Raw genomic sequence first — 53,373 nt, forward strand, 5'->3', positions numbered from 1 at the left:
GCTGCAACACTATTGCGAGCACCACAAAACCCGCCAGCCCTGCAATGAAGATGAGGCGCCGCGCTCGCGTTCTGAGGATGATTTCACCTTGGCGCGCCTTCTCCGCCGGATAGGTAAATTGCTCGGAATCGTCGTCCTTGCCATGGCTTTCAAAACGCGGAGCGGCTCTCACGCCGCTACCGCATCCGGATTTACTTCACTTTTGGCCAATTGGGTCAGCAGGACGTCCGTCTGCTTCTCCTCTTCAAGGCTCCTGTGCAGGATCCGCTGATCGTCGCGCAGGTCCAACTGGCCCGCGAGAGCCGCGGCGGTCCCATATGCCGCGATCTCATAATGTTCGAGCCTCTGAGCGGAAGCGATCAGGCCCGCATCGCGGAGGTCGTTTCCCTTCAGCATGCTGAGCATTTTCTCGGTTTCGTGGATGAGCGCCTGCATCGCCTGATCGGTGTGCGCCCTGGGTTCGGCGCCGTGCTTCTGCAGAAGCGAGACGAGACGTTCCTTCTGAACCTCGGTTTGCTCGCGGTGGTGGAGCAGCGCGTCCTTCAAAGTCGGATGCGACGCCACTTCCGCCATCTGCAGCAACGATTCCCCGAGTTGACTTTCAGTGCTCACAAGCTCCTGGAGTTCGGCAAGATACATGTCCTTGAAAGTGGTGATTTCCATGATGGTGATCCTTTCGGCTCGAGCCGCCGAAATCCCCGCAAGATACGGCGGTACTTCGATAGGGGGAGTTCTGATACCCTAACTGGATCGCGGGCCGCTGGTTCCATCGGAATCCGGGCTGTCGGACCTCGTCAACGGCCATGTTCTTCACCACAAGACAGCGAGACGGCCGTCGTTCCCAAGCATGACTTGGGTGCCGAAGGGCGAACACTCGCGCTCAAGCATGGCCGCGAGCCAGTCGGCATCTTCGGGCGGGGCGCGGTTGAGCTGGAATTTGCGGAGCCGGAACGGCACCAGATCGAGCGAAAGAAGCGTGCCATCCGGCATCGAAAGCCGCGGCAGATACATTAGTGCCAGATCGCCCCGGAAGTCCTCGTACCCCGTGATTCCTTCATAGTCGGTGAGGAAGTCGCCGCATCCGTAGAGGATCAGCCTGCCGTCATGGATTTCGATCGGCTTCGGGTGATGGGAGGAGTGCCCGTGCACGATATCGAAACCTGCGGTGTCGATCAGAGCATGGGCAAAAGCGCGTTCCTCCGCGGCGACTTCGTAGCCCCAGTTGCTACCCCAATGTATCGAAGCCACCGCGATATCCCCAGGCTGTTTTATACTCTCGACGGATCGGGCGATTTGCTCGAGGGACCGGGCCGAGACATCCACGAGCAGGTTGACCCCCAGCTTGTAGGCTCCGGCTGCCCATGAAAGCGGAATGCCGCTGGTCTCGAGCCCGAAGCCAAAGACAAGCACGCGGCTTCCCGCTCCCGCTTCGATCACGCAAGGCGCCGCCGCCTCATCCGCGTCAAGCCCGGCGCCGGCATAGGCGAGGCCGGCATTGCGCAGCACATCAAGGGTTTCGATAAGGCCGGGCTCATCCCAGTCGAGCACGTGATTGTTGGCGAGCACGCAGCAGCTTACCCGCGCCGCATCAAGGCAGCCGATGTTTGCGGGGTGCATCTTGTAATTGATGCCCTTGGGCACCGGCTGGCGGCTGGTGGTAACGCTGGTCTCCAGATTGATAATCCGCGCGTCGGGAGCTTCACGGTCCAATTCGGCGAGCGCATCGCCCCAGACATAAGTGTCCTCGACCATCCTCGGGATCGGGCCGTTGATGCGTTCGGCAAGCTCCACATAGGTCGTCGCGGATTTGACGTAGCGCTCGTAAAGCTGCGGATCGCCCGGATTGGAGAGGATCTGGTCTATGCCGCGCCCGAGCATGACATCGCCGCACAGAAACAGCTTCATGCTTCCCCTGGAGGGCTGCTCAGGTTCCGGGGCTGACCCGGTACGGATCGCGACCTGCGGCATCGGTCTTGTGCGCCTCGCATCCTCCGAAAAAGCAGGATATTTCCTGTTCTGCGGACAATGCAATCCATCCGCCGGATTGCGGTTAACCGGCAGGACTGAAGGCTATCATGCTGACGATGATGAAGGCCGGTACCAGCACTGCGCTCGACCACAGCATATAGCCGAAGAAGCTGGGCATGCGCACGCCCTGCTGGCGGGCGATGGCGTAGACCATGAAATTCGGCGCGTTGCCGATATAGGTGTTGGCGCCCATGAACACCGCGCCCGCAGAAATCGCCGCAAGCGTGGTGCCGAGCGTTGTCATCAGCACTCCCGGGTCGCCGCCGGCGAGTTCGAAGAAGACCAGATAGGTTGGCGCATTGTCGAGGAATGACGACAATATGCCGGTCATCCAGAAATAGGCGAAGTCGTTAGGCCCGCCGGCCGGCCCGGTCACCAGCCCGACCAGCGGCGCGAGCGCGCCGTCGAGGCCGGCTCGCAGGATCGCGATGACCGGGATGATGCAAATGAAGATGCCGGCAAACAGCTTCGCCACTTCGAGGATCGGCCCCCAGTTGAAGCCGTTGGCGCGGCGGTATTCCTTTTTGGTGATGTAGAGCGAGATCAGCGCCAGCGCCACGATGACGCCGTCGCGCACCAGGTTCTGCAACTGCACCTCGACGCCCTCGATTGTGAAGGCTGTTCCGGGCTTCCACACGGCGGACATCAGGATCGCCGCGATCACGCCGGCAAGCAGCGGGATATTGGCAAGCCCGCGGATGCGCACCTTCTTGTCCGGCGTCGGATCCTTGATCTTCGGCATGCCTTCCTCGCGGATGTGCAGGAAAATATCGATGACGACGAAGGCCACGAGCACGAGCCCGCCGACCATCAGTGTTTCGGCCCAGAGGTTGGCGGTCGTCCAGAAGAAGTCGACGCCGCGAAGGAAGCCGACGAACAGCGGCGGATCGCCGAGCGGGGTGAGCGAACCGCCGATGTTGGAAACCAGGAAGATGAAGAACACGATGACATGGGCGTTGAACGGCCGATTGTCATTGGCACGTATCATCGGCCGGATCATGATCATCGATGCGCCGGTGGTGCCCACTACCGAGGCAAGGCAAGCCCCAATCACCAGCAGCAGGACATTCATGGCGGGCGTCCCATGGATGTTGCCCGCGACGAGGATGCCGCCCGAAATGGTGAACAGGGCGAACAACAGGATGATGAACGACATGTATTCGAGGAGCACCGTATGCAGGACGGCTCCCATCGTCGTCTCCGTCCCGAACGACAGCGCCATCGGCAAAACGGCCAGCGCCGACCAGACGGCGGTCATCTTGCCGTAGTGGTGCTCCCAGAAATGTGGGTAAAGCAGCGGCCCGGTGGCGATCGAGAGCAGGATGCCGGCGAAAGGCAGCGCCCAGAGCAATGACATGGTCGAGCCGGGAAGGCCGTGCACTTCCGCCGCCGAGGCCGGAGCCACCGTCGCTGCCAAAGCAAGGACAAACGCGCCGGCGGCCGCCGCCGCATTGCTCGATACCTTCATTCGATTCTCTCCCCCCGCATCGTATTAGCCGGCGTCTAGCATAGCGGGGTGCCAGCGCCAAATCGCCCTGCGCCCCTTTGACAATGTGCCGCGCCAGGCCGATTAACAGGGGCGGAAATTGCAGCCCAAGGCAGGCCGGGAATGTCGTTCTTTGCGTCACGCTGGCGCGGCGAAGCGCCGCTCGATCGCCTGTTCTGGCGCGACATGGTGCTGGTCGGAACCGTGCTCAATGTGGCGGCTTTGGTGACAGCACTCCTGTTGCTTGGGTTGAAAGTGTCGCCTGTCGTCGCCGTGGCCGTGTATTTTTCGCCGGTACCCTACAATATCTTCCTGTTCGCCGCCGTCTGGCGCACGGCGGAAGCCACCGGGAACGCCAGGGCGGCCTTCTTCAGGAGCGCAGCGCTGATTTGGGTGGTCGCGGCGACCATCCTCTGACCGTCGCCGATCACGCGATGGCCGAGAGATAACGGTCGACCGACACAGCCATCGCCTGCTTGCCGCCGCCGATAACGTTTGTGTTCCACCAGGCGCCGTAGATGTCGTCGAAATCGAATGGCTCGACCGCCGCGGCGATCTTGCGCACGGTCGCCGCGTTCAGCGGGATGTAATTGGGATAGCTGTACATGAAGCTGACATGGCGGCGGGTCGGCACGACCTGCAGAATGTCGCCGGCGAGAATGGCGTTTCCCTTGTCGCGCTTCCAGTGCAGCACCTGGCCGCCGGCGAAATGCCCGCCGCAGCGGATGAGCGTCAGCGACGGGTTGATGGCGAGCGTTTCGCCTTCCCAGCAGACGATCGAGGGATGCGGCCGCATAATCCACTGGCGGTCGTCGGAATGCAGGTAGATCGGCACGCCGCCGAAGGCTTCGCTCCAGTCGACCATCACCGAGTAATAGTGGCTGTGCGAGATGGCGATCGCCTGCAGACCGCCGCGCCGTGTGATCTCGGCCACTGCCTCGTCGCTGACCATCGAGACGCAGTCCCACAGCACATTGCCGTCCGGCGTTTCGGCAAGCAGCGCGCGCTGGCCTATGGCGAAGCGTGGCTCGATGCCGAAGGCGAGCACGCCCGTATCCTCCCGCATCACCAACTGGTGCTTCCTTGCGAGCTCGCGCGCCGACGTCCAGGCTTGCCCTTCCCAGCGCACATATTGCCGCTCGTCCTCGCAGACCGGGCAGCGCTCAGGAGGCGTATCGCGTTTCGCGAACTGAACGCCGCATTGAAGGCAGATGAAGCAGGTCATGCCGCTCTCAGGCAGCCGGCTCGAAGTTGAGCGCCACGCCGTTGATGCAGTAGCGGAGATAGGTCGGCGGCGGGCCATCTTCGAAGACGTGGCCGAGATGGCTTCCGCAGCGGGCGCAGTGGACTTCGGTGCGGGCCATGCCGAGGCTGCGGTCGGTCGTCGTCTCCACGGAGCCCGGGACCGGATCGTTGAAGCTCGGCCAACCGGTGCCGCTTTCGAATTTCAGCTTCGATTCGAACAGCGGCTGGTCGCAGCCGGCGCATTTGAAGGTGCCGGCGCGCTTTTCGTAGAGCAGGGCGCAACTGCCGGGGCGCTCGGTGCCGTGCTGGCGCATGATGTAATATTGCTCGGGCGTCAGCTTCTCGCGCCATTCGGCGTCGGTGCGGGTGACGGGGTAGCGATGCTCGTCCATGATTTTTCCCTGCTGCTATTCGCCTTCGCCCCAATATAGGTTGGGCAAACGCCTGTTTCACCGATCCGGATCGTCCCTCGGTTCATAGTACCAAGGTGTTTTCGGGTTGTCGAAACGGTCGGTGTCAAAAGCAGCTTCAATGTCGGGGGGCAGAGAGTCTCCCAAGCGGCCATAGTAGTTTTCCCAGATGAGATGAAGCGCTCCACTATCCTTGTTTCCGATGAACCTGCTGACATCCTCAAGCGTCTGCCAACGCAGCGGCTGGTGGAAAAAGCGGACGAGTTCGCGGAAGGTCTGGAAGGCGTACATGAGATCCCGGAGCGGCACGGAAACAAGCCGATCCTCCGGAATTGTATCGAGCCCGTATTCGACCTGTTCCTCGACGTTCGTGTAGCGGTCATCCGGCATCTTCAATGCTTCCTCGACAGTTCCCTGGTGGCGCTTTCCAGCCCGGCCAGCGTCAGCGGATACATGCGGTTGGCGAAGATCTCGCGGACCATGGCGATAGAATGCGTGTAGCCCCAGTGCTTCTGGGTAATCGGATTCACCCACACCGCATTCGGCCATTGCTGGAGCACGCGGGCCAGCCAGAGCGCGCCTGGCTCCGGGTTCCAGTGCTCGACCGAGCCGCCGGGATGGGCGATCTCGTAGGGGCTCATCGATGCGTCGCCAACGAAGATCACCTTGTAGTCGTGGCCGTATTTGTGGAGCACGTCGAAGGTCGGGATCACCTCGGAATGGCGGCGGCGATTGTCCTTCCACACGCCCTCGTAGAGGCAGTTGTGGAAGTAGAAATATTCGAGCTGACGGAATTCCGCCCTGACCGCCGAAAACAGCTCCTCGACCACCTTGATGTGGTCGTCCATCGAGCCGCCGACATCGAAGAACATCAGGAGCTTGACCGCGTTGCGCCGCTCCGGCCGCGTCTTGACGTCGAGATAGCCATGCTCGGCCGTAGCGTGGATGGTGCCGGGAAGGTCGAACTCCTCCTCCGCGCCCTCGCGCACCCAGCGGCGAAGGCGCTTCAGCGCGATCTTGATGTTGCGCGTGCCGAGTTCGACGGAATCGTCGAAATTCCTGAACTCGCGCTTGTCCCAAACCTTCACCGCGCGGCGGTGGCGGCTTTCATGCTGGCCGATCCTGACCCCTTCGGGATTGTAGCCATAGGCGCCGAAGGGCGAGGTGCCGCCCGTGCCGATCCATTTCGATCCGCCCTGATGCCGTCCCTTCTGTTCTTCCAGCCGCTTCTTCAGCGTCTCCATCAGCTTCTCGAAGCCGCCCAGCGCCTCGACCAGCTTCTTCTCCTCGTCTGTCAGGTGCTTTTCGGCCAGACGGCGCAGCCATTCTTCCGGGATATTCGCGACGTCGATCCCCGCCTCGCCGGAGACGGCCTCGACGCCCTTGAAGACATGCGAGAAGACCTGGTCGAAGCGGTCGATATGGCGCTCGTCCTTCACCAGCGCTGACCGGGCGAGATAGTAGAAGCCTTCGACATCGTACTGGACCAGCCCCGCATCCATACCCTCGAGCAGCGTCAGATATTCCCGGAGCGAAACGGGAATTTTCGCGACTTTCAGTTCGAGGAAGAACGGGACGAACATTGCCGTGCTCACGCCTCACGTAGACGGGCGTCCGGCAGCGAGCGCGCCGCCCAGATGCCGGCGAACATGGCCGGCAGGAAAACCAGCACGCCCGGCGTGGCTAGCCCGAGCGCGGTCAATGCAGGGCCCGGGCAGAAGCCGCCAAGGCCCCAGCCGATTCCGAAAATGGCGGCTCCGGCGACGAGGCGCCTGTCGATATCCGTCCTGGTCGGCAGGTGGAATGTCCCGGCCAGAACCGGGCGGTCGCGCTTCAGCACGAGGCGATATCCAGTGAACGCGACCAGCACGGCGCCGGCCATAACAAAGGCCAGCGACGGATCCCAGTTGCCGAAAACATCGAGAAAGTTGAGGACTTTGGCGGGGTTCGACATGCTGGACACGACAAGGCCGACGCCGAACAGCAGGCCGAGCAGGAGATTGACCAGGAACAACATCGCTCAGCCTCCGATCGCATGCCGGACAATGAAGACCGTCGCGAAGGCGGCGGCCATGAAGATGGCCGTCGCGGCAAAAGAGCGCTTCGACAGGCGCGAGAGGCCGCACACGGCGTGGCCGCTGGTGCAGCCGCCGCCGAGTGCCGCGCCGAAGCCGACCGCGAAACCGGCCGCCGCCATGAGTGGCAGGTTCGACGACACGGTCTGCGCCACAGGCTGTCCGGTCGCCGCCATGACGGCGAAGGGCGCCAGAACGAGGCCGGCCACGAAGCCGAACGCCGACAGGGCGGAGCGGTCGCCGTAAGGCGGCAGCAACCGTGCGGCAATGCCGCTGATGCCGGCGATGCGACCGTCGAGCGCCATCAGCAGAACGGCCGAAAGGCCTATCAATGTCCCGCCGATGAAAGACGCCAGCGGCGTGAATTCAGTCATTCTCTCTCCTCTGTGTCGATGCGCCACAGCAAATCATATTCGATGAAGCCGGTGCGCCGCGCTACCCGGTCGTAGAGTTTTCGCGCGGTGGCGTTGGTCTCGTGGGTCATCCAGTAGACATTGGCGACGCCCCTGGCCTCGGCATGGGCGCGGACCGCCTCAATCAGCGCCACGCCCGCGCCGGAGCCGCGCGCGTCCGGATCGGTGAACAGGTCCTGCAGATAGCAATTGCCCTCCAGCGACCAGCACGAGCGGTGATAGAGGAAATGCACCAGGCCGACAGGCTTGCCGTCGAGGAACGCCAAAAAGCCCTTCGGCTCGAATTCACCCTCAGCGAACAGGCGCTCCCACGTCGTCTGGTAGACCTCCTCCGGAACAGTCGTCTCGTAGAACTCGAGATAAGCGGTCCACAGCCGCCGCCAATCGGCATGGTCTGATTGTTCGAGCGGCCGGACGGTGATTGCGGTCATAAAATTACCTTTGATACTTCATGAAAGGCGTGGCTCGGGCGACGCGGTCATAGAGGTTGCGTGCGGTCGTGTTGGAATCTTGGGTCAACCAGTAGGTCTGCGAAGCATTTTGCCTATCTGCCTCGCGATAAACCGCTTCGATGAGCGCTCTGCCAACGCCGCGGCCCCGGACGCTCGAATCGGCGAAAAGATCCTGCATATAGCAGCGCGGGTTCCAGTCGGAGGTTGAGAACACGAAGAAGTAGTGGGCGAGGCCGACGACCTTTCCATCAACTTCCGCAACGAAACCAAAAGGTTCACCGGTTCCGGCAACCAGGCGCGACCAGAGCCGTTCAGTGACCCGATCCTCAACGCTTCGCCTGTAGAAAGCGTTGTAGTTTTGCCAGAGTGCATCCCAGCGCGGGTGATCCCCCGAATGAAATGGACGGACGACAATGGCGGACATCGGCTACCCCTGTCTTCGCGCCATGAACGCCAGCCGCTCGAAGAGGTGCACGTCCTGCTCATTTTTAAGCAGCGCGCCGTGCAGTTTGGGCAGCGCGTTCTTCGGGTCGGCGCGCAGATCCTCTGGCGCGATGTCGTCGGCGACGAGCAGCCGTATCCAGTCGAGCGCTTCGGAGGTCGACGGCTTCTTCTTCAGGCCGGGCACGTCGCGGATCTCGTAGAACTGCGTTAGCGCCGCGCGCACTAGCGCCTGCTTGATGCCGGGATAATGCACGTCGACGATTTTTCCGAGCGTCTCGGCGTCGGGAAAGCGGATGTAATGGAAGAAGCAGCGGCGCAGGAAGGCGTCGGGCAGTTCCTTCTCATTGTTGGAGGTGATGATGACGATCGGCCGGTTGGCGGCGCGCATCGTCTCGCCGGTCTCGTAGACGAAGAACTCCATGCGATCGAGTTCCTGCAGGAGATCGTTGGGGAATTCGATGTCTGCCTTGTCGATCTCGTCGATCAGGAGCACCACTTTGCGATCGGCGGCGAAGGCGTCCCAGAGCTTGCCCCGCTTGATGTAGTTGCGGATGTCGTTGAAGCGCTCGTCGCCGAGCTGGCTGTCGCGCAGGCGCGACACGGCGTCATATTCGTAGAGCCCCTGCTGCGCCTTGGTCGTCGACTTGACGTGCCATTCGATCAGGTCGAGGCCGAGTGCGGCGGCCACCTGCCGGGCAAGCTCGGTCTTGCCGGTGCCGGGTTCGCCCTTGACCAGCAGCGGCCGCTCCAGCGCGATCGCCGCATTGACGGCCACCATCAGATCTTTTTCGGCGACATAAGCCGCCGTTCCTTCAAAACGCATTCGCTGCTCCATCTTTTTGCGCCGGACAGTAGGGTCGGGCTGGGAAGAGGGCAAGGTGCGTCCTTCGAGGCTCGCTGCGCTCGCACCTCAGGATAAGGACCGTGTGTGTTCGGCTAAACCTTCAAGATTGACGGTCGGCGCCCAACCTCCCTCATCCTGAGGTGCGAGCGCAGCGAGCCTCGAAGGACGCACCTCTCCCTTGCCACGCTGCCTTTCGGCCCTGGCCATTGACCCTTCGACAAGCTCAGGGTGAGGTAGAAGGGAAGACGGGCGGGCAGGAAAGCGCCGCGCGAATTCGTAAACAAGAACAGGCACTCCCATGCCCGCCCGTCCGGTGTCTGTCGCCCCGTCGGCCGATCACACGCCGTCTCCATGCTGCCCCGCGGATTGCACACGGACGTTTCATGGTCGCACGCACGGATACTCCGCAAACCCGCCGTCCAGGCATTTGCGCCTGCCGCGGGAACGCCGGCCCGTCGGACGCCCTCAGGCCCGTGGGAACCGAATCCACGGGGAGAGGTCACCGCCGCCCTACCGATCCCCGGTCCGGAACCGGTTCCCGCAAGGGCGATGCCGAGGATTATGCGGGAAGGGCAGGATGTGTGAACAAATCCGGTGCGAAGGTTCTTCCCGCCGGCTGTTATGCCATTGATCCGCAACAGTTCTTTTTGCGAATGGGCCGGAATGGAGGTGGATTCTATCCACGTTTGAGGTCGCCGCGCCCCCTTCACCGCCTTTGGCGGTTCCCCTCTCCCGTAAACGGCGAAAAGACGGCCGATAAATATTTCTTCAAGAACGCCCCGGCGCCCGCCGATCCTCTGGCGCGCAGGGGTCGGACGCATTATATTCATCCCCGACGGTCTGCGCCTCGCGGCAGGAGAGACATTTCCCCGGGGCCTTATCGATCTCAAAGGGAGCTGTCCCTGGGAAGACCCGTGGGTTTTCTCACACGGCGCCCACCTACTTTGTAGGTTCCCGGGATCGACTTCTCCACCGGTTGCGTGGATCGTCACTTCCCCCGACATCGCAGCTCTGAATGACCGCTGCGCCGCGCATCGTGCCCGGCTGACCGTTGCGGCAACGGCCGGTTTTGTGCCAAGGACGACGAAACAGGCAGTTGAACCCGTCCGTATGAAGCAATCCAACCACATGAAGAAGGCGCTGCGCATCGAGGCGCTGGCGCGCCGCGACGCGCTCGATCCGGTCTGGCGCATCGAGGCTTCGCTGGGCATGGCCGACCACGCCGCCGGGCGGATCGAGGTGGAGCCGGGCAGCGCCGTTTCCGGCTTCTGGCCGATGCGCTCGGAAGTCGATGTGCGCCCGCTGCTGTTCGCGCTGGCCGAAAAGGGCGCGCGGCTCTGCCTGCCCGCCATCATCGACCGGACCACCATTGTGTTTCGCGAACTGGTGCGCGGCGCCGAACTGGTCGACACGGGCTTCGGCACTTGCGGCCCGGCAGCCGGCGCCGCGATACTCGAGCCGGAACTGATGCTGGTGCCGCTTGCCGCCTTCGACGCGCGCGGCCACCGCATCGGCTATGGCGCGGGCTATTACGACCGCGCCATAGAGCGGCTGCACAATCTCGGCAAAAAGCCCCGGCTGATCGGCATCGCCTTCGACTGCCAGGAGGTCGGGCTGGTTCCCGACGAGCCGCACGATGTCGTCATCTCCGAAATCCTGACCGAGAGCGGATTGCGCCGCTTCGGCGCGCGGGACAATGTGAACTCATGAGACTTCTGTTCCTCGGCGACATGGTCGGCAAATCCGGACGCACGGCGGTATGGGAAAAGCTGCCTGGACTGATCGCCGATTTCCGGCTCGACTTCGTCATAGTCAACGGTGAGAACGCCGCCGGCGGCTTCGGCATCACCGAGGAGATCTTTCAGGAGACGCTTCGCGCCGGCGCGGATGTCGTGACCACCGGCAACCATGTCTGGGACCAGCGCGAGGCGCTGATGTTTGCCGCGCGCGAGGAAAGATTTTTGCGGCCGGCCAACTATCCCAAGGGCACGCCCGGCCGCGGCTCCGGCCTCTATGTCGCGAGGAACGGGGCGCGCGTGCTGGTCTCCAACATTATGGGCCGGGTGTTCATGCATCCCGAGCTCGACGATCCCTTCCAGGCCGGCGAGCGCGAACTGGCCGCCTGCCCGCTCGGCGAACAGGCCGACGCGGTGGTGATCGACTTCCACGCCGAGGCGACCTCGGAAAAGATGTGCTTCGCGCATTTCGTCGACGGCCGGGCGAGCTTCGTTGTCGGCACGCATACGCACCAGCCGACCGCCGACCACCAGATCCTCAACGGTGGCACGGCCTACATCACCGACGCCGGCATGTGCGGCGACTATGATTCCTCGCTCGGCATGGACAAGGAAGAGCCGCTCAACCGGTTCCTGTCGAAAGTGCCGAAGGGGCGTTTTGAGGCGGCGTCCGGCCCCGCCACGATCTGCGGCGTGGGAGTGGACATATCCGACCGCACCGGGCTGGCCGAGAGGATCGCGCCCTTGCGGATCGGGCCGCGGCTGGAGGAGACGGCGCCGGCTTTCTGGGGGTGACATTGACGTTCCCGGCGGCCGACCCTACTTCTGCGGAACATTTTCAGTCAGAGATTACCGGGGACTTTTCCAGATGCCGATCATCGACTTTCTGGCGCCGCACTTTGCCTGGCTCAGCGATCCGACGGCATGGGTGGCGCTGGCCACGCTCGTCATCCTCGAAGTCGTGCTCGGCATCGACAATCTCATCTTCATCGCCATTTTGACCAACAAGCTGCCGGTCGAGCAGCAGTCCAGGGCGCGGCGGCTGGGTATCGGCGCCGCGCTGATCATGCGCCTCGTGCTGCTCGCCACGATCTCCATCATCGTGAGATTGACCGACCCGGTGTTCACCGCTTTCGGGCACGGCTTCTCGTGGCGCGACATCATCCTCATCGCCGGCGGCCTGTTCCTGGTCTGGAAGGCGACGCGCGAAATCCACCACACGGTCGATCCGGTGGACCACAAGGAAGACATGGTCGGCCACGCCGTAACCATGACCATCGGCGCGGCGATCTTCCAGATCCTGCTGCTCGACCTCGTCTTCTCGATCGATTCGATCATCACCGCCGTCGGCATGACCGACGAGATCGCGATCATGTACATCGCGGTCATCTCGGCCGTGACGGTCATGCTGCTGGCCGCCGATCCGCTGTCGAAGTTCATCGCCAAGAACCCGACCATCGTCATGCTGGCGCTGGGCTTCCTCCTGATGATCGGCATGACGCTGATCGCCGACGGCTTCGGCTTCCACGTGCCGAAGGGCTATATCTACGCCGCCATGGGTTTTTCCGCTCTCGTCGAGGGGCTCAATATGCTGGCGCGGCGCAAGAGGGCGAAGCCGGAAGGCAAGGGATCCTGAGGCTATCCGGTGCGTCCTTCGAGGCTCCCCAGTCGAGTTCAGCCCGAGTCCGCAGGTCCCGTGCGGGCTCGCACCTCAGGATGAGGGCCGTTGTGTGCCGGCAGCGGCTCACCACGCGTCGGGCTCGCGCACCAGGTGCACGATGTTGGCCGGGTTTACGATCCAGCCGCCCCTGAAGCCCTCGCCCAGCGCCTCAATGGCGTCACAGCGAACGACCCCTGCATTTGCGAGATGGTCGGCTGCGGCCGGAAAATCGTCGGTGAAGAGTTCGAGCCAGACCTCCGCCTGGCTCATCATCGGCGCTTCGTCGATCCACAGTCGGTTGGGGCCAAGCTCGAAGCCGATCGCCGGCGCCTTGGCGGTGAACGGCTTCAGGCCGATGAAGTCGCGGTAGAAGGCTATCGTCGCCTCGTACTGGTGCGGCGGCACCTTCATGGCGATGTTGATGCCGCCCTTGATCCTCGCGGTCATTGCTTCTCTCCCGCTTACTTGCGTTCGCTCGAAGTCGGCAATTCGCCGCGCATTTCGCTCGGATAAAAGCCTTCCCGAAGGTTGATGCCGTATTCGACATAGGCCTTCATGCAGGAGAGCATCTGCGACCAGCCCTCGCAGTTGCCGTAGGACGCTTTCCGGCCGGCCTCGTCCTCGCGCCAGCCGGACTCGGCTATGGTGACGAAGGTGCCGCCGTCGTCGAGCGGCTCGAAACCCATTTCGATGCGGGTCTGGTAGGGCGGCTTGACTTCGGGGCCGCTGCCATCCCAGCGCAGCACGATGCGCTTTTCGGGAACAACCTCGTCGACCTCGACGGGCACCTGCCCCCACCACGTCACGGTCGTGCCGGCGACCAGCGGAGCGCTGGCGCCGCCGAGCGTGGTGAAATAACCGCTGAGCTTGGCCGGATTGACCACGGCGTCGAACACTTCCGCGACCGGCTTGCCGATGCGCCCCGAAACCCTGAATCCGATAGACATATCCACAACTCCTCGCTTGTTTCGCACCGCATTATGTTATAAAAACATAACATGTCAAGCCAAACGAATGAGGACAGCGTTTTCAAGGCGCTGGCCAACCACAAGCGGCGGGCGATGCTCGACGCGCTGAAGGAGGAGCCGCGCACGACGGGCATGCTGTGCGAGGCGTTTCCGGAGATGGACCGCTGCACGGTGATGCAGCATCTGAAGGTGCTGGAAGAGGCGGACCTGATCGTCGTCAGGCGCGAGGGACGCGAGCGCTGGAACCACCTGAATTCCATGCCGATCAAGGCGATTCACGACCGCTGGATCAGCGAGTATGCGGCGCACGCGATGAGCATACTGGACCGGCTGAAGGCCGATCTGGAAGGCTAGCGCGTGTGATATTCAGGTGATGTCGGCGGCTTGCTCTATTCCGCGGCCTGCGGCGCGCCGATCCTCTCGGCGTGCTGCTTGCCCCATTCGGCAAGCGGCACCAGCGCGTCGTCGAGCGAGACGCCGAGCGGCGTGGCGGAATATTCGACGCGCGGCGGAACTACATGGAACACCTCGCGGTGGACCAGTCCGTGCGCCTCCATCTCCCGCAACTGCTGGATCAGCATCTTTTCGCTGATGTCGGGCACGAGCCGCTTCAATTCGCCGAAGCGGCGCGGCTCGGTGCGGATCAGCCACAGGATCAGCGCCTTCCATTTGCCGCCGATCACCGAGAAAGCGGGGCCGAGGCCGCAGCTTTCTGCAAGTTTTTTCGCCATGGTTTTCCTCGATACTTACGTTCAGGTAGGTACCTTACTTTATAGTCGGTACTTGCTCACAATCAAGTATTGCATAGGTTTCAGCGACGCCGCGCCGGCAGTCCGCGCGCGGTTCGCAATCGAAAGGAAAGAACCATGGAACCTGTGCTCTTCTACGGTGTGCCGCATGGCTGCTCGTTCGGATCGATCGTCGCCCTCGAATGGCTGGGCGAGCCGTACCGGCTGTGCCGCATCGACATGCTGTCCAAGCCGGAAGGCGAGGCGTTTTCCCGCGTCAGCCCGCTCGGCGAAACGCCGGCGCTGCTGCTGGAGGACGGCCGCGCGCTGACCGAAAGCTTCGCCATCATGCACAATATCGGTGCGCGCAAGCTCGAGCGGAAACTCTGCTTCGCGCAGGGAACGCCGGAGTTCGACCGGCTGAACAGCGTGCTCGCCTATCTGCACACCACCTTCCACTCGGCCTTCTCGCCTGCGTGGGCGGCCTACAAGCTGGCCGAGAACGATCCGAACCGGCAGGTGCTGCGGGCGCTCGCCCGCGACAAGGCGGCGCGCAGCTACGAGCATCTGCAGGACATGCGCGACGGCCGCGAGTGGCTGGCCGGCGGCGACGCCAAAAGCCTGGCCGACGCCTATTTCATCGGCATAGCGCGGTGGGGTGAGGATCTCGGCCTGTTCGACCTAAGCAAGGAATATCCGCTCCTGCACCGGCATATGCAGAAGCTGGAGGCCGACCCCGGCGTGATCTTCGCCCATGCCATCGAGGACGAGAACCCGGCGACGAGCAGCGGCGGCTTCCGCGGCCACACCACGCTCGACGAGCTGAATCCAAGGCTGGCGGCTTAGGCACTTGCGAACGACTCTCCCGCCGCACGGCGGGAGGGTTTGGCTCTCGCTCGATCTGGTTCCCCAGCTTCGCCCCGCCTACATTGTCGCTGACGGTCCGCAACCGAAAGCGCGAAGCAAAAATGCTGTTCTTCACCGGCGACACTCATTTCGGTGACACGCGGGTCCTGCGCATAGACCGCAGGCCGTTCCGCTCGGTGGCGGAGCATGACGAGGCGCTGATCGGATACTGGAACGAGACGGTGGGGCCGGACGACGAGGTATGGCACCTCGGGGATTTCACCAGGGGAAGCGGGAAGAGCCGCGCGGACATGCTTCTCGCCGCTCTCAACGGGCGCAAGCACCTGGTCATCGGCAACAATGATGACGAGGCGACGGTATCGGCCAGCGGCTGGGCCACCACCCAGCATTATGCCGAGATCACCGTCGACGGGAAGCTTCTCATCCTTTGCCACTATCCGTTCCGCACCTGGAACCAGATGGGCAAGGGTTCGATCAACCTGCATGGCCATTCGCACGGCAGGCTGAAGCCTGTTCCACGCCAGCATGATGTCGGCGTTGATGCCTGGGGTTTCCGGCCGGTCACGCTCGATATGGTGCTAGAGCGGCGGCGGGCACGGATGTCCGCGTAGCGTTCAGACTCCTTCCAGCACGATGATGGTCGGCCGGTCGGGCAGCGAGCGCAGCGAAAGCGTCAGGGAGCGGCTGTCGCGGAACTCAACGGCAAAGCCCTCGCCCAGCCTGCCCAGAAATTCGCCGATCGGCGTGGAGTGGCGGTGCATCGGCAGCACCACCGACGAATAGAGCCGTTCGGTGATCTCGGTCATGGCGTCGAGCGACAGCGTCATGCCGCCGTCGACCGGCGCCATCACGACGTCGAGCCGGCCGATCGCGCCGTAATGCGCGTCCTCCAGCCGATGGTGGAGATGGCCGAGATGGCCGATGCAGAGGCCGGCCACCTCGAAGATGAAGATGGAATTGCCGTCCTTGCCGAATTCGTCAGGGCCGCGAATGTCGGTCGGCACGTTGCGGATGTAGACGTCGTCGACCACGACCGCGTGCCTTGCCGGGCCGCCGTCGGGGTTCCAGCCGCGCAGCACATATTCGATCCCGTCGTCCGGGAAGTCGGTGAAATGGGTGCGGTGCGCCTTGTTCATGGTGACCACTCGCGGCAGCGGGTCGGAGCCGTAGACGCCGGAAAAATCGGTGGCGATCCGGACGCCGGCCGGCGTCTCGATGATGTAGGTCGAGTGCCCGGCATAGGTGATGGTCACCTCGCCTTCCGAAACCGCCTGGGCCGGGGTGAAATTGGCGTAGGTGACGTTCGGGATCGCTTGGGCGATGGCGACGCAGCGGCTCGGCACAGGTTCGTCCTGGGCCAAGGCAGGCGCAGCGAGGGAAAGAAACGCGGCGAGGCAGGCGGCAAGAAGGCGCAAGGCTGGCATGGCGGTCTCCCTTGGGCGGGCGTCGTGACAGCCTAACGGCTGATCGCGGCATGGCGAGCGGGCGCGGGTCACATTTTCGCGAGCGCTGCATCCAAGCTCCGGCTGGACCTTTGCGGGCATTTTATCTATAAGCGCCGCCATTCCAGATAGCCGCATAACGACCAAAAAGGGGCTCCATGGCCGGCCATTCACAATTCAAGAACATCATGCACCGCAAGGGTCGCCAGGACGCGGTGCGGTCGAAAATGTTTTCCAAGCTGGCGCGCGAGATCACCGTGGCGGCCAAGCAGGGGCTTCCCGACCCGGCGATGAACCCGCGCCTCAGGCTGGCGGTGCAGAACGCCAAGGCCGAGTCCATGCCCAAGGACAACATCCAGCGCGCCATCAACAAGGCCGTGGGCGGCGACGCCGACACCTACGAAGAGGTGCGCTACGAAGGTTATGGCCCCGGTGGCGTGGCGGTGATCGTGGAAGTGTTGACCGACAACCGCAACCGCTCGGCATCCAATGTGCGCGCAGCCTTCACCAAGGCGGGCGGCGCGCTCGGCGAAACCGGCTCGGTGTCGTTCATGTGGGACCGCGTCGGCGAGATCGTTTATCCGGTTAAGGCCGGCGGCGCCGAGAAGATCATGGACGCGGCGATCGAAGCCGGCGCCGACGACGTGCAGTCCGACGAGGACGGCCACACCATCATCTGCGCCTTCGAGCGTCTCGGCGAGGTCTCGAAAGCGCTGGAAGCTTCGCTGGGCGAAGCAAACTCGGTGAAGGTGATCTGGAAGCCGCAGACCAACATTCCGGTCGACGAGGACCGCGCGCAGTCGATCCTGAAGCTTGTCGCCACCCTTGAAGACGACGACGACGTGCAGAACGTCTACGCCAATTTCGAGGTCGACGAAGAGACGATGGCGAAGCTCAGCGCGGCGTAAAGGCCGTGCTAAGAATTTCCGCAACCCCTGCTTGAAATCCTTACGCAGATTGTCCAGCCTGCCAGAATTGGGCTTGGGGGAATCAGTTTTGATTGAAACTGTTCAGGAGCCGCGCCGTCGCGCCGGTTTTTGGCGGCGCGCCGCGGCATTTCTCATCGACATGGCTGTGGTGCTTGTCCCACTTCAGGACGTATTGGCCGTATTGTTTGCGCAAACAAATGGTGCATTCCAAGGTAGTTTCGGCCTCAAATTCACAACTTGCATGCCTGTCGAGAAGCTGCCTGATGGGCTTCAGCCGCCCCCGCCAGTAGGCTACAACCGAATCGTCGATTGCAAGACCAGTCTGTTCGGATTTGACACGGCTCGAACCCTTACAGTCGCCAAGGAAACGCAGACAGGGAACACGCGGTCGGGGGTGTTTCAAACCTATGCGCTAGGCGCTGACGGCATGCCAAAAGACGATGTGCTTTATGTAAACTGGATCGCCGTACTGGCATTGTTCGCCTACCTCATTCTTTTGGAAAGCCGCCTTGGCGCAACTCTTGGCAAGCGATGTGTCAGCGTGAAAGTGATCGACACATCCGACGAAACGCGGGTCGGCTTGCCAGCCCGAAAGGCCACGACTCGGCAATTGAGCAAGCTGATCGGTTCGGTTCCTGCAATAGTCTTCGGACTGATATTGTTTTCGCAGGTGGGCGGAGTCGAGGATTTACAGACAGTGCTTGTAGCGTGGTGGTTCAACCTTGCGTCCCTCGGCGCATGGTTGATCGGTGCTGCATGGGCGCTTTGGATTATCGTCTCGCTTGTACGCAAGAAGGATCCGGTCTACGACCGGCTGGCTGGAACCGCCGTTGTTTTGAAATGAATCCGCTTCCCGTCATCCGCATCACCTACTGCACGCAATGTATGTGGCTCTTGCGGGCCGGGTGGATGGCGCAGGAACTGCTTTCGACCTTCGGCACGGAACTCGGCGAAGTCGCGCTCGTGCCCGGCACCGGCGGCATCTTCACCATCACCTGCGACGAGCACCTGGTCTGGGACCGCAAGCGCGACGGCGGCTTTCCCGATGCCGCGAAGCTCAAGCAGCTGGTCCGCGACATCATCGACCCGAGCCGCGACCTCGGCCATGCCGACCGCGTCGGCCGCAAAGCCAACGATCCGTCCTGACTACTTCCCGAAAGAGAAGCGGTAGACATTGGTCTCCCGTTGCTCGAAACCAAGCTTTCGATAGAGCCTGTTGGCGGCTTCACGCGACGGCCTCGAGGTCAGGTCCACCGTCCTGGCGCCCGCAGCCTCCGCCCGGGCCAGCGCGTTCTGTACAAGGGCAGCCGCAATACCCTGTCCGCGATGGCGCTCGTCGACCACCACGTCCTCGATGATCGCTCGGGCTCCGGTCGGAACGTGGAAAACGGCAAGGGTAAGCATGCCCTTCACTATATCGTCCGCCTTGGCGATCAGGAGCGCCGTCGCCGACGACCCGACGACCCTCTGCAGGCCCCCCTTTCGCGGTGCAGCGGCGGAGGAGGACAATTGGGGGATAAGTGCGGCGATGGAATCCACGAGCGTTGCGGTTACCTCGGATACCGCCTCTATCTCCATTTCCGTCATTCGATCTTCCCTCCTGATGTGGTGTCAGACGCACAGAATACGGTTTACGTCATTTGTCCTTGCGTGAGGTGAACATCGTGCCAGCCGCTGCGCCGATGGCAATGCCGATCGGGATGTTTTCGAGCGCCCCGCCAATGACCGCGCCGACGCCGATGCCCACTGCCATTCCAAGCGCAATACGCGCAATCGGACTCCTTCCGGCGCGCCCAACCAGGAGTTTCATATGGGGCGGCGGCCCGGCTCGCCTAGCCCCCAGGCCGGCGCCCTATCGCAGCGCCATGATGAAGCAGGCCAGCGAAGCGATGCCGCTCAGGGTCCGCACATGGTTCCATGCCGTCCATTCCGTGAGGTAGCGCGTCCATAGGGCCGCGCCCTCCGGCGTGTCGGCGCCGCCTGCCGCGAGCGCATCGTTCAGGGGCACGTTGAAGATCATCGTCACGGCGATGATGCCGACGAGATAGAAGAGGCTGCCGGCCAGCAGCCAGGCCATGCCGGCATCGCCCCACCGGAACGCCGCGCCCACCGCCAGCGCGACCGACAGGATGGCGGTGCCGAAGAACGCCGCGCCGAAGGCCGGGTTGAGGATCGCGACATTGATCGACTGCATCGCCGCCATGCCCTGTCCCAAGGGCAGGCGGGCAAGCGCCGTCATCATGAAGGCCGAGAATACGAAGAACAGCCCGGCCATCAGCCCGCTGCCAAGCGCGGCGAGGAAAGTCAGCGCAAAGACGATACCGGCGGTCATTTTACACCTCCCCAGACGCCGGTTGCCGCCGCGTCCCGCACATAATCGGAAAAATCCGTCGGCTTGCGGCCGAGTGCGCGCTCGACGCCGTCCGTCAGATAGGAATTGCGGCCGTCCAGGACCTGCGTGAACAGCTCGTTCAGAAGCCCGACGAATTCTGCCGGCAGCTGCTGTTCGACCAGCATGGCGTCGAACTCCCGTGGGTTTATCTGCACGTAGCGAATGTCGCGTCCGCTCGCCTTACCGATCTCACCGATCGCCTCGGCGAAGGTCAAGAGCCGCGGTCCGGTCATTTCGTAGAGCTGGCCGATATGGCCGTCCTTTGTCAGCGACGCGACTGCCGCATCGGCGATGTCGTCGGCATCGATGAAGGGCTCCTTCACCTCGCTGACCGGCAGCGCCACCACGCCGGCATTCAGCGCATCGAGCAAAAAACTTTCGCTGAAGTTCTGGCAAAACCAGCTGCAGCGCAGGATCGTCCAGTCTGCCCCGGAATCCTGCACCGCCTGTTCCGCGCGCTGCGCTTCCTCCTCGCCGCGGCCGGAAAGAAGCACCAGTCGCTTCACGCCATTGCGCACCGCCAGCCGGGCGAAGGCGCCGACCGCATCGGCCGCGCCCGGCACGGCGAGGTCGGGATAGTAGCTGATATAGGCCGCGCCGACACCATCGAGCGCCTGCTCCCATGTCGCCTCGTCGTTCCAGTCAAAGGGCGGCCGGCCCGAGCGCGACCCGATGCGGACCGGCTTGCCGAGCACCGTCAGACGCTCCTCCAGACGCCTTCCGGTCTTTCCCGTACCGCCCAAGATCAGCGTCGGCATTTCCGATTGATGGATCATGTTCCAACTCCTCTTAAAAACATGAGCAATCCTCACATTTACAAATGTGATAAACCCTCATATTATGTTCGTCAATAGGAATCGACCGGATGAGTGGAGTAGCCAATGGGCAATGAAATCGCGGGAGAGCTTCAGATGCCGGCGGCGCGGCGCTGGCCAACCCAGTCGCGCAGCCGCGAACGCGTCGAGCGCATTCTTGCCGCCGCCTCGGCGCTGATCGCCGAAGCCGGCAGCGACGCGATGCGCATGAGCGATCTGGCCGAGCGGGCGGAGGTGTCGATCGGCTCGCTCTACCAGTATTTTCCCGACAGGAGCGCGGTGATCCGGACTTTGGCGGAGCGCTACAATGCGCAAGGGCGCGAATGCATCGAGGAAGGGCTGGCCGGCGTCAGCGACATCCCCGGGCTGAAGAAGGCGTTCTCGGAACTCGTCGACACCTATTACGGAATGTTCCTGGCAGAGCCGGTGATGCGCGACATCTGGTCGGGCACGCAGGCCGACAAGCTATTGCGCGACATCGATCTAGCCGACAGCCGCGCCAACGGCGCGCTTTTGGCCGAGGTGCTGACGCGCCTGCGGCCGGACGCCGATCCAGGCGAGCTTGCCCACTCGGCCTTTCTCGTCATGCATCTGGGCGAAGCGACGATGCGGCTCGCCATCTCCGTGGACCGGGCTGAGGGCGACGCACTGGTCGAGGCCTATAAGCGGATGGCGCTGAGAGAGTTCGAGGGTTGAGCGCGGAACGAGGTGAACCACGCAACAAAAAACCCGCCACGAGGGCGGGTTTTTTGCATTCCTGCACAAAGCGCTGGCTTACATGCCGAGGCCTTCGTAGCGCTTCTTGAACTTCGACAGGCGGCCGCCGCGGTCGAGCAGCGTCTGCTGGCCGCCGGTCCAGGCCGGATGGGTCGACGGGTCGATGTCGAGGTTCATCGTGTCGCCTTCCTTGCCCCAGGTCGAGCGCGTCGTGTATTCGGTGCCGTCGGTCATGACGACCTTGATGTTGTGGTAGTCGGGATGGATGTCGGTCTTCATCGGTCTGTTCCTGGCTGTCGCGGCGCGCGCGGTTTATAGCCTGCGGCGATGCGCCTCTTTCCTAAAACTCGAAGCCGCAGCTAATGAGGGGCTACGGCTTCAAAAACGGTCGGCGTGCCTATACATCAGCCGAAATTGAATCACAAGGCCGGGCGGCGGCGGCAAATCGCCGGGCGAAGAGGAAATACGCCATGGCGGAAACCGGCAGGAGCGCTGACGATGCGCGCAGGCGCTCGCTGCGGCCCCTGAAGCGGCTTTTCCCCTACATTCTGCGGTATCGCAAGCTGGTCGTCGGCGCGCTTTTGTCGCTGACGGTTGCGGCGCTGATGACGCTGACCCTGCCGCTGGCGGTGCGCCGCATGATCGACCACGGCTTTTCCGGGTCGGATTCCGCGTTCATCGCCAATTATTTTTCGATGCTGGTGGTGATCGCGGCTATCCTCGCTTTTGCCTCGGCCTGCCGCTACTATTTCGTCATCACGCTGGGCGAGCGCGTGGTGGCCGACCTCCGCCGCGACGTGTTTTCCCATGTGACGAAACTGTCGCCGGCCTTCTTCGATACGGCGCAGTCGGGCGAGATCGTGTCGCGGCTGACCGCCGACACCACGCAGATCAAGTCCGCCGTCGGCGCCACCGCCTCGATCGCGCTGCGCAACGTCATTCTCGGCCTCGGCGCGGTCGCCATGATGGTCGTGACCAGCCCGAAACTGTCGAGCCTGGTGATTGCTGCAATCCCGCTGATCGTGCTGCCGCTGGTCGCCTTCGGCCGCTCGGTGCGGCGCAAATCGCGCGCTGCACAGGACACGTTGGCCGAAGCCACCGCCTATGCCAGCGAGCAGATCGGCTCGATGCGCACATTGCAGGCCTTCACCAATGAGCGGCTGGTGACCGGCCGCTTCGGCCAGGCGGTGGAGTCAGCGTTTACGGCGGCGCGCTCGTCGGTGTTCGCGCGCTCCTTCCTCACCTTCTTCGCCATCTTCACCATCTTTTCCTCGGTGGTGGCCGTGCTGTGGTTCGGCTCGCGCGACGTGCTTTCTGGAGCGCTGTCGCCGGGCACGCTCGGCCAGTTCCTGCTCTATTCGGTGTTTGCCGCCGGCGCGCTGGGCGCGCTTTCGGAAGTGTGGGGGGAACTCAGCCAGGCGGCGGGTGCGGCCGAACGGCTGACCGAGATCCTGGCCGAGGAGCCGGCGATCGTCGCGCCGGCAAACCCGAAATCCTTGCCCTCGCCGGCCAGGGGACAGGTCGAATTCCGCGACATTTCTTTCTCCTATCCCGCCCGCCCCGACCTGCCGACGCTGCACGGATTGAGCTTTTCGGTGAAGAGCGGCGAGACGGTTGCCATCGTCGGACCTTCGGGTGCCGGCAAGAGCACGGTGTTTTCGCTGCTCCTGCGCTTCTACGATCCGCAATATGGGAAAATCCTGGTCGATGGCGTCGATGTCCGCGAAGCCGACCCGCAGGAGGTGCGCAACCGCATCGCGATCGTACCGCAGGATACGACGATCTTTGCCGCGACCGCGCGCGAAAACATCGCCTTCGGCAGGCCCGATGCGACGAACGCCGAAATCGAACAGGCGGCGCGCGAGGCGCTGGCCGACGAATTCATCGAGCGGCTGGACAAGGGCTACGACACCCCGGTCGGCGAGCGCGGCGTGATGCTGTCCGGCGGTCAGCGTCAGCGCGTCGCGATCGCTCGCGCCATCCTGCGCGATGCGCCGATCCTGCTGCTCGACGAGGCGACCTCGGCGCTCGACGCGGAAAGCGAGACGCTGGTGCAGACGGCGCTGGAGCGACTGATGCAGGGCCGCACCACGATCGTGATCGCGCATCGGCTCGCGACCGTGCTGAAAGCCGACCGCATCCTGGTCATGGATGCCGGCCGCATCGTCGAGGAAGGCACGCACAAGAGCCTGGTCAAGAAGGGCGGGATCTACGCGCGGCTGGCCAAACTGCAGTTCGAGACCGGCGCCGACGCCTTCAGGGGCGCGGCGGAGTAGGCCCGAAACAGAGCCCTAAATCCTTCAGCGTTGCTGCTCCTGGTTGTCTCTGGATTAGGCCGGGGCAAAAAACCGGGTTAGGCTTCGGCGCGCCTCGAGGGAGTGACCGCCGTGAAAGCAATCATTTTCGGATTGGCCTTTTTCAGCCTTTGCCAGACGTCCTGGGCCGGCGAAATTTCCAGCGTCTACACCGACCTCGATGCCGAGCGCGACGGCTATGCCGTCGGGCTGGTCGTGGCTACCGGCAATCCAAAGGCCAACGAAACAGCGCGCAAGATCGCCGACGAGCCGGCGCGAAATTTCGCCTGCGGAGCCGACGAGCGCGTACTGGTCAGCGGCGACGTGCCGCTGCCCGAGTTCAGCCGCGCCGATCAGTGATTATTTCGCGTTCTTGGCCCGCTCGATCGCTTCGATGATCATCTGCTTGGCGCGCGCCGAATCGTGCCAGCCGCCGATCTTGACCCATTTGCCGGGCTCCAGATCCTTGTAGTGCTCGAAGAAATGCTCGACCTGCTGCAGCGTAATCTCCGGCAGCTGGCTGTATTCGAAGATGTTCTCGTAGCGGCGCGTCAGCTTCGGCGACGGGACGGCGATCACCTTCTCGTCCTGGCCGGCATTGTCTTCCATGATCAAGACGCCGATCGGGCGGACATTGATGACGCAGCCCGGGATCAGCTCGCGGGTGTTGCAGACAAGCACGTCGATCGGATCGCCGTCGCCCGAAAGCGTGTGCGGAACGAAGCCGTAATTGCCCGGATATGTCATCGGCGTGTAGAGGAAGCGGTCGACGAACAGCGTTCCGGCTTCCTTGTCCATTTCGTATTTGATCGGCTGGCCGCCGACCGGAACCTCGACGATGACGTTGACGTCGTCAGGCGGATTCTTGCCGATGGCGATGGCTTCAATGCGCATGGATCTTTTCCCGTTGTGCCCCCGCGCGGCTCGATAGCCTTCACGGAAGCCAAGCGCAACAGCGGATGGATAAGTTCAAAGGTCGCAGGGAGAAGATTCGGGTGCAGTCTTGTTCAGGCGCATGATCTTATCCGAAAAGTCTGCAACTTTTCGGGATCATGCTAGTCCCAGACGAAGGCGACTTTTTTCAGCGCCTTCTGGTCGAACACCTCGACGCCCTCGGCGACATCGCGGCCGCCGGCCCCTGCATAGAAGGACAGCGCGTTGGTATTGTCCTCCAGCGCCCAGACGACCATGCCCTTCAGCCCGTGATCGGCGAGCTTCTGCCTGGCCGCGGCGAACAACCGGCTGCCGAGCCCCACGCCCTGATATTCCGGACGAAGGTAAAGCTCGTAGATTTCGCCCTGCTGCGGCAATTCGCGGGCACGGTTGCGACCGACCGTGGTGTAGCCGGCGACCTTGCCGCCGATTTCCACCACAAGAACGGTGGCGGAGCGGCGGATGGCGTTGGCCCACCATTCACCGCCGCGCCGGCTGATCATCGCATTCAGCGCCCGGTGCGGGATGATGCCCGCATAAGCGCCCCGCCAGGCCTGATGATGCACATCGGCTATGGCCTGCGCGTCGCGCGGCTCTGCCCTTCTTATATCGATGGTCACCGTATTCATGATTGGTTAACCATAAACGCGGCCGGGCCGGAAACGCAAGAGTCCTGTATGGCCGTTCGCGGCCGTGCACAGGCGGACGCGCGGGTCTAGATCTCGACCAGGTGATCGTCGAGTTCGTTGAGGTCGCCGGCCTCGACGGGAAAATGCTCGCTCAGGAGCTTTCCGACCGTTCCCACGGCCGAAACGAAGCCGTCGGCAAGGCGGCCCTCCCGCGCATCGGCGATCAGGTTGCCGACCACACCGTCCCAGACCGGCTGCGCAACCCGGCTGTTTATGCCGCTGTCGGTCACGATTTCGGCGTATCGTTCCGCCAGCGAAACGAAGATGAGGACGCCGGTGCGTGCGGAGGTGACGTGGACGTTTCGCGAGAGGAACTGCTTCAGCGCATTGTCGTGCGCCCGCCGGTAGCGCAACTGCCGCGGCACCAGAAAGATGCGCAGCGGCGGAAACAGCCAGAGCAAAACCAGTGCCGAGCCGAGCGCCAGCATCTGCGCCGCGACGAATAGCGGCGCGCGCAGCGTCAGCCACCAATATTCTAGCGCGAAGGCGGCAACGAGGCTGGCAATCAGCATAGCCACGACCAGGGTGAAGGCGGCCGGAAAGAAATAGCTGTCGCTCGACCGCGCGACGACGCAGTAGATTTCCCCCGATGTGCCTTGCTCGGCGATCCGGATCGCTTCGGTGACGCGGGCGTGTTCCTCGGCGCTCAGGGGTCGTGAAATATTGCGCATCTACCAGCTCCCCGAAGAACCGCCGCCGCCCGACGAGCCGCCACCACCGGAAAACCCGCCGCCTCCGCTGCTGCCCGACGACCAGCCGTCGCCGGACGAGCCGCCCGAATACCCCCCGCCGGAAGAACCGCCACCGAAAGAAATGTTCATTCCGAGCCAGCGGTAGCGGCCCGGTCCAAGTTTTTTGCCGAAAACCGGAGCGAGGAACGCCATGGCGAAGCCGCCGAAGAACAGCGTTCCCCAGACGATGAAGAACAGGACGACCGCCAGATCGGGGAATTCATCGCCGGTTTCCTGATTGCGCTCGGCGCGCGCTTCCAGTTCGGCGGCGTTGCCCTCCAGCACCATGATGATGTCATCGACCGCCTGCGAAATGCCACCGGCAAAATTGCCGGCTCGGAAGGCGGGAACCATGGTGTTTTCGATGATTAGTTTCGAATGCAGGTCGGTCAGCGTGCCTTCGAGGCCATAGCCCACCTCGATGCGCATCTTGCGGTCCGACTTTGCGACGATGAGCAGTATGCCGTTGTCCTCGCCGGCCTGGCCGAGCCTCCAGGCGCGAAACAGCCGATTGGCGAAGGGCTCGATCTCCTCGCCGTCGAGGCTTTCGATGGTGGCGATGACGATCTGGTCGGAGGATTTTTCCTCGAAGGCGGCGAGCTTTTCCGTCAGTTCCGCCTCTTCGGCTGCGCTCATCAGGTCGGCATTGTCGACCACGCGGCCGGTGAGAGCCGGCAGTTCGGCGGCGAAGGAGGCCAGCGGCAGGAAAAGCAGAAAAACCAGAAAGCCAATGAGCGCCAGCGCCGCGCTCGGTTCTGCACCGACCCCCCTCTGTCCTGCCGGACATCTCCCCCTCAAGGGGGGAGATTGGTTAATCGCCTCACGTCCACCCTCTTGGGGCGTTGCAAAGCTCTCGGCAGCTGAAGCACAGCCAATCTCCCCCCTTGAGGGGGAGATGTCCGGCCCTTCGACGAAGCTCAGGGCAGAGGGGGGTGCGAAGGAACGCAAAGCTGACTGGTTCAAATTGGCCGTGTCGAACTACCCGCCCTGCTGTGTGCCGAAATCGACCTTCGGCGTCTCGATCTTGTCTTCCGCCACGGTGAAATTCTGGAACGGTTCGTTGTCGGTGAACCAGAACTTTGCCCAGAGCAGAGACGGGAAGGTGCGCAGCGAGGTGTTGTAGACCCGGACCGCCTCGATATAGTCGCGGCGGGCGACCGCGATGCGGTTTTCGGTGCCTTCGAGCTGTGCCTGCAGAGCCAGGAAATTCTGGTTGGCCTTCAGGTCGGGATAGTTCTCGACCACGGCGAGCAACCGCGACAGCGCGCCGGTCAGGCCCGCCTGGCTTTCCTGGAACGCCCTGAACGCCTCGGGATCCTCGAGCGCTTCAGGCGACAACGTCGTCTGGGTGGCCTTGGCGCGCGCCTCGACGACCGATTCCAGCACCTCCCTTTCGTGAGCGGCGTAGCCCTTCACGGTCTCGACAAGGTTCGGAATGAGATCGGCGCGCCGCTGATACTGGTTGAGCACCTCGCTCCATGCGGCCTTTGCCTGCTCCTCGGCCGTCGGAATGGTGTTGAAGCCGCATGCCGACAGCGCGGGCAGGACAAATGCCAGGACCAGCACGGCCCGGAAACTGCGAAAAACGGAGGGGGAAAAAAGGCGCTGGGCGAGCATGGAAACTCCTTGGGTCATCACGCAATGGTGAACGATTACCACATTGCCGGGCCAAAGGAATGGCTGGCCTTGCACATATGCTGGCCTATGCCACTGTGCCCGCCTTCCCGAAACGGTAGAGTCTCGGTGGCACAAGGGCGCTTTCAGTGGCAGGCAAGGAACCCGACAGGGACATCGAATCGCGGCGCATTCTCGACCGCATCGCGCGCGAGGCCGATTCGAGCGCTCCACCGCTGGTCTCGCGCACCGCAAAGCGCACGCGGGACCATCTGGCGGCTGCGGATTCCGACCCCGCCGATCCGATCGAATATTGGGGAACGCGCATCGGGCGTGCTATTGGGCTGGTCGTGACAATCGGCCTGATCGTCTGGCTGGTGATTTTCCTTGTGCGCGGATAGGGTCAGATGAATTTGGTTGAAGCCGACGCGCCGCGCGCGGTCATCGTCGTTTCCAGTCATGTCGCCCGCGGCTCGGTTGGCAATCGCGCCGCGGTCTTCGCGCTCGAAACGCTGGGCTATCCGGTCTGGGCCGTGCCCACCGTCATACTGCCCTGGCATCCGGGCCATGGCCGCGCGACAAGGATCGTGCCGGAACCGGAACAATTCGCGGCGTTGATGAAGGACCTCGAGCAGGCGCCGTGGCTGGGCGAAGTCGCCGGCGTGCTGTCGGGCTATCTCGGCAATGCCGAGCAGGCGCACGCGGTCGCTTCATTGGTCCAGGCGGTGCGCGCAAAGAACCCCCGCGCCATTTACATCTGCGACCCGGTCATGGGCGATGCCGGCGGGCTCTATGTCGCCGAGCCGCTGGCCCGTGCGCTGCGCGACGTGCTGGTGCCGATCGCCGACATCGCAACCCCGAACCGCTATGAGCTGGAATGGATGGCGGGCGTCAAGCTCGACGACATGCGCTCGGTGATCGCGGCGGCCAATGAGGCGGGGCCGGCGACGATGCTGGTCACGTCCGCGCCGGCGATGCTCGCGGGCGGCATCGGCAATCTGCTCCTGACACAATCGGCGGCGCTGCTCGCCGAGCACCGGATCATCGAGCGTCCGCCGAACGGGCTCGGCGACTTGACCGCCGCCGTGTTCCTGGCGCGGCTGCTCGACGGCCAGCCCGCGGCCAAGGCGCTGCAGTCGACCACCGCCGCCGTCTACGAGATCCTGGCGCGCACCGCGAAACGCGGCGGCGACGAGCTGCAACTCGAAACCGACGCGCAGAGCCTCTCGCATCCGATGGCCATGGTCCAGTTGCGCCATCTGATGCATCCGGGCCGCGACCGGCGCGCGTAGGATATGCTGATATTCAGGTGATACCGGCCTGCAAATGACGGCTTCGGTGCGGCCTGACTAAGCCCGACCGGAGACAGAGAGTTCGACGCGGTCGGCGGCGAAGCGCGTTTCGGAGAACTGCAGCGGCGAGCCGCCGAGGGTTTCGTTGATCGCGACGGTCACCAGCACGATCGCCCCGGGCGACAAGCGCAGATCCGCAAGGTCGGCGGAATCGGCATGCCGCGCCGAGACGAGCGTGGAGCGACGGACATAGTCGGGCACACCGAATTCCCAGAGAGCCGCGGTGATCGAGCCGGTCCGCGCGAACGCATTCTCGAAGCCGGCAAAACAGCTCGCGTCGAAAAAGCTCGTCGCTCGCGACACCGGCCGGCCATCGGCCTCGCCCATGGTCTCCAGCCGCAGCACCGGCGCGTCCTGCGGCAGTCCCAAAGCTTCCGAGACCCGGCTGCTCGCCGGGCCGACCGCATGTGACAATAGAATGCTATGGCGATCTCGCGCCTGACCTTCCAGGCCTTCGGAAAAACGGGTGCGCGCGGCGATCGGATAGGAGAGGCGGCGGCGCGTTTCGACGAAGGTGCCGCGGCCCTGCTCGGCGCGGAGCACGCCCTCCTGCACAAGCGCCGCAATGGCGCTGCGCACCGTGTGGCGGTTGACGCCGAAGCGCTCCGACAGCGCCAGTTCCGGCGGCAGCCGGCCGTCGGCGCCGAGCGCGCCCGAGCTGATCGCCTGCCTGATCTGATCGGCGATCTGACGCCATAGCGCAACGCCGCTCCTGCGCGTCACCTCCCGCTCAAGTCCGGTCCCAATCAATTCTTTCTCCTGTCACGCATACGTCATGGACACGCGATAGAACCCAGCTATAATTTGTTTGGTTGTATAGAACAATAGACAAATGAGAGAGTCATGAAGAACGGCAGGCGGGAAGAAGCGGAACGGAGCGCGGAGCGCAAGGCTGCGATGGCCGCCCTGGCGATGGCCTCCGGCGGCGAAATCCGGCGGCTCTGGGATGCGGCCGGCTTCGAGACGGACGCGCAAGCGCTGCGCGGTCCGGAAACCGGGCTGGTGACGGTTCGCGGGCGCATCGGCGGCGCCGGCGCACCGTTCAACTTCGGCGAGGCGACGGTGACGCGGGCGACGGTGCGGCTGCCCGGCGGCGAAATCGGCCATGCCTATGCGCTCGGCCGCGACAAGGAAAAGGCGAGGCTTTCGGCAATCGCCGACGCGCTTTGGCAGAACCCAGCCCGCTGCGCCGAGATCGAGGAGAAGATCATCGCGCCGCTCAAAGCGTCGCAGGCGGGCGCGGACGAGAAACGCCGCACGGAGGCGGCGGCCACCAAGGTCGACTTCTTCACCATGGTGCGCGGAGAGGATTGATGGAAATGCCCGGCCAATCGATCGACGGCGGTTTCGCCGATCCCGTATTCGACGCGCAGTCGGTGTTCCGCGCCGTCATGGACGCCATGGCCCGGCCCGGCACGGTGCAGCCGATCGGCCGCTCGGCGTCACCGCCGGCCCCGCTGACGCCAACGGCGGCGGCCGTGGCGCTGACGCTGTGCGACCACGATACGCCGCTCTGGCTCGACGCGGCGCTGCTGGCGTCGGACGCTGCGAAGACCTGGCTCGGCTTCCACACCGGCGCGCCTCTCGCGCACAATCCGGCGGAAGCGCATTTTGCGCTGGTGTGCGATCCGGCCGAGATGATCGCGCTGGAGAATTTCGCGCAAGGCACGCAGGAATATCCGGACCGCTCGGCAACGCTGATCCTGGCGGTCGAGAGCTTGACGGCAGGTCCAGGACTGCGCCTCGAAGGTCCCGGCATCGAGACGGAGGCGACGATCTCGCCGACGCCGCTGCCGCGCCACTTCGTCGAGCAGTGGAAACAGAACCACGGCCGCTTTCCGCGCGGCGTCGATGTGATCCTGGCTGCGCCGGAGCATGTCGCCTGCCTGCCGCGCACCACCCGCATCAAGACGATGGAGGCCTGACATGTATGTGGCCGTGAAGGGCGGCGAGGCCGCGATCGCCAACGCGCATGCGTTGCTCGCCGACCGCCGGCGCGGCGACCGCGACGTGCCGGCGCTGCGGCTTGACCAGATCGTCGAACAGTTGGGACTGGGCGTCGACCGGGTGATGGCGGAGGGCTCGCTCTACGACAAGGAGCTTGCGGCCCTCGCCGTCATGCAGGCGCGAGGCGACATGATCGAGGCGATTTTCCTGGTGCGCGCCTACCGCACGACACTGCCGCGCTTCGGCTATACGCGCCCGATCGACACGGCGGTGATGCAGGTCGAACGCCGCGTTTCGGCGACCTACAAGGATCTTCCGGGCGGGCAATTGCTTGGCCCGACATTCGACTACACGCACCGCCTGCTCGATCCGGAACTGGCCGGCGGCGCGGATGTCGCCGAGCCGGAGCAGCGCGAAGCCGCGCCAGAGCCCATGCCGCGCGTCTCCGAGATTCTGGCGCATGAAGGCCTGATCGAGCCCGACGGCAGCCTGCCTGACGGTCACGTCACCGGCGACATCACGCGCGAGCCGCTGGAGTTTCCGATGGAGCGCGACATCCGCCTGCAGGCGCTGTCGCGCGGCGACGAAGGCTTTCTGCTGGCGCTTGGATATTCGACGCAGCGCGGCTATGGCCGCAGCCATCCCTTTGTCGGCGAAATACGCATCGGCGAGGTCGAACTGGAGCTCGACGTGCCTGAACTGCCGTTCCCGGTCACGCTCGGCCGCATCCGGGTCACCGAATGCCAGATGGTCAACCAGTTCAAAGGCTCAGCCAAGGCGCCGCCGCAATTCACCCGCGGCTACGGCCTGGTCTTCGGCCAATCCGAGCGCAAGGCGATGGCGATGTCGCTCTGCGACAGGGCGCTGCGCGCCCGCGAGTTCGGCGAGGATGTGGTCGCCGCTGCGCAGGACGAGGAGTTCGTCATCTCGCATTCCGACAATGTCCAGGCGACGGGCTTCGTCGAGCACCTGAAGCTGCCGCACTATGTCGACTTCCAGGCCGAACTCGACCTGGTGCGCCGCATGCGCGCGGGACACGCGGAGCGGCAGGGCGAGGAAGGCGAGCAGAGGGAGGCGGCGGAATGATCGAGGGTCTCTCGCATGTCACCTTCATTGTCCGCGATCTCGACCGCATGGCGGCCATCTTGACAAGGGTACTGGGCGCCGAAGAGGTCTACTCCAGCGGGAACGATCGCTTTTCGCTGTCGCGCGAGAAGTTCTTCCTGGCGGGTGGCGTCTGGATCGCGGCGATGGAGGGCGAACCATTGCCATCTCGCAGCTACAACCACGTTGCCTTCAAGATCAGCGAGGCAGACTACGAGGCTTGCGTCGAACGCATCCGTTCGCTTGGCCTGGAGGTGCGGCCGCCGCGTCCGCGCGTCGAGGGCGAAGGCCGCTCCATCTATTTCTACGACGACGACAACCATCTGTTCGAACTGCACACCGGCACGCTGGCCGAACGTCTCGAACGCTATGCGAAGGGCAGGGAGGCGGCGGAATGAACGCGCTGGTCGAAAATATCGCGCAATACAATTTCGCTTATCTCGACGAGCAGACCAAGCGGATGATCCGGCGGGCGATCCTGAAGGGCATCGCCATTCCCGGCTACCAGGTGCCGTTCGCCAGCCGCGAAATGCCGATGCCCTATGGCTGGGGTACCGGCGGCGTGCAGGTGACGGCCTCGATCATCGGGCCGGACGATGTGCTGAAGGTCATCGACCAGGGCGCCGACGACACCACCAATGCGGTCTCGATCCGCGCCTTCTTCAGGAAAGTTGCCGATGTCGCGGTGACGACGGAGACGGCGAAGGCCACGATCATCCAGACGCGGCACCGGATTCCGGAATATCCGCTCGCCGCCGGACAGGTGCTCGTCTACCAGGTGCCGATCCCCGAGCCGCTACGTTTCCTCGAGCCGCGCGAGACCGAAACGCGCAAGATGCACGCGCTCGAGGAATACGGGCTGATGCACGTCAAGCTCTACGAGGACATCGCCAAGCACGGCCGCATCGCCACCACCTATGCCTATCCGGTCAAGGTCGAGGGCCGCTATGTGATGGACCCCTCGCCGACGCCGAAATTCGACAATCCGAAAATGCACATGTCGCCGGCCCTGCAATTGTTCGGGGCCGGCCGCGAGAAGCGCATCTACGCCATTCCGCCGTTTACGGAGGTCGTCAGCCTCGATTTCGAGGACCATCCGTTCGAGGTGCAGAGTTTCGACCAGCCCTGCGCGCTGTGTGGGGCGGAGCAGGTCTATCTGGATGAGGTGATCCTCGACGACCATGGCGGGCACATGTTCGTCTGCTCGGATACGGATCACTGCGAGAAGCGGCGGGAGAACGGGCACACGGGGGCGACGGCAGCCGGCAGCAAGGAAGCAGTTGAATGACCGACGAACCCCTTCTCCGCGTCAACTCCCTCTCAAAATTCTACGGCTCGCGCGTCGGCTGCGAGGACATTTCCTTCGACCTCTGGCCGGGCGAGGTTCTGGCTGTGGTGGGCGAATCCGGTTCGGGCAAGACCACGCTGCTCAACTGCCTGTCGACGCGGCTGATGCCGACTTCGGGCACAGTGACCTACCGCATGCGCGACGGCGCATTCCGCGACCTCTACCGCATGAGCGAGGCGGAGCGCCGCTTCCTGATGCGCACCGACTGGGGCTTTGTCCACCAGAACCCGGCGGACGGATTGCGCATGACCGTCTCGGCAGGCGCCAATGTCGGCGAGCGGCTGATGGCGGTCGGCGACCGGCACTATGGCAACATCCGCGCCACGGCCGTCGACTGGCTGTCGCGCGTCGAGATCGCCGAGGACCGGATCGACGACGAGCCCCGCGCCTTCTCCGGAGGCATGCGCCAGCGCCTGCAGATCGCGCGCAATCTGGTGACCGGCCCCCGCCTCGTCTTCATGGACGAGCCGACGGGCGGACTGGATGTCTCGGTGCAGGCGCGCCTGCTGGATCTGCTGCGCGGCCTCGTCACCGACCTCGGCCTGGCCGCGATCGTCGTCACTCACGACCTCGCCGTGGCACGGCTTTTGTCGCAGCGGATGATGGTGATGAAGGACGGCCGGGTCGTCGAGACCGGCCTTACCGACCGGGTGCTCGACGATCCGCGCGCGCCCTATACGCAGCTTCTCGTATCGTCGATATTGCAGGTGTGACATGAGGACCAGAATGCCCCCTCCACCATGCTTCGCATGGTCCCCCTCCCCCGCTTCGCAGGGGAGGATCCCCGGCGTGACTGTCGGCATCACCTGGATCCTCCCCCGTTTACGGGGGAGGGGGACCGCCGAAGGCGGTGGAGGGGGCAATGCCGAGCGATTGCTGCGGACCAGCAAGGAGCCCTTCTAATGGCAACCCCGCTCGTCGTTTCGCAACTCGCCAAGAGCTTCACCATGCATCTGCGCGACGGCATCCGGCTGCCGGTCGTCGCCGGCGTGTCATTTTCAATCAGGGCAGGCGAATGCGCCGTGCTCGGCGGGCCGTCCGGAGCCGGCAAGAGCTCGATCCTGAAGATGCTCTACGGCAATTATTCCGCCGACGATGGCCAGATCATCGTCGATCACGCCGGCCAGCTCGTCGACCTGGCGAAGGCCAGCCCGCGCGCCATCCTGCAGATCAGGCGCGACACGATCGGTTACGTCAGCCAGTTCCTGCGCACGGTGCCGCGGGTCTCGGCGCTGGATGTGGTGGCCGAGCCGCTGGTAGCGCGCGGCGAAACGCGTACTGGTGCGCAGGATCGCGCACGGGAATTGCTTGGCCGGCTCAATTTGCCCGAAAAGCTTTGGGCGTTGCCGCCCGCCACGTTCTCCGGCGGCGAGCAGCAGCGCGTAAACATCGCGCGCGGCTTCATCACGCCGCATCCGGTGCTGCTGCTCGACGAGCCGACGGCCTCGCTGGACGCCAGGAATCGCGAGGTGGTGATCGAACTGATCGCCGGCAAGAAAGCCGCCGGCGTGGCGCTGCTCGGCATCTTCCATGATGCCGATGTGCGCGAGGCGGTCGCCGACCGCATCATCGACGTCACCGAATTCGCAGCCGGAAAGATCGCAGCATGAGTGGGAAACTGTCAGAGCAGCCGACGATCCATCCGACGGCGGACGTGACCGGCTCAACGCTTGGCCGCTACACCGAAATCGGCGAGCGCACGCGCTTCATCGAATCCTCGCTCGGCGACTATTCCTATCTCGTCCAGGATTGCGGCGTCTGGTGCGCGACGATCGGCAAGTTCGCCAATATCGCGGCCGCAGTGCGCATCAACGCCACCAACCATCCGACCTGGCGGCCGACGCTGCACCACTTCACCTACCGCGCTTCTGACTATTGGGACGACGCCGAGCACGAGGCCGATTTCTTCGAATGGCGGCGCTCGAACGCCGTCACGATCGGCCACGACACCTGGCTCGGCCATGGCTCGACAATACTGCCGGGCGTGACCGTGGGCGACGGCGCGGCGGTCGGCGCAGGCGCTGTCGTGTCGAAGGATGTGGTGCCCTACACGATCGTCGGAGGCGTGCCGGCAAGACCGATCCGCGAGCGCTTCGACCGCAAGACGGCGGAGCGCTACCAAGCGCTCGCCTGGTGGGATTGGGACCATGACCGGCTGCGCGCCGCGCTCGACGATTTCAGGGCTATGGAAGCCGAGGTGTTCCTCGAAAAATACGAAGGCTGAACGCACCGGGAGAACGCATCGCGCAGGATTCCAAGGCGGGTCGGTTCAGGGCGCCTCGCCGAAATAGCTGGAACGAAGCTGCTCGACGATGCCGTCTTCGCGCATGCCCAGCAGTTCGACCGTGAGTTCTCGCGTCAACGGGCTGTGCAGGCCGACGCCGAAACCGTATTTGTCCGGCTGGAATATGGCGCCTACGACGGAGACCGCCGCTTCGGGATGGGTGTGGGCGTAATATTCAAGCACCGGCGCATCGCCGATGATCGCCGCCACTCGCCCGTCCCTCAGCGCCTCGACCGTATCGTCGATGCCGGAAAATGCGCGTGAGGCCAGCCCAGTTTCGCCGGCGAATTCCTCCGCGACGCTGCCGGAAAAGACCCCGACGGTCTTGCCGGGCAGGTCGGCGAGGCTGTTGATCTGATTGGCCAGCGCAAGCGTGGTCATGACGCTGGTGACCGATGACGTGACATAGGCGAGCACCGCGATCCCGCTCACCATCCACAGGGCCTGCCAGATGCGGCCGATCCAGCCAAAGAGGTTCTTGCGCGAGGGCGGCTTGCCCGATGTCGCGACCGACATGACCGTATAGAAGCTCTCGGCCAGTCCGTCGCGCCAGCGGCGCGGGAAGTTGTTGTCGAAACGCCGGTCGAACAGGGTCAGGAGCATTGTGGCGAGGATGATGACGATGGCGAGCCAGGTATAGGCACGCAGATGGCCCGAATCGCGCAATCCGGCAATGATTGCCCAGAATCCGGCCTGCTGCTCGTCGTTGACCATGATCCGCAGTCCGGCATCAAACCATGGCTGGGTGAAATCGATGCGCTGGGCGCGGCCTTGCGTGATGGTCAAATTGGTGACGGCGACGTCGACGTCCCCCTTGGCCGTGGCGTCGACAAGCGTGCGCAGGGTGGGATAGGGCGCATAGGTGAATTCGAGTCCGAGCCGGTCTGCAATCTGTTCCCAGAGATCTGTCGCCATGCCGCCATAGCGGCCGTCCGCCTCGGTCACGAAGGGTGGACTGACGTAAAGTCCGACCGTCACCGGTTGGCGCGGCTCGGCTTGTGCGTTCGCCGCGGTCGCAGATTGCAGGCAGATCATGATGGCGGCGAGCCAGACAGCGACGCGCGCGACACCTGTTGAAGCGCCTCTCCCCGCTGCGGCAACGACGGGCGGACGTTGGATCGGAGCGATGACCATGACGGCACCACCTATACCGGGCGCCGTGGATCAACTCAACGCATGGCGCCGGCGTCGGCACGGGTGTAAAATCGGCGATCGGATCGGGAGAACGCCATGCGTAGTTTGCTAGCCGGTGCATTGGCCTTCGCCGCGCTTGCCGCGACGCCGCTTTCCGTCGAGGCTGCGGGCTCCGTCAATGTCACCTTCGTTAATCCGGAGCGCTATCGCGACATCGATGATCGGTTCACCGGCCGGCGATCGGGCGTATTGAAGGAGGTTGAATCCTATTTCGACTATCTGGGCGAGCGCTACCTGAAGGACGGACAGGTCCTCAGCGTAGAGGTGCTCAACATAGACCTCGCCGGCCAATACGAGCCTTGGCGCTTCGAATTGCGCAATGTCCGCATCATGCGCGACGTCACGCCGCCCCGGTTCAGGCTGCGCTATACGTTTGTCGACCGCGGCAAGTTGCTGGTGCGCGCCGAGGAAAACGTCACCGATATGACCTACCTTTGGGGAGCCGGCTCGGCCTATAGCGACCAGCGCCTCGGCTACGAGAAGAAAATGCTGCGCGACTGGTTCCGCAGGCGCTTCGTGCGCCTCGATCCGCCGCGCGGATGATTCCTTCTTTGCCCGTACCGGCGCCGCAAGGCGTTTTTGGAAAGATTTCGGGATAGGAATCCGCAGCGTAGCGTGGCGCAGCTCCGAATGTTGGTGCCGCGCTTATGCGCCCTTGGACACCTTCTCCCCGTCAGCGGGGAGAAGGGAGGCGCGTGCTCACTCAGTGCCCATCACGTCCTTGAGTTCCGTCACCTTCTGCATGCAGCCGGCCTCGTCGCCGGCATCCGCCATCTTGCGGGCTTCGGTCATCAGCATCGCCACCTGATCGGCATCATGCCCGGTGGCTCCGCGCGTCACCTCTTCCTGGTGAGGCGAGATGGCCTCCACCTGATCGGAAGCAGCTCCGGTAGATCCCGTGGTTTCCGTGCTCGTTCCCTGGGCGCCCTGCAGAACCTGTTCCTGATGCTCCGTTGCGATGCCGGACTCGCTGGTGGCTGCGCCCGTCTCGGCGGTGACGGCGGGCTGCTCGAGCTTCGTGAGTTCCTCCCGGCAATCGGCGAAGGCCGGCGCCGCGAGCATGACCGATAAAGCGGTGAAAGTCGCCAAGCGTATCAACATCAGACTCTCCTTTCATAAGAGGCCGCTTTTGGATGATGGGCTAGAACGACCGGATACTCGATGTGTTCCGGTGCAAGGTGGCGATTTTCCCGAAGTGCGCCGCCAGCATCCGAAGGGCTGTGGAATGTAACGAAACTGACATCGAACCGACATTCCCCGTTCATGCGGCTGGCTTAGGCGAAAGCCTGCAAATGCGAAAAGCCCCCGTCGCAAGGAAGTCATCATGCTCGAAATCCGCAACGTCACGCGCCGATTCGGCAAGACTGTCGCCGTCAACGGCGTCGCGCTCGAAATTCCGCAAGGCCAGATGGTCGGCATTATCGGACGCTCCGGCGCCGGCAAATCCACCCTGCTTCGCATGATCAACCGCCTCATCGACCCAAGCCACGGGTCGATTTTTTTTGCCGGCACGGAGGTCTCCAGCCTGCGCGGCTCCACCTTGCGGCGCTGGCAGCGCGACTGCGCCATGATCTTCCAGCAGTTCAACCTGGTTCCGCGCCTCGACGTCCTCACCAATGTCCTTTTGGGCCGCCTCAACCACCGGCCGACCGCGCTCAATCTCCTCAACATCTTCTCGCGTGAAGAGCGCGCGATGGCGATCTCGGCGCTGGAGCGTCTGGATATCGCCCAGACGGCGCTGCAGCGCGCGGGCACGCTTTCCGGCGGCCAGCAGCAGCGCGTGGCGATCGCGCGGGCCCTGATGCAGCAGCCCAGGATGATCCTGGCGGATGAGCCGATCGCCTCGCTCGACCCGCTCAACGCCAAAGTCGTGATGGACGCGCTGCGCGACATCAATTTGCGCGAAGGCATCACCGTCATCACCAATCTGCACACGCTCGACACCGCGCGAAACTATTGCGAGCGCATCATCGGTATGGCCGGCGGCAAGGTCGTGTTCGACGGCGCGCCGGAAGAGCTCACCCGCGAGGCCGTCCGCATGGTCTATGGCGCCGACAGCGACGGGGCGGAAATCTCCGAGGCCATCACCTCGACCAGCATCCGCGGCGAAAAGCCCCGCAAGATCGCAGCCAGGACGGCGCTGAAGCCGGCCCTGGCCGAGGCCTGAGGCCACGGTCGTATCGCCCGCGTCAAGGGCCACTCAAAAGCACGATCAGCGACCGGCCGCATGCCGGATGAGAACAGGAGAGACATCATGTTCAGAAAAGCACTTCTAGGCGCAGTTTCGCTCGTCGCCATGTCGGTCGGCGCGGCACAGGCGGAAGATCTCAAGGAATTCCGCATCGGCATTCTGGGCGGCGAGAACGAGGCCGACCGCCTGCGCAATTTCCAGTGCATGATCGACAAGCTGCCCGGCGCGCTCGGCGTCGAAAAGGTTTCGCTGTTTCCGGCAGCCGACTATGACGGCGTCGTACAGGGACTGCTCGGCGGCACGCTCGACTATGCCGAACTCGGCGCTTCGGCTTACGCCAAGGTCTATCTCGAAGACGCAAAGGCCGTGGAGCCGATCCTGACCACCGTCCAGACCGACGGCTCGACCGGCTACTATTCGATCATGGTGGCGCGCAAGGATTCCGGCATCGCCAAGCTTGAGGACATGAAGGGCAAGAAGCTCGGCTTCGCCGATCCGGATTCGACCTCGGGCTATCTGGTTCCTGCCGTCACCCTGCCGGTCGCGCTCGGCGGCACGCCGGTGAAGGACTATTTCGGCGAGACCGGCTTTGGCGGCGGCCACGAGAACCTCGTCCTCGAAGTGCTGAAGGGCACATTTGATGCCGGCACGACCTGGGGTTCGGGCGTCGGCGAATTCAAGGACGGCTATACGTCCGGCAATCTCGCCAAGATGGTGAGCAAGGGCATCCTCGACATGGATGACCTCGTCGAACTGTGGAAGTCGCCGCTGATCCCGAACGGTCCCATTGTCGTTCGCACCTCGTTGGATGCCGACATGAAGACCAAATTCAAGGAGTTCATGGTCGACCTGCCGAAGTCCGACCCGGCCTGCTTCTCCGCAATTCAGGGCGGCGACTACACCGGTTACACCGAGGTCACGGAGGAATTCTACCGGCCGATCATCGACGCGCGCAAAGCGCAGATCGGCAGCTGAGCCATCAGGCAACCGGAACGCGTCGCGGGAAGCCCCGCGGCGCGTTCTCGCTTTGCGGAACAGATTTCATGAGCGTGACACTCTCCGAAACCGGCCTCGCGGTCGAGCGGCACTGGCGTGAACTGGCGGGCCGCCGCAGGTTCTACACGATCGGCGGCGTGCTGTTCATGATCGTCGCCATGAGCGGCTCGCTCTGGTTTGCCAATGAAAGCAATGCCGGCAAGTTCTGGGACCGCCTGCCCTATCTGTTCGATTTCGTCGGACAGCTTTTGCCGCGTGACGGCTTCGAGATCTGGCGCGCCATGTTCGACCTGCCCTCGCCCTATGACGACGGCAGTCTCAAATATAATTATCCCGAAGGCCGCATGTACCTGACGGAGACGTTCTACGTCCCCGAATATGTCTACAAGATGCTTGAGACGATCAACATCGCCCTGGTCTCAACCCTGATCGGCTTTGCGATCGGCTTCGCCCTCTGCTTTCTGGCGGCTTCCAATGTCGTCACGCAGCGCTGGCTGCGCTTCTTCGTGCGCCGCTTCATGGAAGTGCTGCGCGCATTCCCCGAAATCGTCATCGCCGGCTTCTTCCTCGCCGTGCTGTCGCTCGGCGCGGTGCCGGCGATCATCGCAGTCTCGATCCACACGATCGGCGCGCTCGGCAAGATGTTCTTCGAGGTGGTCGAGAACGCCGATATGCGGCCGGACGAGGGCTTGCGCGCCGCGGGCGCCAACCGGCTCGAGCGGGTTTGGTTCGGCATCGTGCCGCAGGTCATGCCGAATTTTTTGAGCTACGGCTTGCTGCGCCTCGAAATCAATGTCCGCGCCTCGACCATCATCGGTGCCGTCGGCGGCGGCGGCATCGGCGAGGTGCTGCGGCTGTCGATCAGCCAGACCCACGAGGCCAAGACGCTGGCCATCGTGCTGCTGCTCTTCATCACCATCATCGCGGTCGACCAGTTTTCCGCCTGGCTGCGGCATAGGCTTGTCGGCGAACAGGCGTTCGCCTTCGGCCGGGGAGGCTGATCATGGCCGTGCTTTCACTTTCCGAAGTCGGCGAGATCGCCGCCCGCCATCCGCAGGTCTTTGCAGGCTCGCTGCGCAAGCGGCTGGCCGGCTGGGCGATCGGGCTGGGGGTCGCGGCCTACCTGGCATTCGCCTGGTGGTTCTTCGCCATCGGCGCTGTGTTCGCTAATGGAAACTGGGACATCGCCGGGGCCTATCTCGCCGACTGGGTGACGTATGAGGTCCGGCCGACCATCGGGATCGAGGAAAACCATCTCGAAATCTCGTTCCCGCGTTTCGACCCGGTCGGAGAACGAGGCAATCCGGACTGGCTGACCAGGGAAACCGCGATGGTAGAGCGGGTTGTCGCGGCGCCCACCGGCAACGCAGCCACTTCCAGTGCGGGAGGTTCGGCGGGAAGCTTTCTGGGAACCGTCGGCGGCAAGCCGGCGCCGACGGGAAGCTCGGCGGCCGCCGCGCCTTCTCCGGCAACCGGCGGCGAGGCCATACGCCAGGAAGAAACCGTCAGCGCCACCGTGGAAATCGGTTCCCGCAATCTGATCGAAATCGTTCCGGGCGTTGTAACGGTGACGCGCGGATCGGAAACGCTGGTGGCCGACATCGTCCGGGGCCGGTCGGTGACGGCGCGCGGCCCGCTGCCCGATTGGGCGGAGCAGAAAGAGCCGGGAGCAAAGATAATCGTGCATTTCGGATTTCCCGGCCGCGCCGAGATCGAAGAGGACGAAGTCAAGATCCGCCACCGCTTCTGGGGCTGGGCGAACTTCGTCTTCGACACCAATTCGCCTTTCTGGGGCAAGCCGGCCGGCGAGGTGTTCTCGCTGATCGCGTCCGGCGAGCGCATCGATCCGAAACGGTCGAACCTGGCGCTGGCGTGGGACAACATCCTCAACAATTCCGAATGGCAGCATCTCGACGTCTGGACCAAGCTGCTGCAGACCATCGTCATGGCGTTTGTCGGTACCGTATTCGCCAGCCTGCTTGCCTTTCCGCTGGCCTTCGCCGCTGCCCGCAACATCACCCAGAGCCGCATCGCCAATCAGGTCGCCAAGCGCCTGTTCGACTTCCTGCGTTCGGTCGACATGCTGATCTGGGCGCTGTTCTTCACGCGCGCCTTCGGCCCCGGGCCGCTGGCCGGCATCTCGGCGATCTTCTTCACCGACACCGGAACCTTCGGAAAGCTCTATTCGGAAACGCTGGAGAATATCGACGACAAGCAGCGCGAAGGCATCCGCTCGGTTGGGGCGGCGCCGTCGCTGGTGCAGCGCTATGGTGTGGTGCCGCAGGTCCTGCCGGTATTCCTCAGCCAGTCGCTGTATTTCTGGGAATCCAACACGCGGTCGGCGACCATCATCGGCGCTGTCGGTGCCGGCGGTATCGGCCTCAAGCTCTGGGAAGCCATGCGCACCAATTCGGACTGGGAGAACGTCGCCTACATGGTGCTGCTCATCCTCATCGTCGTGTTCGTCTTCGACAATATCTCCAACGCCCTGCGCCGGCGGCTGATGGGCGGCGATCCGGCCGGCGCCCAGCCTGTCTGACGGATCAGGCTGGGGGTAGCGCCGGCTCCGGCAGCGTCCGCCAGGCGAGCCAGCGAGCCGACGGCCAAGATGATACCGATCAGGTTCATGAGTGTTGCGCCGAGCAGGCGACGGTCTTACATCCGGCCGGCCCCGCCCACGACGCAGCATCAACCTGTGAGAGCGCCCATGCCGTCCGAAACCGCCATCGACCTGAACAACAATCCGCTCACGCTGTGGAACGGACCGCTCGGCCTGCCTGATTTCTCCCGCATCGGCAGCGGCGATTTCGGGCCGGTGTTCGACGCCGCACTCGCGGGCCATGCGGAAGAGATCGATGCGATCGCCGGTAGCGCGGATGCGCCCACGATCGAAAACACGCTGGCCGCGCTGGAGCTTGCCGGCGATCCGCTCGACCGGGTCTCGGCTATATTCTGGTGCATGGCCGGCACCAACACCAACGACGCCATCCAGGCGACGGAGCGCGAGATCTCGCCGAAGATGGCGCGGCATTTTTCCGCGATCTCGATGAACGCGAAGCTGTTCGCGCGCATCGACGACCTTTACCAGCGCCGCGCATCGCTCGGGCTCGACCCGGAAACGCTGCGTGTCCTGGAAAAGACCTGGAAGCGCTTCGTCAAGGCCGGCGCGAAGCTAGACGAGGCCGGCAAGAAGCGCCTGGCGGCTATCAACGAGGAACTGGCCTCGCTCGGCGCAAAATTCGGCCAGAACCTGCTCGCCGACGAACGCGACTGGGTGCTGTTCCTCGACGAGACAGACCTCGCCGGCCTGCCGGAATTCCTGAGGAACGCGATGGCCGAGGCAGCCGAGATGCGCGGCCAAAAGGGCCGGTACGCGGTCACCCTGTCGCGCTCGATCTACGAGCCCTTCACCACCTATTCCGAACGGCGCGACCTCCGCGAAAAGGCGTTCCGCGCTTTTATCGGCCGCGGCGAGACCGGCGGGCCGACCGACAATGGCCAGGTGGTAAAGGACACACTGCGCCTGCGCGCCGAAAAGGCGAAGCTCGTCGGCTATGACAGCTTCGCCGACCTGAAGCTCGACGACACGATGGCCAAGACCCCGCCAGCGGTGCTCGAACTGCTTGGACCGGTGTGGAGAAAGGCGCGCGAGAAGGCGGCGATCGACCAGGCCGGGCTTGAACGGCTCGCGGCGGCGGAAGGCAGCAACAACCCGCTCGCGGCCTGGGACTGGCGTCATTACCAGGAAAAGCTGCGTGCCGAAAAGTTCGCTTTCGACGAAGCTGAACTGAAGCCCTATTTGCAGCTCGAGCGCATCATCGAGGCCTGCTTCGATGTCGCGGGACGGCTGTTCGGGCTGTCCTTCGTCGAGAAGAAGGGTATCGCCGCCTGGCATCCCGACGTGCGCGTTTTCGAGGTCAGGAATGCCGACGGCAGCTATCGCGGCCTGTTCATGGCCGATCATTTCGCGCGGCCCTCGAAGCGCTCGGGCGCGTGGATGAGCGCGCTGCAGTCGGGCTACCAGCTCGGCAAGGGCTCGACGCCTGTGATCTACAACATCATGAATTTCGCCAAGGCGGCCGAGGGTAAGCCGTGCCTGCTGTCGCTGGACGAGGCCAAGACGCTTTTCCATGAGTTCGGCCATGCGCTGCACGGCATGCTGACCGACGTGACCTGGCCGTCGGTCGCTGGAACCTCTGTGCCGCGCGACTTCGTCGAGCTGCCGTCGCAGCTCTACGAGCACTGGCTGACCGTGCCGGAAGTGCTCGAAAAGCACGCGCTGCACTACGAGACCGGCGATCCGATGCCGAAGCAACTGCTCGACAAGATGCTGGCGGCCAGCACATTCGGCGCAGGTTTCGCCACGGTCGAGTTCACCGCGTCGGCGATGGTCGACATGGCCTACCATTCGCGCTCGGACGCGCCGGAGAACCCGCTCGCCTTCGAAGCGCAGACACTGGAAAGGATCGGCATGCCAGATGCGATCGCCATGCGCCACCGCACGCCGCACTTCCAGCACATCTTCTCCGGCGACGGCTACTCGGCCGGCTATTACTCATACCTGTGGTCGGAAGTGCTCGACGCCGACGCCTTCGCGGCCTTCGAGGAGACCGGCGATCCGTTCAATCCCGAACTCGCCGAAAAGCTGCGCCGGCACATCTATGCCGCCGGCGGCTCGGCCGATCCGGAGGAGCTCTACACCGCATTCCGGGGCAAGATGCCGACGCCGGACGCGATGCTTAAAAAACGCGGGCTGCTCCCGATGATGGCGGGCGAAGAGCTCTGATCAGGGCGGGCAGACTTCGCGACCGTCATGTAAAATTCATCCATTCGCAATCGTCCTGCAACACAGCGGGGCGAAGGCTCATCCTGTATGTTCAGCCATCCAGGAGACAGCCATGAACAAAAATCTTTCCAGGCGCGCCTTCGTAACATCGGCCAGCGCCTTGGGCCTCGTCGGCGTTTCGGGGCTCGCGCTCCCCTACTATTCCCGCGCCAATACGCGGCCAGCCTTCACCCATGGCGTCCAGTCCGGCGACGTCGACACCGTCTCCGGAATGGTCTGGACCCGCGTCGACCGCCCTTCGCGCGTCATGTTCGAAGTGTCGACCACGGAAAGCTTCTCGAACGCCGTGAAACTGCCGCCGCTCGACGCGACGCCCGAAAGCGATTTTACCGTGAAACGGCTTTTGACCGATCTCGCCTCGGACCAGGACATTTTCTACCGCATGACCGCGGTCGACCTGTCGGATGTCAACGCCGTTTCCGAACCGATCGTCGGCCGCTTCAAGACCGCGCCCGCCTCGAAGCGCAATATCCGTTTCACTTGGTCCGGAGATACGGTCGGCCAGGGTTGGGGCATCGACGACAAGGGCATGTACACCTATGCGACGATGGCCAGGCACACGCCGGATTTCTTCCTGCATTCCGGCGACACGATCTATGCCGATGGTCCGCTGAAGGCCGAAGTCGAGCTGAAAGACGGCACGAAGTGGATCAACAAGGTTTTGATCGACGAGAAGAGCAAGGTCGCCGAGACGCTCGCCGAATATCGCGGCCAGTGGAAATACAACATGATGGACGAGCATTGCCGCGCCATGAATGCGGTCTGCCCGACATTCTTCCAGTGGGACGACCATGAGGTGGTGAACAACTGGTCAGGCTCGAAGGACCTGTCCAAGGATGACCGCTACACCGAAAAATCGGTGGCGCTGCTGACGTCGCGTGCGGCCCGCGCCTTCCACGAAATGACGCCGATCCGCTTCACGCCGGCGGAGCCGGGCCGCGTCTACCGCAAGATCGCCTATGGCCCGCTGCTCGACATCTTCTTCCTCGATCTCCGCTCCTATCGCGGGCCGAACGGCGATTCCGTCGAAACCGAGATGACGCCGCAGTCGCGCATTGTCGGCGAGGAACAGCTAAAATGGCTGAAGCGCGAACTGGCGAACTCGAAAGCGACCTGGAAAGTCATCGCTTCCGACATGCCGCTCGGCATCATCGTCTGGAACGATGCCGCGAACAAGAAAGGCGCCGAGGCCATCGCCAACGGACAGCCGGGCGCCGCTAGCGGCCGCGAATTGGAGATCGCCGACCTGCTGCGCTACATCAAGAACGCCGGCATCGACAATACGGTCTGGCTGACAGCCGACGTCCACTATACCGCCGCGCATTACTACAATCCCGAGAAGGCTGCCTTCCAGGACTTCAATCCGTTCTGGGAATTCGTTTCAGGCCCGCTCCACGCCGGCACCTTTGGACCCGGTGACCTCGACATGACGTTCGGCCCCGAGCTGAAATATGTGAAGGCGCCGACTGCCGAGCAGGGCCAGAACCTGCCTCCTTCAGCGGGACTGCAGTTCTTCGGGCTCGTCGACATTGACGGTGCGAGCGAACAGATGACGGTACGGCTGATGGATCGCGACGACAACGAGCTCTACAAAGTCACGCTCGATCCCGTCCATTCGGCCTGAACGGGGCTTGGTGGCTCCCATGCAACAACAAGCCGGTCCGCCATCGAGCGGATCGGCAAGTGGTTTGCCGCAAACTAGCGACGCGGATAGCAGTCGAGCGGAATGTTCGGCCAGACGGCTTCGGCGCACCGGGCAGCGGACTGACGCTCCTCGAGCGATGCGCTCGCCGGGCCGGTGACCATCGGATCGACGCCGTACGGCGCATCGGGGAAGGCCTGCTCCGCCGGCGTTTCCGACGACTGCGTGGCAGGGCGCTCCACATCCCGTGTGCCCATCGAATGCGCCACGCCGATCGCGCCGGCCGCCGAGACGGAAGCTGCGACAAAGATACCAAGGAGCTTGAATTTGCTGATTGTCATACCACTTGAACCGTTCTGGCGCCAAAACGATCCGTTTTGGTTAAGGATTTATTGTCGCATCCCGATGCCTAATTTTCGGTAACCATCGGGGCCTTTCGCATCTGCGAAAAAACATGTATGAGCCCGCCAACCGAAAAGGCGGCGCCTACCATTGTGCGCCCAAGCACCCCTGAGACAGATTTCATGAACATCCGCAATATCGCGATCATCGCGCACGTCGACCATGGCAAAACCACTCTCGTCGACCAGCTTCTGAAGCAGTCCGGCTCGTTTCGCGAAAACCAGCGCGTCGCAGAGCGCGCCATGGATTCGAACGACCTGGAAAAGGAGCGCGGCATCACGATCCTGGCCAAGGCGACTTCGGTCGACTGGAAAGACACCCGCATCAACATCGTCGACACTCCGGGCCACGCCGATTTCGGCGGCGAGGTGGAGCGCATACTGTCGATGGTGGATTCGGCCATCGTTCTGGTCGACGCAGCCGAAGGGCCGATGCCGCAGACCAAATTCGTCGTCGGCAAGGCGCTGAAGGTCGGGCTGAAGCCGATCGTGGTGATCAACAAGATCGACCGTCCCGATGCGCGTCATGTCGAAGTCGTCAACGAAGTGTTCGACCTGTTCGCGGCGCTCGACGCCACCGACGAGCAGCTCGACTTCCCGATCCTCTACGGCTCGGGCCGCGACGGCTGGGTCTCGGAGAACCCGGAAGGCCCGAAGGACCAGGGCCTGGCGCCGCTGTTCGATCTCGTCCTCAAGCACGTGCCGGCGCCGACCGTGCATCCCGGCCCGTTCCGCATGATCGGCACCATCCTGGAAGCCAATCCGTTCCTCGGCCGCATCATCACCGGACGCATCGAATCCGGCACGCTTAAGGCCAACCAGGCGGTGAAAGTGCTTCACCATGACGGCTCGCTGCTCGAAACCGGCCGCATCTCGAAAATTCTCGCCTTCCGCGGCCTCGAGCGCCAGCCGATCGAGGAAGCGCAGGCGGGCGATATCGTAGCCATAGCGGGCCTTTCGAAGGGCACCGTCGCCGACACTTTCTGCGACCTGTCGGTGACCGAACCGCTGCACGCGCAGCCGATCGATCCGCCGACCGTCACCATGTCGTTCATCGTCAATGACAGCCCGCTGGCGGGCACCGAAGGCGACAAGGTCACGTCCCGTGTCATCCGCGACCGGCTGCTGCGCGAAGCGGAAGGCAATGTCGCGCTGAAGATCGAGGAATCGCCGGACAAGGATTCGTTCTTTGTTTCGGGCCGCGGCGAATTGCAGCTCGCGGTGCTGATCGAGACGATGCGCCGCGAAGGCTTCGAGCTCGCCGTGTCGCGTCCGCGCGTCGTCATGCAGAAGGGCGAGAACGGCGAGTTGCTGGAGCCGGTCGAAGAGGTCGTGATCGACGTCGACGAAGAGCATGCCGGCGTCGTCGTGCAGAAAATGTCGGAGCGCAAGGCCGAGATGGTCGAGCTGCGCCCCTCCGGCGGCAACCGCCAGCGCCTGGTCTTCCATGCGCCGACGCGCGGCCTGATTGGCTATCAGTCGGAGCTTCTGACCGACACGCGCGGCACGGCGGTGATGAACCGGCTGTTCCACGCCTATGAGCCCTACAAGGGCGACATTGGCGGCCGCACCAACGGCGTGCTGATCTCCAACGATCAGGGCGAGTCGGTGGCGTTCGCCATGTGGAACCTCGAGGACCGGGGACCAATGGTCATCGACGCCGGCGTCAAGGTCTATCAGGGCATGATCATCGGCATCCACTCCAGAGACAACGATCTCGAAGTGAACGTGCTGAAGGGCAAGAAGCTCACTAACATCCGCGCCGCTGGCAAGGACGAGGCCGTCAAGCTGACGCCGCCGATCCGCATGACGCTGGAGCGGGCGCTGGCCTGGATCCAGGACGACGAGCTGGTCGAGGTTACGCCGAAGACCATCCGCCTGCGGAAGCTCTTTCTAGACCCGAACGAGCGCAAGCGCTTTGAGAAGTCGTCGAAGACGGCGGGCGCGGCTTGAGGCAGCGCTTTCCCTTCCCAAAAGGGGAGGGATTCACGCCGCCGACGACAGGAAGGCCGGGCTTTCCTTGACGAGCGCGGATTTCAGCTTCTCCAGCGCCCGGCTCTCGATCTGGCGCACCCGCTCCTTGGAGATGCCGAGCGTTTCGCCCAGCGCCTCCAGCGTCGCTCCGTCATCCTGCAAGCGCCTTTCGGCGATGATGCGCAGTTCGCGCTCGTTGAGCACGCCGAGCGCATTTTTGAGCCAGCCAGAGCGGCGCTCGATGTCTATCGTCTCGCCGACGATTTCGTCGGGAAGCGGCGCGTCGGAAACCAGGAAATCCATCCGGTCGGCCGAGCCGCCGCCATCGTCTACCAGCGGCGCGTTGAGCGATGTGTCGGGGCCGGACAGGCGCGAATCCATCATCGCCACATCCGCTTCCGAAACGCCGAGCGCCGTCGAAATCTCCTTGTAGAGCGCCGATCCGGACATGGTCTCCGGCCCCTGCGCCAGCCGCGCGCGAAGCCGCCTCAAATTGAAGAACAGCGCCTTCTGCGCCGAACTGGTGCCGCCGCGCACGATCGACCAGTTCCGCAGGATGTAGTCCTGCATCGAAGCGCGTATCCACCAGGTCGCGTAGGTCGAGAAGCGCACGTCGCGTTCGGGCTCGAAGCGGGCCGCCGCCTCCAGCAAGCCGACATGGCCCTCCTGGATCAGGTCGCCCATCGACAGGCCGAAATAGCGGAATTTCATCGCCATCGAGATAACCAGCCGCATATGCGCGGTGGTGATCCGATGCATGGCGTCCTGGTCGCGATGCTCTTTCCAGCGCAGCGCAAGCTCATGCTCCTCGCCGCGGTCGAGATATGGCGCCTTCATCGCCGCCCGGATCATCGCTCTCTTGGCTTTGTCTCGCATTTGGCGCTCCCAAACTCTGGCGCAATTGCCCGCTAGTTCATTCTTTCCCGATCCTCGAGGGGACCACGCTCCGATTTCCGGGGCGCCGTCCGGGACATGGCCTTGACCTCAAGGCGAAGCGCCCTAGACGCCCTCCAACGCCCCGTGCCCAGGAATGTTCCATGATCTCGGTCGACCGCGCAGACATCGCCTTCCAGCTTTTCGACGCTCTCCCCACGGCCAGCCTCTCGGCATTGCCGCGTTTTGCCGATTATGACCGCGCCGCGATCGACGGCGTTCTCGACATGGCGGAGCGGGTCGCGATGGATCATTTCCTGCCGCACGCGGCCGATCTCGACCTCAACGAACCGAAATTCGTCGACGGAAAAGTGGTGATCGACGAGCGCGTCGGCGCAGCACTCGCGGCATACCGCGAGGCGGGGTTCTTCGGCGCCAGCTTCGATCAGGAACTGGGCGGCGCGCAGATGCCGGAAACCGTGCGCAGCGCCGTGGGCTTCATCTTCTCCATGGCCAATATCGCCACGGCCGCCTATCCGTTCCTGACCACCGCCGCCGCCAATCTGATCGATGCCTTCGGCTCGCCCGAGCAGAAGGCGCGCTTCCTGAAGCCGATGGTGGAAGGCCGGTTCTTCGGCACGATGTGCCTTTCGGAGCCGCAAGCCGGCTCCTCGCTGGCCGATATCACGACAAAGGCCGAGCCGCAGGAGGATGGCTCCTATTTCCTGACCGGCCGGAAAATGTGGATCTCGGGCGGCGACCAGGAGATTTCCGAAAACATCGTCCACATGGTGCTGGCGAAGATCCCCGGCAGTCCGCCCGGCGTTAAGGGCATCTCGCTGTTCATCGTGCCGAAATTCCTGGTCGAGGAGGACGGCTCGATCGGCCTGCGCAATGGCGTCGCGCTCGCCGGCCTGAACCACAAGATGGGCTACCGCGGCACAACCAACGCCGCGCTGAATTTCGGCGAGGATGGTCCCTGCCGCGGCTATCCGGTCGGCGACCCCGGCAAGGGCCTGGTCTACATGTTCCAGATGATGAACGAGGCGCGCATCGGCGTCGGGCTCGGCGCCGCAGCCCTCGGCGCGGCCGGTTACCGCGCCTCGCTGGCCTATGCCCGCGAGCGCCTGCAGGGCCGCCATCCGGACAACAAGGACGCCTCCTCTCCGCAAATCCCGATCATCGGCCATGCCGACGTAAAGCGGCTGCTGCTCGCCCAGAAAACCGCCGTGGAAGGCTCGCTGGCGCTGCTTCTCTACGCCGCATTCCTGGTGGATGCGATCAAGGCGGCGCCCAGCGAGGAGGCGCGCCACGAGATCCGCATCCTGCTCGACCTCCTGACCCCGATCGCGAAATCATGGCCCTCGGAATTCTGTCTCGAAGCCAACAAGCATGCGATCCAGGTGCTCGGCGGCTATGGCTACACGCGCGACTATCCCGTGGAGCGGCTCTACCGCGACAACCGCCTGAACGCGATCCATGAAGGCACGCACGGCATCCAGGCGCTCGACCTGCTCGGCCGCAAGGTGATGCAGGAGAACGGCGCCGGCATGAAGACGCTGGCCGCCAGGATCATGGCCGACGTGACGCAGGCGCATGGCTTAGAGGGGTTGACCGCCCATGCCGCCGATCTGGCGGCGCATCTCGCCGAAGCCGTCGCCACCACCGGCAAGCTCGCGGCAAAGGTCGGCTCAAATCCGCGTCCAGGCCTTGCCAATGCGACGATCTATCTCGACATGATGGGCCATGTGGTCATCGCCTGGATGTGGCTTCGTCAGGCGACGGCCGCGACGCGCAGGCTCGGCTCGCCGGATCCGGACCGGAACTTCCTCGACGGAAAACTCGCCGCCTGCCGTTATTTCTTCGCCTACGAACTGCCGAGGACCCGCACGCAACGCGCGCTTCTCGACAGCCTCGACGATACTGCGCTGAAGATGCGGCCGGAGTGGTTCTGAACTCTCAGGAGCATGGCCGGCGCATTACCTGAACATCACCGCAGACCTCAGGAGAGGTCTATCTCGCCATCCACCACATGGTTCAGATCGGTGCCTTCGGCAGTCAGCGTCATACGCACGCGCAATTTATTGCCGCTGGCTCTGCCCTCGCGCACGATCGCCTCGATCTCGCGCTGCGAGGTGACGCCGACCTCCTTGAGGAACTTGCGGATCGACATGTTGAATTTGTCTTCGTCCATGGCGGCGCTCCCATCTTGCATCTGCCGGATTGTAGGCCGTGGCTGCCGGGTGGCAAGCGGCGTCAGCTGTAGGCCCGGAAATGCTGGTTGAAGCTGAGGCAGCCCGGCTGCCACAGGACAAAAAAACCCGGCGTCGCCGCCGGGTTCTTGCCTGCCACGCGAATGAAGGCGCTTACGCGGCCTCTTCCTGTTCCGCGACCTCGGCTTCCTCATTGTCGGCCTTGGCGCCGCGCTTCGGACCCTTGTTCAGGTTGGTCTCGATCATCCGCACCGCTTCGGTTTCGGAGACGCGGTTGACCGCGGCGATCTCCCGCGCCATGCGGTCGAGCGCCGCTTCGTAGAGCTGACGCTCGGAATAGGACTGCTCGGGCTGGTTCTCGGCGCGGTAAAGGTCGCGCACCACTTCCGAGATCGAAAGCAGGTCGCCGGAATTGATCTTCGCGTCATACTCCTGCGCGCGGCGCGACCACATGGTGCGCTTGACGCGGGCGCGGCCCTGCAGGACCTTGAGCGCGCGATCGACATAGTCGGTCTCGGAAAGCTTGCGCATGCCGATGGCGGTCGCCTTGGCGACCGGCACTTTCAGCCGCATCTTGTCCTTGGCGAAGTCGATGACGAAGAGTTCAAGTTTGTGGCCCGCGACTTCCTGCTCGTCGATCGACACGATCTGGCCGACGCCATGCGCCGGATAAACGATGTATTCACTCGTCTTGAACCCGTGCCGGACTGCGGATTTCTTCTGCGGGGTTGCGGTTGCCATACGCGGTGAACTCCTTGTTGGGCCGGTTTCAATACCGGCTGATTGTTGCGGCCCGACGGGCCGAATCTAGTGCCGCAAACAGGCGAAACCACCGGAAAAACCCAAGGCCCTGGCAATCCGCCCCAAAATAAGCGTTGCCTGGCCCAAGTTGCCTTGGTCCGGATTAGGGTTTCCACCTTTCAGTGATTAAGGCTCAGCGCCATATATCGACGGTGTGTCCGCAGCATGTTTAGCTCGCATACCACAAAAACCGGCGAGAATCAACAATTTGCTGCAAGCGCGCAAGGCCGCGACGTGTCAAGCCGCGACAACACCGGTCATGACAGTCAGCTTAAGAAAATCCTGCTGGCAAGGT

The 53,373-nt window shown here is 63.7% G+C and carries 64 protein-coding genes and 1 other RNA gene; 33 read left to right on the forward strand and 32 right to left on the reverse strand.

Annotated features, from left to right (window positions below):
* Positions 1-168: 168 nt before the first annotated feature.
* The 3 genes from G6N73_RS00005 to G6N73_RS00015 form a co-directional block, all read right to left on the reverse strand.
* Positions 169-663, reverse strand: a complete 495-nt coding sequence (locus G6N73_RS00005) for a YciE/YciF ferroxidase family protein (protein WP_165021469.1) — start codon at positions 661-663, stop codon at positions 169-171.
* Positions 664-810: 147 nt separating this feature from the next.
* Positions 811-1,905 carry a CapA family protein gene (locus tag G6N73_RS00010; protein WP_246251551.1) on the reverse strand — a complete coding sequence of 365 codons (1,095 nt, stop codon included), beginning with the start codon at positions 1,903-1,905 and terminating at the stop codon, positions 811-813.
* Between the two features lie 145 nt (positions 1,906-2,050).
* Complete coding sequence (locus tag G6N73_RS00015; RefSeq protein ID WP_206078579.1) at positions 2,051-3,496, reverse strand: sodium:proton antiporter; 1,446 nt, start codon at positions 3,494-3,496, stop codon at positions 2,051-2,053.
* Between the two features lie 141 nt (positions 3,497-3,637).
* Between G6N73_RS00015 and G6N73_RS00020 the strand changes: the two genes are divergently transcribed.
* On the forward strand, positions 3,638-3,931 hold the full coding sequence (locus G6N73_RS00020) for a hypothetical protein (protein WP_165021473.1): 294 nt from the start codon (positions 3,638-3,640) through the stop codon (positions 3,929-3,931).
* Positions 3,932-3,941: 10 nt separating this feature from the next.
* Here G6N73_RS00020 and G6N73_RS00025 read toward each other — a convergent pair whose 3' ends face one another.
* Genes G6N73_RS00025 through G6N73_RS00065 form a run of 9 tightly spaced genes read right to left on the reverse strand, consistent with a single transcriptional unit; the run spans position 3,942 to position 9,376 of the window.
* Positions 3,942-4,739 carry an MBL fold metallo-hydrolase gene (locus G6N73_RS00025; protein ID WP_165021475.1) on the reverse strand — a complete coding sequence of 266 codons (798 nt, stop codon included), beginning with the start codon at positions 4,737-4,739 and terminating at the stop codon, positions 3,942-3,944.
* Positions 4,740-4,746: 7 nt separating this feature from the next.
* On the reverse strand, positions 4,747-5,151 hold the full coding sequence (msrB, locus tag G6N73_RS00030; protein WP_165021485.1) for a peptide-methionine (R)-S-oxide reductase MsrB: 405 nt from the start codon (positions 5,149-5,151) through the stop codon (positions 4,747-4,749).
* A gap of 57 nt (positions 5,152-5,208) precedes the next feature.
* Positions 5,209-5,559: a hypothetical protein gene (locus G6N73_RS00035; protein ID WP_165021486.1), complete on the reverse strand. Its 351-nt coding sequence runs from the start codon at positions 5,557-5,559 to the stop codon at positions 5,209-5,211.
* 2 nt (positions 5,560-5,561) lie between these two features.
* Positions 5,562-6,752 carry a vWA domain-containing protein gene (locus tag G6N73_RS00040; protein ID WP_165021487.1) on the reverse strand — a complete coding sequence of 397 codons (1,191 nt, stop codon included), beginning with the start codon at positions 6,750-6,752 and terminating at the stop codon, positions 5,562-5,564.
* A gap of 8 nt (positions 6,753-6,760) precedes the next feature.
* Complete coding sequence (locus G6N73_RS00045; protein ID WP_165021488.1) at positions 6,761-7,186, reverse strand: YeeE/YedE family protein; 426 nt, start codon at positions 7,184-7,186, stop codon at positions 6,761-6,763.
* 3 nt (positions 7,187-7,189) lie between these two features.
* The gene (locus tag G6N73_RS00050; protein WP_165021489.1) at positions 7,190-7,618 is read right to left on the reverse strand and encodes a YeeE/YedE family protein; all 429 of its coding nucleotides are present in this window, start codon (positions 7,616-7,618) and stop codon (positions 7,190-7,192) included.
* Complete coding sequence (locus tag G6N73_RS00055) at positions 7,615-8,088, reverse strand: GNAT family N-acetyltransferase (protein ID WP_165021490.1); 474 nt, start codon at positions 8,086-8,088, stop codon at positions 7,615-7,617. Before G6N73_RS00055 ends, G6N73_RS00050 begins: the two co-directional genes overlap by 4 nt.
* A 4-nt stretch (positions 8,089-8,092) precedes the next feature.
* A complete protein-coding gene (locus G6N73_RS00060; RefSeq protein WP_165021491.1) occupies positions 8,093-8,533 on the reverse strand; it encodes a GNAT family N-acetyltransferase in 441 nt (146 codons plus the stop codon).
* A 3-nt stretch (positions 8,534-8,536) separates the two neighbouring features.
* Positions 8,537-9,376, reverse strand: coding sequence for an AAA family ATPase (locus tag G6N73_RS00065; protein ID WP_165021492.1), 840 nt, complete (start codon positions 9,374-9,376; stop codon positions 8,537-8,539).
* Positions 9,377-10,231: 855 nt separating this feature from the next.
* Between G6N73_RS00065 and ssrS the strand changes: the two genes are divergently transcribed.
* From ssrS to G6N73_RS00085, 4 genes are all read left to right on the forward strand, one after another.
* Positions 10,232-10,388: non-coding RNA, 6S RNA (ssrS, locus tag G6N73_RS00070), on the forward strand.
* A 119-nt stretch (positions 10,389-10,507) separates the two neighbouring features.
* Positions 10,508-11,107: a 5-formyltetrahydrofolate cyclo-ligase gene (locus tag G6N73_RS00075; protein WP_165021495.1), complete on the forward strand. Its 600-nt coding sequence runs from the start codon at positions 10,508-10,510 to the stop codon at positions 11,105-11,107.
* The gene (locus G6N73_RS00080; protein ID WP_165021497.1) at positions 11,104-11,928 is read left to right on the forward strand and encodes a TIGR00282 family metallophosphoesterase; all 825 of its coding nucleotides are present in this window, start codon (positions 11,104-11,106) and stop codon (positions 11,926-11,928) included. The genes G6N73_RS00075 and G6N73_RS00080 overlap by 4 nt, the downstream gene beginning before the upstream one ends.
* Before the next feature lie 73 nt (positions 11,929-12,001).
* Entirely contained in the window at positions 12,002-12,769 is a 768-nt protein-coding gene (locus tag G6N73_RS00085; RefSeq protein ID WP_165021499.1) for a TerC family protein, read from the forward strand.
* Between the two features lie 108 nt (positions 12,770-12,877).
* Here the strand turns inward: G6N73_RS00085 and G6N73_RS00090 are convergent, their stop codons facing one another.
* Both G6N73_RS00090 and G6N73_RS00095 read right to left on the reverse strand, forming a co-directional pair.
* On the reverse strand, positions 12,878-13,240 hold the full coding sequence (locus tag G6N73_RS00090) for a hypothetical protein (protein WP_165021500.1): 363 nt from the start codon (positions 13,238-13,240) through the stop codon (positions 12,878-12,880).
* A 14-nt stretch (positions 13,241-13,254) separates the two neighbouring features.
* A complete protein-coding gene (locus G6N73_RS00095) occupies positions 13,255-13,740 on the reverse strand; it encodes an SRPBCC domain-containing protein (protein WP_165021502.1) in 486 nt (161 codons plus the stop codon).
* Positions 13,741-13,791: 51 nt separating this feature from the next.
* On the opposite strand from G6N73_RS00095, the gene G6N73_RS00100 reads away from it, so the two are divergent.
* On the forward strand, positions 13,792-14,115 hold the full coding sequence (locus tag G6N73_RS00100; RefSeq protein WP_165021504.1) for an ArsR/SmtB family transcription factor: 324 nt from the start codon (positions 13,792-13,794) through the stop codon (positions 14,113-14,115).
* Between the two features lie 35 nt (positions 14,116-14,150).
* On the opposite strand, the gene G6N73_RS00105 is transcribed toward G6N73_RS00100, so the two are convergent.
* Complete coding sequence (locus G6N73_RS00105) at positions 14,151-14,492, reverse strand: winged helix-turn-helix transcriptional regulator (protein WP_165021506.1); 342 nt, start codon at positions 14,490-14,492, stop codon at positions 14,151-14,153.
* 135 nt (positions 14,493-14,627) lie between these two features.
* On the opposite strand from G6N73_RS00105, the gene G6N73_RS00110 reads away from it, so the two are divergent.
* Positions 14,628-15,335: a glutathione S-transferase family protein gene (locus G6N73_RS00110; protein WP_165021508.1), complete on the forward strand. Its 708-nt coding sequence runs from the start codon at positions 14,628-14,630 to the stop codon at positions 15,333-15,335.
* 122 nt (positions 15,336-15,457) lie between these two features.
* Positions 15,458-15,967 (forward strand): metallophosphoesterase, encoded by a 510-nt coding sequence (locus G6N73_RS00115; protein WP_165021510.1) that lies wholly within the window; start codon positions 15,458-15,460, stop codon positions 15,965-15,967.
* A gap of 3 nt (positions 15,968-15,970) precedes the next feature.
* On the opposite strand, the gene G6N73_RS00120 is transcribed toward G6N73_RS00115, so the two are convergent.
* Positions 15,971-16,780: an MBL fold metallo-hydrolase gene (locus tag G6N73_RS00120; protein ID WP_165021512.1), complete on the reverse strand. Its 810-nt coding sequence runs from the start codon at positions 16,778-16,780 to the stop codon at positions 15,971-15,973.
* A 176-nt stretch (positions 16,781-16,956) separates the two neighbouring features.
* Between G6N73_RS00120 and G6N73_RS00125 the strand changes: the two genes are divergently transcribed.
* The 3 genes from G6N73_RS00125 (at position 16,957) to G6N73_RS00135 (ending at position 18,873) form a co-directional block, all read left to right on the forward strand.
* Positions 16,957-17,706: a YebC/PmpR family DNA-binding transcriptional regulator gene (locus G6N73_RS00125; RefSeq protein ID WP_165021514.1), complete on the forward strand. Its 750-nt coding sequence runs from the start codon at positions 16,957-16,959 to the stop codon at positions 17,704-17,706.
* A gap of 88 nt (positions 17,707-17,794) precedes the next feature.
* On the forward strand, positions 17,795-18,571 hold the full coding sequence (locus G6N73_RS00130; RefSeq protein ID WP_165021516.1) for an RDD family protein: 777 nt from the start codon (positions 17,795-17,797) through the stop codon (positions 18,569-18,571).
* On the forward strand, positions 18,568-18,873 hold the full coding sequence (locus G6N73_RS00135; RefSeq protein ID WP_165021518.1) for an Rdx family protein: 306 nt from the start codon (positions 18,568-18,570) through the stop codon (positions 18,871-18,873). The genes G6N73_RS00130 and G6N73_RS00135 overlap by 4 nt, the downstream gene beginning before the upstream one ends.
* On the opposite strand, the gene G6N73_RS00140 is transcribed toward G6N73_RS00135, so the two are convergent.
* The 3 genes from G6N73_RS00140 to G6N73_RS00150 form a co-directional block, all read right to left on the reverse strand.
* Positions 18,874-19,314 carry a GNAT family N-acetyltransferase gene (locus G6N73_RS00140; protein ID WP_246251552.1) on the reverse strand — a complete coding sequence of 147 codons (441 nt, stop codon included), beginning with the start codon at positions 19,312-19,314 and terminating at the stop codon, positions 18,874-18,876.
* 265 nt (positions 19,315-19,579) lie between these two features.
* Entirely contained in the window at positions 19,580-20,059 is a 480-nt protein-coding gene (locus G6N73_RS00145) for an anthrone oxygenase family protein (RefSeq protein WP_165021520.1), read from the reverse strand.
* Positions 20,056-20,895 (reverse strand): Rossmann-fold NAD(P)-binding domain-containing protein, encoded by an 840-nt coding sequence (locus G6N73_RS00150; RefSeq protein WP_165021522.1) that lies wholly within the window; start codon positions 20,893-20,895, stop codon positions 20,056-20,058. The genes G6N73_RS00145 and G6N73_RS00150 overlap by 4 nt, the downstream gene beginning before the upstream one ends.
* 105 nt (positions 20,896-21,000) lie before the next feature.
* Between G6N73_RS00150 and G6N73_RS00155 the strand changes: the two genes are divergently transcribed.
* A complete protein-coding gene (locus G6N73_RS00155; protein ID WP_165021524.1) occupies positions 21,001-21,630 on the forward strand; it encodes a TetR family transcriptional regulator in 630 nt (209 codons plus the stop codon).
* Positions 21,631-21,708: 78 nt separating this feature from the next.
* Here the strand turns inward: G6N73_RS00155 and rpmE are convergent, their stop codons facing one another.
* Complete coding sequence (rpmE, locus tag G6N73_RS00160) at positions 21,709-21,930, reverse strand: 50S ribosomal protein L31 (protein ID WP_165021526.1); 222 nt, start codon at positions 21,928-21,930, stop codon at positions 21,709-21,711.
* Between the two features lie 191 nt (positions 21,931-22,121).
* Between rpmE and G6N73_RS00165 the strand changes: the two genes are divergently transcribed.
* Positions 22,122-23,927 (forward strand): ABC transporter transmembrane domain-containing protein, encoded by a 1,806-nt coding sequence (locus tag G6N73_RS00165; protein ID WP_165021528.1) that lies wholly within the window; start codon positions 22,122-22,124, stop codon positions 23,925-23,927.
* A 111-nt stretch (positions 23,928-24,038) separates the two neighbouring features.
* Positions 24,039-24,305 carry a hypothetical protein gene (locus G6N73_RS00170; RefSeq protein ID WP_165021530.1) on the forward strand — a complete coding sequence of 89 codons (267 nt, stop codon included), beginning with the start codon at positions 24,039-24,041 and terminating at the stop codon, positions 24,303-24,305.
* On the opposite strand, the gene ppa is transcribed toward G6N73_RS00170, so the two are convergent.
* From ppa to G6N73_RS00195, 5 genes are all read right to left on the reverse strand, one after another.
* The gene (gene ppa, locus G6N73_RS00175) at positions 24,306-24,839 is read right to left on the reverse strand and encodes an inorganic diphosphatase (RefSeq protein ID WP_165021532.1); all 534 of its coding nucleotides are present in this window, start codon (positions 24,837-24,839) and stop codon (positions 24,306-24,308) included.
* Between the two features lie 161 nt (positions 24,840-25,000).
* Positions 25,001-25,507 (reverse strand): GNAT family N-acetyltransferase, encoded by a 507-nt coding sequence (locus G6N73_RS00180; RefSeq protein WP_165021534.1) that lies wholly within the window; start codon positions 25,505-25,507, stop codon positions 25,001-25,003.
* Between the two features lie 86 nt (positions 25,508-25,593).
* Entirely contained in the window at positions 25,594-26,238 is a 645-nt protein-coding gene (locus G6N73_RS00185; protein WP_165021536.1) for a TPM domain-containing protein, read from the reverse strand.
* Positions 26,239-27,096, reverse strand: a complete 858-nt coding sequence (locus tag G6N73_RS00190; protein ID WP_165021538.1) for a TPM domain-containing protein — start codon at positions 27,094-27,096, stop codon at positions 26,239-26,241.
* A 180-nt stretch (positions 27,097-27,276) separates the two neighbouring features.
* Positions 27,277-27,915, reverse strand: coding sequence for a LemA family protein (locus tag G6N73_RS00195; RefSeq protein WP_165021540.1), 639 nt, complete (start codon positions 27,913-27,915; stop codon positions 27,277-27,279).
* A 146-nt stretch (positions 27,916-28,061) separates the two neighbouring features.
* Between G6N73_RS00195 and G6N73_RS00200 the strand changes: the two genes are divergently transcribed.
* Positions 28,062-28,313 (forward strand): hypothetical protein, encoded by a 252-nt coding sequence (locus G6N73_RS00200; protein WP_165021542.1) that lies wholly within the window; start codon positions 28,062-28,064, stop codon positions 28,311-28,313.
* Between the two features lie 6 nt (positions 28,314-28,319).
* A complete protein-coding gene (pdxY, locus tag G6N73_RS00205) occupies positions 28,320-29,204 on the forward strand; it encodes a pyridoxal kinase PdxY (protein WP_165021544.1) in 885 nt (294 codons plus the stop codon).
* 57 nt (positions 29,205-29,261) lie between these two features.
* Here the strand turns inward: pdxY and phnF are convergent, their stop codons facing one another.
* Positions 29,262-30,014 (reverse strand): phosphonate metabolism transcriptional regulator PhnF, encoded by a 753-nt coding sequence (gene phnF / locus G6N73_RS00210; protein WP_165021546.1) that lies wholly within the window; start codon positions 30,012-30,014, stop codon positions 29,262-29,264.
* A 93-nt stretch (positions 30,015-30,107) separates the two neighbouring features.
* Between phnF and phnG the strand changes: the two genes are divergently transcribed.
* The 8 genes from phnG to G6N73_RS00250 all read left to right on the forward strand — a co-directional run bounded on the left by phnG (position 30,108) and on the right by G6N73_RS00250 (position 35,887).
* Positions 30,108-30,578, forward strand: coding sequence for a phosphonate C-P lyase system protein PhnG (gene phnG, locus G6N73_RS00215; RefSeq protein WP_165021548.1), 471 nt, complete (start codon positions 30,108-30,110; stop codon positions 30,576-30,578).
* Positions 30,578-31,189: a phosphonate C-P lyase system protein PhnH gene (gene phnH, locus G6N73_RS00220; RefSeq protein WP_165021550.1), complete on the forward strand. Its 612-nt coding sequence runs from the start codon at positions 30,578-30,580 to the stop codon at positions 31,187-31,189. Before phnG ends, phnH begins: the two co-directional genes overlap by 1 nt.
* Position 31,190: 1 nt before the next feature.
* Positions 31,191-32,297: a carbon-phosphorus lyase complex subunit gene (locus G6N73_RS00225; RefSeq protein ID WP_165021552.1), complete on the forward strand. Its 1,107-nt coding sequence runs from the start codon at positions 31,191-31,193 to the stop codon at positions 32,295-32,297.
* Positions 32,294-32,713, forward strand: a complete 420-nt coding sequence (fosX, locus tag G6N73_RS00230) for a FosX/FosE/FosI family fosfomycin resistance hydrolase (RefSeq protein ID WP_165021554.1) — start codon at positions 32,294-32,296, stop codon at positions 32,711-32,713. Before G6N73_RS00225 ends, fosX begins: the two co-directional genes overlap by 4 nt.
* The gene (locus G6N73_RS00235; protein ID WP_165021556.1) at positions 32,710-33,603 is read left to right on the forward strand and encodes an alpha-D-ribose 1-methylphosphonate 5-phosphate C-P-lyase PhnJ; all 894 of its coding nucleotides are present in this window, start codon (positions 32,710-32,712) and stop codon (positions 33,601-33,603) included. The genes fosX and G6N73_RS00235 overlap by 4 nt, the downstream gene beginning before the upstream one ends.
* The gene (gene phnK, locus G6N73_RS00240) at positions 33,600-34,376 is read left to right on the forward strand and encodes a phosphonate C-P lyase system protein PhnK (protein WP_165021558.1); all 777 of its coding nucleotides are present in this window, start codon (positions 33,600-33,602) and stop codon (positions 34,374-34,376) included. The genes G6N73_RS00235 and phnK overlap by 4 nt, the downstream gene beginning before the upstream one ends.
* A 189-nt stretch (positions 34,377-34,565) precedes the next feature.
* Positions 34,566-35,273 (forward strand): phosphonate C-P lyase system protein PhnL, encoded by a 708-nt coding sequence (phnL, locus tag G6N73_RS00245; protein WP_165021560.1) that lies wholly within the window; start codon positions 34,566-34,568, stop codon positions 35,271-35,273.
* Positions 35,270-35,887 carry a DapH/DapD/GlmU-related protein gene (locus G6N73_RS00250; RefSeq protein ID WP_165021562.1) on the forward strand — a complete coding sequence of 206 codons (618 nt, stop codon included), beginning with the start codon at positions 35,270-35,272 and terminating at the stop codon, positions 35,885-35,887. The genes phnL and G6N73_RS00250 overlap by 4 nt, the downstream gene beginning before the upstream one ends.
* Positions 35,888-35,932: 45 nt before the next feature.
* Here the strand turns inward: G6N73_RS00250 and G6N73_RS00255 are convergent, their stop codons facing one another.
* Complete coding sequence (locus tag G6N73_RS00255) at positions 35,933-37,081, reverse strand: transporter substrate-binding domain-containing protein (RefSeq protein ID WP_246251553.1); 1,149 nt, start codon at positions 37,079-37,081, stop codon at positions 35,933-35,935.
* A gap of 96 nt (positions 37,082-37,177) precedes the next feature.
* Here G6N73_RS00255 and G6N73_RS00260 point away from each other — a divergent pair, with 96 nt between their 5' ends.
* Positions 37,178-37,684, forward strand: coding sequence for a DUF3016 domain-containing protein (locus G6N73_RS00260; RefSeq protein WP_165021564.1), 507 nt, complete (start codon positions 37,178-37,180; stop codon positions 37,682-37,684).
* A 156-nt stretch (positions 37,685-37,840) separates the two neighbouring features.
* Here G6N73_RS00260 and G6N73_RS00265 read toward each other — a convergent pair whose 3' ends face one another.
* Entirely contained in the window at positions 37,841-38,242 is a 402-nt protein-coding gene (locus tag G6N73_RS00265) for a hypothetical protein (protein ID WP_165021566.1), read from the reverse strand.
* A gap of 223 nt (positions 38,243-38,465) precedes the next feature.
* Here G6N73_RS00265 and phnC point away from each other — a divergent pair, with 223 nt between their 5' ends.
* The 6 genes from phnC to G6N73_RS00295 all read left to right on the forward strand — a co-directional run bounded on the left by phnC (position 38,466) and on the right by G6N73_RS00295 (position 46,798).
* Entirely contained in the window at positions 38,466-39,308 is an 843-nt protein-coding gene (gene phnC / locus G6N73_RS00270) for a phosphonate ABC transporter ATP-binding protein (protein ID WP_165021568.1), read from the forward strand.
* Between the two features lie 87 nt (positions 39,309-39,395).
* Complete coding sequence (gene phnD / locus G6N73_RS00275) at positions 39,396-40,307, forward strand: phosphonate ABC transporter substrate-binding protein (protein ID WP_165021570.1); 912 nt, start codon at positions 39,396-39,398, stop codon at positions 40,305-40,307.
* A 68-nt stretch (positions 40,308-40,375) separates the two neighbouring features.
* Complete coding sequence (phnE, locus tag G6N73_RS00280) at positions 40,376-41,329, forward strand: phosphonate ABC transporter, permease protein PhnE (protein ID WP_165021572.1); 954 nt, start codon at positions 40,376-40,378, stop codon at positions 41,327-41,329.
* Positions 41,330-41,331: 2 nt separating this feature from the next.
* Entirely contained in the window at positions 41,332-42,867 is a 1,536-nt protein-coding gene (phnE, locus tag G6N73_RS00285) for a phosphonate ABC transporter, permease protein PhnE (protein WP_165021574.1), read from the forward strand.
* A 168-nt stretch (positions 42,868-43,035) separates the two neighbouring features.
* A complete protein-coding gene (locus G6N73_RS00290; protein WP_165021577.1) occupies positions 43,036-45,114 on the forward strand; it encodes a M3 family metallopeptidase in 2,079 nt (692 codons plus the stop codon).
* A gap of 112 nt (positions 45,115-45,226) precedes the next feature.
* Positions 45,227-46,798, forward strand: coding sequence for an alkaline phosphatase D family protein (locus G6N73_RS00295; protein ID WP_165021579.1), 1,572 nt, complete (start codon positions 45,227-45,229; stop codon positions 46,796-46,798).
* A 74-nt stretch (positions 46,799-46,872) separates the two neighbouring features.
* On the opposite strand, the gene G6N73_RS00300 is transcribed toward G6N73_RS00295, so the two are convergent.
* On the reverse strand, positions 46,873-47,157 hold the full coding sequence (locus G6N73_RS00300) for a hypothetical protein (RefSeq protein WP_165021581.1): 285 nt from the start codon (positions 47,155-47,157) through the stop codon (positions 46,873-46,875).
* 183 nt (positions 47,158-47,340) lie between these two features.
* On the opposite strand from G6N73_RS00300, the gene typA reads away from it, so the two are divergent.
* A complete protein-coding gene (gene typA, locus G6N73_RS00305) occupies positions 47,341-49,170 on the forward strand; it encodes a translational GTPase TypA (RefSeq protein WP_165021583.1) in 1,830 nt (609 codons plus the stop codon).
* A gap of 33 nt (positions 49,171-49,203) precedes the next feature.
* Here the strand turns inward: typA and G6N73_RS00310 are convergent, their stop codons facing one another.
* Positions 49,204-50,067, reverse strand: a complete 864-nt coding sequence (locus G6N73_RS00310; protein WP_165021585.1) for an RNA polymerase factor sigma-32 — start codon at positions 50,065-50,067, stop codon at positions 49,204-49,206.
* A 161-nt stretch (positions 50,068-50,228) separates the two neighbouring features.
* Between G6N73_RS00310 and G6N73_RS00315 the strand changes: the two genes are divergently transcribed.
* On the forward strand, positions 50,229-52,019 hold the full coding sequence (locus tag G6N73_RS00315; RefSeq protein WP_165021587.1) for an acyl-CoA dehydrogenase family protein: 1,791 nt from the start codon (positions 50,229-50,231) through the stop codon (positions 52,017-52,019).
* A gap of 47 nt (positions 52,020-52,066) precedes the next feature.
* Here G6N73_RS00315 and G6N73_RS00320 read toward each other — a convergent pair whose 3' ends face one another.
* Together G6N73_RS00320 and G6N73_RS00325 are read right to left on the reverse strand one after the other, a co-directional pair.
* Positions 52,067-52,258, reverse strand: coding sequence for a DUF6494 family protein (locus tag G6N73_RS00320; RefSeq protein WP_165021589.1), 192 nt, complete (start codon positions 52,256-52,258; stop codon positions 52,067-52,069).
* 172 nt (positions 52,259-52,430) lie between these two features.
* On the reverse strand, positions 52,431-53,018 hold the full coding sequence (locus G6N73_RS00325) for a CarD family transcriptional regulator (RefSeq protein WP_165021591.1): 588 nt from the start codon (positions 53,016-53,018) through the stop codon (positions 52,431-52,433).
* Between the last annotated feature and the right edge of the window lie 355 nt (positions 53,019-53,373).

Origin of the sequence: Allomesorhizobium camelthorni (assembly GCF_011045125.1) — a bacterium.
Lineage (GTDB): Bacteria > Pseudomonadota > Alphaproteobacteria > Rhizobiales > Rhizobiaceae > Allomesorhizobium > Allomesorhizobium camelthorni.

Excerpts from the sequence above, each read along its gene's own strand:
- G6N73_RS00085 (WP_165021499.1), top strand. The coding sequence starts at position 12,002 with ATGCCGATCATCGACTTTCTGGCGCCGCACTTTGCCTGGCTCAGCGAT.
- G6N73_RS00325 (WP_165021591.1), bottom strand. The coding sequence starts at position 53,018 with ATGGCAACCGCAACCCCGCAGAAGAAATCCGCAGTCCGGCACGGGTTC.
- phnG (WP_165021548.1), top strand. The coding sequence starts at position 30,108 with ATGAAGAACGGCAGGCGGGAAGAAGCGGAACGGAGCGCGGAGCGCAAG.
- G6N73_RS00155 (WP_165021524.1), top strand. The coding sequence starts at position 21,001 with ATGGGCAATGAAATCGCGGGAGAGCTTCAGATGCCGGCGGCGCGGCGC.
- G6N73_RS00035 (WP_165021486.1), bottom strand. The coding sequence starts at position 5,559 with ATGCCGGATGACCGCTACACGAACGTCGAGGAACAGGTCGAATACGGG.
- G6N73_RS00300 (WP_165021581.1), bottom strand. The coding sequence starts at position 47,157 with ATGACAATCAGCAAATTCAAGCTCCTTGGTATCTTTGTCGCAGCTTCC.
- G6N73_RS00010 (WP_246251551.1), bottom strand. The coding sequence starts at position 1,905 with ATGAAGCTGTTTCTGTGCGGCGATGTCATGCTCGGGCGCGGCATAGAC.
- G6N73_RS00025 (WP_165021475.1), bottom strand. The coding sequence starts at position 4,739 with ATGACCTGCTTCATCTGCCTTCAATGCGGCGTTCAGTTCGCGAAACGC.
- phnL (WP_165021560.1), top strand. The coding sequence starts at position 34,566 with ATGGCAACCCCGCTCGTCGTTTCGCAACTCGCCAAGAGCTTCACCATG.
- phnH (WP_165021550.1), top strand. The coding sequence starts at position 30,578 with ATGGAAATGCCCGGCCAATCGATCGACGGCGGTTTCGCCGATCCCGTA.
- G6N73_RS00320 (WP_165021589.1), bottom strand. The coding sequence starts at position 52,258 with ATGGACGAAGACAAATTCAACATGTCGATCCGCAAGTTCCTCAAGGAG.
- G6N73_RS00015 (WP_206078579.1), bottom strand. The coding sequence starts at position 3,496 with ATGAAGGTATCGAGCAATGCGGCGGCGGCCGCCGGCGCGTTTGTCCTT.
- G6N73_RS00020 (WP_165021473.1), top strand. The coding sequence starts at position 3,638 with ATGTCGTTCTTTGCGTCACGCTGGCGCGGCGAAGCGCCGCTCGATCGC.
- phnD (WP_165021570.1), top strand. The coding sequence starts at position 39,396 with ATGTTCAGAAAAGCACTTCTAGGCGCAGTTTCGCTCGTCGCCATGTCG.
- phnK (WP_165021558.1), top strand. The coding sequence starts at position 33,600 with ATGACCGACGAACCCCTTCTCCGCGTCAACTCCCTCTCAAAATTCTAC.
- G6N73_RS00095 (WP_165021502.1), bottom strand. The coding sequence starts at position 13,740 with ATGTCTATCGGATTCAGGGTTTCGGGGCGCATCGGCAAGCCGGTCGCG.
- rpmE (WP_165021526.1), bottom strand. The coding sequence starts at position 21,930 with ATGAAGACCGACATCCATCCCGACTACCACAACATCAAGGTCGTCATG.
- pdxY (WP_165021544.1), top strand. The coding sequence starts at position 28,320 with ATGAATTTGGTTGAAGCCGACGCGCCGCGCGCGGTCATCGTCGTTTCC.
- G6N73_RS00150 (WP_165021522.1), bottom strand. The coding sequence starts at position 20,895 with ATGATCCATCAATCGGAAATGCCGACGCTGATCTTGGGCGGTACGGGA.
- G6N73_RS00185 (WP_165021536.1), bottom strand. The coding sequence starts at position 26,238 with ATGCGCAATATTTCACGACCCCTGAGCGCCGAGGAACACGCCCGCGTC.
- G6N73_RS00135 (WP_165021518.1), top strand. The coding sequence starts at position 18,568 with ATGAATCCGCTTCCCGTCATCCGCATCACCTACTGCACGCAATGTATG.
- ppa (WP_165021532.1), bottom strand. The coding sequence starts at position 24,839 with ATGCGCATTGAAGCCATCGCCATCGGCAAGAATCCGCCTGACGACGTC.
- G6N73_RS00180 (WP_165021534.1), bottom strand. The coding sequence starts at position 25,507 with ATGAATACGGTGACCATCGATATAAGAAGGGCAGAGCCGCGCGACGCG.
- msrB (WP_165021485.1), bottom strand. The coding sequence starts at position 5,151 with ATGGACGAGCATCGCTACCCCGTCACCCGCACCGACGCCGAATGGCGC.
- G6N73_RS00290 (WP_165021577.1), top strand. The coding sequence starts at position 43,036 with ATGCCGTCCGAAACCGCCATCGACCTGAACAACAATCCGCTCACGCTG.
- G6N73_RS00005 (WP_165021469.1), bottom strand. The coding sequence starts at position 663 with ATGGAAATCACCACTTTCAAGGACATGTATCTTGCCGAACTCCAGGAG.
- G6N73_RS00050 (WP_165021489.1), bottom strand. The coding sequence starts at position 7,618 with ATGACTGAATTCACGCCGCTGGCGTCTTTCATCGGCGGGACATTGATA.
- G6N73_RS00235 (WP_165021556.1), top strand. The coding sequence starts at position 32,710 with ATGAACGCGCTGGTCGAAAATATCGCGCAATACAATTTCGCTTATCTC.
- G6N73_RS00265 (WP_165021566.1), bottom strand. The coding sequence starts at position 38,242 with ATGTTGATACGCTTGGCGACTTTCACCGCTTTATCGGTCATGCTCGCG.
- phnE (WP_165021574.1), top strand. The coding sequence starts at position 41,332 with ATGGCCGTGCTTTCACTTTCCGAAGTCGGCGAGATCGCCGCCCGCCAT.
- G6N73_RS00250 (WP_165021562.1), top strand. The coding sequence starts at position 35,270 with ATGAGTGGGAAACTGTCAGAGCAGCCGACGATCCATCCGACGGCGGAC.
- G6N73_RS00125 (WP_165021514.1), top strand. The coding sequence starts at position 16,957 with ATGGCCGGCCATTCACAATTCAAGAACATCATGCACCGCAAGGGTCGC.
- G6N73_RS00115 (WP_165021510.1), top strand. The coding sequence starts at position 15,458 with ATGCTGTTCTTCACCGGCGACACTCATTTCGGTGACACGCGGGTCCTG.
- G6N73_RS00045 (WP_165021488.1), bottom strand. The coding sequence starts at position 7,186 with ATGTTGTTCCTGGTCAATCTCCTGCTCGGCCTGCTGTTCGGCGTCGGC.
- G6N73_RS00090 (WP_165021500.1), bottom strand. The coding sequence starts at position 13,240 with ATGACCGCGAGGATCAAGGGCGGCATCAACATCGCCATGAAGGTGCCG.
- G6N73_RS00100 (WP_165021504.1), top strand. The coding sequence starts at position 13,792 with ATGTCAAGCCAAACGAATGAGGACAGCGTTTTCAAGGCGCTGGCCAAC.
- G6N73_RS00110 (WP_165021508.1), top strand. The coding sequence starts at position 14,628 with ATGGAACCTGTGCTCTTCTACGGTGTGCCGCATGGCTGCTCGTTCGGA.
- phnC (WP_165021568.1), top strand. The coding sequence starts at position 38,466 with ATGCTCGAAATCCGCAACGTCACGCGCCGATTCGGCAAGACTGTCGCC.
- G6N73_RS00040 (WP_165021487.1), bottom strand. The coding sequence starts at position 6,752 with ATGTTCGTCCCGTTCTTCCTCGAACTGAAAGTCGCGAAAATTCCCGTT.
- G6N73_RS00315 (WP_165021587.1), top strand. The coding sequence starts at position 50,229 with ATGATCTCGGTCGACCGCGCAGACATCGCCTTCCAGCTTTTCGACGCT.
- G6N73_RS00075 (WP_165021495.1), top strand. The coding sequence starts at position 10,508 with ATGAAGCAATCCAACCACATGAAGAAGGCGCTGCGCATCGAGGCGCTG.
- fosX (WP_165021554.1), top strand. The coding sequence starts at position 32,294 with ATGATCGAGGGTCTCTCGCATGTCACCTTCATTGTCCGCGATCTCGAC.
- G6N73_RS00295 (WP_165021579.1), top strand. The coding sequence starts at position 45,227 with ATGAACAAAAATCTTTCCAGGCGCGCCTTCGTAACATCGGCCAGCGCC.
- G6N73_RS00105 (WP_165021506.1), bottom strand. The coding sequence starts at position 14,492 with ATGGCGAAAAAACTTGCAGAAAGCTGCGGCCTCGGCCCCGCTTTCTCG.
- G6N73_RS00145 (WP_165021520.1), bottom strand. The coding sequence starts at position 20,059 with ATGACCGCCGGTATCGTCTTTGCGCTGACTTTCCTCGCCGCGCTTGGC.
- G6N73_RS00255 (WP_246251553.1), bottom strand. The coding sequence starts at position 37,081 with ATGGTCATCGCTCCGATCCAACGTCCGCCCGTCGTTGCCGCAGCGGGG.
- G6N73_RS00080 (WP_165021497.1), top strand. The coding sequence starts at position 11,104 with ATGAGACTTCTGTTCCTCGGCGACATGGTCGGCAAATCCGGACGCACG.
- G6N73_RS00140 (WP_246251552.1), bottom strand. The coding sequence starts at position 19,314 with ATGACGGAAATGGAGATAGAGGCGGTATCCGAGGTAACCGCAACGCTC.
- G6N73_RS00060 (WP_165021491.1), bottom strand. The coding sequence starts at position 8,533 with ATGTCCGCCATTGTCGTCCGTCCATTTCATTCGGGGGATCACCCGCGC.
- G6N73_RS00165 (WP_165021528.1), top strand. The coding sequence starts at position 22,122 with ATGGCGGAAACCGGCAGGAGCGCTGACGATGCGCGCAGGCGCTCGCTG.
- G6N73_RS00260 (WP_165021564.1), top strand. The coding sequence starts at position 37,178 with ATGCGTAGTTTGCTAGCCGGTGCATTGGCCTTCGCCGCGCTTGCCGCG.
- G6N73_RS00065 (WP_165021492.1), bottom strand. The coding sequence starts at position 9,376 with ATGCGTTTTGAAGGAACGGCGGCTTATGTCGCCGAAAAAGATCTGATG.
- G6N73_RS00195 (WP_165021540.1), bottom strand. The coding sequence starts at position 27,915 with ATGCTCGCCCAGCGCCTTTTTTCCCCCTCCGTTTTTCGCAGTTTCCGG.
- G6N73_RS00120 (WP_165021512.1), bottom strand. The coding sequence starts at position 16,780 with ATGCCAGCCTTGCGCCTTCTTGCCGCCTGCCTCGCCGCGTTTCTTTCC.
- typA (WP_165021583.1), top strand. The coding sequence starts at position 47,341 with ATGAACATCCGCAATATCGCGATCATCGCGCACGTCGACCATGGCAAA.
- G6N73_RS00055 (WP_165021490.1), bottom strand. The coding sequence starts at position 8,088 with ATGACCGCAATCACCGTCCGGCCGCTCGAACAATCAGACCATGCCGAT.
- G6N73_RS00310 (WP_165021585.1), bottom strand. The coding sequence starts at position 50,067 with ATGCGAGACAAAGCCAAGAGAGCGATGATCCGGGCGGCGATGAAGGCG.
- G6N73_RS00225 (WP_165021552.1), top strand. The coding sequence starts at position 31,191 with ATGTATGTGGCCGTGAAGGGCGGCGAGGCCGCGATCGCCAACGCGCAT.
- phnE (WP_165021572.1), top strand. The coding sequence starts at position 40,376 with ATGAGCGTGACACTCTCCGAAACCGGCCTCGCGGTCGAGCGGCACTGG.